This window comes from Ottowia sp., assembly GCF_016703145.1.
Lineage (GTDB): Bacteria > Pseudomonadota > Gammaproteobacteria > Burkholderiales > Burkholderiaceae_C > Ottowia.
The window spans coordinates 1-55553 of sequence record NZ_JADJCO010000005.1; the positions used below are offsets into that span (position 1 = coordinate 1).

Sequence of the window (55553 nt, forward strand, 5' to 3'; positions counted from 1 at the left end):
CGAGCCGTCTTCGCGCTCGGTGAATTCCCGCTGGAGCGTCTTGTCCTTGTGGGTGTCACCTTTGACGACGAGCAGACGCCCGGTCTTGGAGCGCACCACGCCGGAAATCGCACCCGCGGCCAGAGCCAGGGCGAGATGCCAGTGGGACAAGGCCCGCGCCGGCGGACGCAGCGACTGCTGCGCGGCCCCCAGGTGCGTGTCCAGCGACGGCCAGAGGCCTTGCAGCCTGCCAACCTCGTCGGCGAACTGCTCCGGCTCCATCGTCACGCGGAAGAAATGCTCCGGCTCGGCCAGGCTGGTGGGGACGATGTACGGCAGGAACGGCCATTCGCTCGGCAGTTCCTCGGTTTCGACTTCACCTTGCCCGACCTGTAGCAGCAGATTGCGCACGGCCTTGACGCCATCCGAGGCCTGCTCGCGCTGGCGCACCCGCCGGCCGAAGATCACCACCTGCTTGAACTGCGTCTCCACCGCTCGGTAGATCCGCAGGTCGGCGCAGTGGCGCGTCAGCCAGCCGACCAACTCCGCGTCGAGCACGTAGCCGGGGACGATGAAGACCAGCACGCCGCCGTACTGCAACAGCGACAGGCTGCGCTGATAGAACAGCTTTTCGAGACGGGCACGGCCTTGGCCCTGGTAGCCGATGTTGCCGTTGGCGTCCTTGGACAGGTCACCATAAGGTGGGTTGAGCCAGAGCAGACCGAAGGACTGTTTGGAGACCATCGTGTCCATCAGGTCCGCGTGCAGGCAGTGATTGACCAGGCCGCGGGCATGGCGCGCCCGCTCCGCGTCGAACTCGACGGCGAACGCTTTGGCCTGCTCGCGCCCGAGGGCATGGGCAGCTTCGGCGATCGCCACGCCTTCGCCGGCGCAGGGATCGAGGATGCACATAGTCCCGTCGCTGGGCATCAGTGCGTTGAGGGCTCTTTCGAGCGTGGGTTCGTCCGTGGGGAAGTACCCGTTCTTCACGAAATTGCGGGCGAGCCGCGGGAACATGAGGGCCATGGAAGTCTCCTGGTTGGCGGGAAGGAATGGCGGAAGCACGCCAAGGCGTGCCTCCGAGGGTGGGTCAAGCCGCTACCGCTTCCGGCGTCCAAATCTTGGCCGGATAGGGATAGGCGGTGAGCACGTCACTGCGGATCAGGGAGCCCAGCGCCAGGGTCAGCGCCGGCACGTCGATGGCGAGCCGATGGCCTTCCAATGGCCCGAGGGCGAACGGAAGACGGGCCAGCATCTCGCGGGTTTGCAGCAGTTCCAGCACGGTCTCGCGCCAGCGATCGAGCAGTGGCAGCGGGCATGTGTCCCGCACCAGCGTCCACAGGCGGTCGAGCCGGTGGGCGCTGTCGCGTGGCAGCAATGCCAGTGCGCTGGCGTTGGCCTTGTCGGGCTTGACGCAGCGCCGGTCGAACAGCCACACGTTGGACAGCGAACCGAACAGCGTTCGCCGGTAGGCGCGTGTCATGCGCTTTTCCAGGCGATCGACGTTGCCGATGAACACCGGGACGCTGCCGCCTTGGTCGGTGATGACGTGGAACTGGTCCAGTCCCTGCTCATCGCGCCCGAGGGTCAGGCGAGCGAGGAACTGCTGGATGGCGGTGTCCCGCGCCCAGATCGACAGGAAGATCAGGTTGCCCTGGTCATCGCCGACGCAGGCGTCGGTCATCACGTCCGGGCATTCGTCGATGCGGTAGAGCGTGGTGGATGAAGGGTGTGTGGTCATGGTGATGTCCTCGGCTAACCGGGAACAGCACCGCCCCCAGGGGCAAGTACTGCCCCAGGGGGTGGAAGAAAATCGCTCAGTCCGGCTCGAACTGCCGGGTGTGCGGATTGAAATGAAGCGCCTTGTCTGCCGCAGTGATCGGCGTGAAGCCGTCCAGGTAGATGTTGCTGAGGTACTGGTCGCGGTAGGTCAGTGCCTGCCGTGCCTGTTCCTCGGTGAGGCCGCTACTGATGAAGTACTCCAGAATTTCCTCGTCGGAGGACACTTCGTCGTTGGACAAACTCCCTTCAACGAGTGCCAGCAGCGAGGGTGAGAGCGCAGCCAGGATCAGGTCCATGTCGGTTCCTCCAAGCTCAGGCCATCGGCGCCGCGGCGGGTGCCGTGGATGCCGTGGGTGTGCGCCGCCGTGCGTGGTAGGCGCGAACGCCTGCACGCCAGTCGGCGGACTGCTCCGGTGCGAGGTCCAGATAGGACAGCGGGCACGAGTAGTAGTACGGGTGCATGGACTCGTCCAGCGGCTTGCAACCCCACTGGCCTCCGCTGCGTTCAAGCAGATCGCAACGGATGTAGCGCAGGGATTGGCCCGGTGCGAGTTCACGATGCACGCCTTCGACCTTGGCCGTCACTTCCGCGACGGACCAGAGGACGTTGCCGCGCAGCGCGTGGGCGATGACCTTGACGCTGGCGCGCTCGGTCTCTTGCGGTGCGATCAGTTCCGCGATCAGTTCAGACCGCGATTGGGGTGAGAAATACCAGCCCATGAGAGGCCTCCTGGAATAGTTGAGCCGGAGGCCTCCCCGCAGGGGAGAACCCCGGCGGGTGGATGAAGAACGCCGCAGGTGCGGCGTCTGTGATCACGCAGATTGCAGTTCGGCCTGGCGGCTCCACTCCTGCGTCTTGAAGTCCAGCGCGTAGCCCAGTTCGCCCAAGCGGGCGATTTGTGCGCGCAGGGTGCGGCGGTCGATGGTCGAATCCAGCTTCACGGACTCGCCCGGCGGCCACAGCAGGCCGAACAGCGCGGCGTCGCCGTCTTCAGTGCTGCCAGGAGCAGCGGCGGCGGCGGGTGGCGGCGCGTCCACGCCGAAGGGCGTGGTATCGACCAGCGGGTCAGCGGACGCCTGCACGGGTGCAGGTTTGGCGTGCCTGGACGCTTTGGCGGGCGTGGCCGGCGTTGCCGCAGGCTGCGTCCCCAGCTCTTCATCGAGTGGATCGACTTCCTGGGTGGCGAAGCTGCGGGCCTCATCACGACTCAGTTTGTCGATGCCGTTGAGCGTCATGCCATCGAGGTTGGCGCGGACTTCAAACCGCGCGCCGCCCGCGACCGGATAGGACTTCGCGAAGATGTAGCGAATGACAAAATCCCCGTCGTACTTGCCTTCGGGGTACTGCTCCAGCTCCGCGTCTTTGACCGCGAACTCGCCGATGGGGGTGGAAAGGCGACCGACCGTGAACGGGCCGTTCTTACCGCGGATGGTCCGCAACGTGAGCTGGCCCGGGACGACGATGGGCAAGACTGATCTCGTAGGTGCCGATGTGGCTGCCATGATGGTTCTCCTTGGGCGTTTAGGAAAAAGGCAAGGCCCCTTGAGGGGCCGTGCCGGATCAGAACGAAGCAGCCAATGCCGGCTCCTGCTCCTCGACTTCACCTTCGGGCTCGCGCTCGGCGGGCTCGGCAGATTGGTCGGAAACGGCGTCGGCGGCAGTGTCGATGGCGTTATCGGCTTCGGGCGAGGGTGCATCCTCCACCGGCGGCGCCTCGGCTTTCGCCTGGCTCGTCGGATAGACCTGGGTGCCGTCGATCTTGATCAGACCGATGTGGACCAGCGTCGATTCCAGACTTGCGGCCGGTTCCCCGGCATGCTCGCCCTTGGTGCGGATGTACGGATCGATCTTCATGTCGTTCAGACGAAAGGCGATCAGCACCTTGCGATCCCCTTCGATGGCCTGCACGCATCGGCGAACCAGATGCTCGGCTTCAGGGGTGGCGACGATCGTGTCGAAGTACCGATATTCCGGTTCATCGACAGGTCCGGCCAGTGCGGCGATGGAGCAAGACAGAAACGGATCGCCATCCTTGGGGATGACGTCCTTCGGACGGTTGAGGTAGCCGATGCCGCGGGTGATCAGCTCGTGTTGCTCGATCGAAGCAAGTTCGGCGCGGTCGATCAGCTCGGCCTTGAGCAGGCGCGCCTTGAGGGACGCAGCGGCCTTGCCCTGGTTCTCGCCCTTGTCGCGGATGTACGCATCGCCCCAAAGGTCGCCGAGGCGGAAGCGCACCAGCGGGCGCTGCTTGGGATCGTCAACGCCGATGTAGCGCTGAACGAGCTTCTTGGCCTCGGCACCCGAGACCTTGACGTCGAAGTAGCGGCAGCTGGGGTCCCTGGCGGGGCCGACCAGTGCGGCAATGGTGCATGCCAGGAAGGGCTGCGCACGGCGGCCGCCCCTGACGGGCACTTCACGGACACGCTGGATGTAGCCGATGCCGGAGGTGTGGAGGTCGAAATACGATTTCTCGTTGGAAGTGGTGTTCATGGTGAATCTCCATAGGGAAAAGCGGAGACACACCGAGCCCACGCATGCGGGAAAGGTGCGTAACCCCGCGGTGGGTTGATAAGGCGAAAGCATCCACCACCAGGACTGGTGGCCGCTCGCGGATGGATGCGGTGCGAGCTGGCTCGGTCACGCAGTGGGAACTGCGCCGCAACCTCGAAGACCGATGGTTGCCTGGCATGTCGCTGACAACGTCAGCAGGCATGGGGTCAGCATGGCCGGAGCTCGCGCGCGAGGCAGCAATCAATAGGCAGCCGGACGCTTCCCTTTGTCCACCGCGCGCAGCGTCTGCTTCAGCAGTTGCAGCCGTGGCGAGGTCGATGGCCTTTCCGTACACGCATCAGTCGCCGCAGAAGCAGACGATCGACTCCTCGGTGGGATCGAACAGGTCGCCCTGGTCGGTAGCCGAAGAGCCGCCAGGACTCAGCTCCCGGAGTCACGCCAGTACCGCCTGGCGCTGCCGGGCGGCCTTGGCATCGATCACGCTCACGTCGATCAGGCGCCAGCGCCTGTCGTCGATGAGCCGAGCCAGCACTTCACCGAGCATGTCGAAGTACACCTCGTCGTGCCGATCGACCAGCTCACCGCCGCGGTGCAGTTCCACCACGTAGGTGTCGCCGCCACGGTCGTAGAGGATCGTCACCTGGCCATCGAACTTCGCGGTCGAGACCGTGAAGCTGATCGCCGGAGGCGTTTCGATGATCTTGGACGGCTTGGGATCGACCCAGGTGAAGTCGCGGGCACCCGCATCGACCAGCATGTGGGTGATGCGCCGGAACCCGTCGGGCGCCGGCATTTCTTCCAACTGCTGGATGAGCTGGCCCAGTTCCATGCACTGCGGCGCGGGAATGGGCAACTTGGCCGGTGCGGAACCGAGGATGTGCGTCTTGATGGTGTAGGGTCTTCCATCCGACGTGTACTCGGTGCGCTCTTCCGGCGTGTCCGCGCGCAGGCCGTCGAAACGGCGCCGTGCGTAGGGTTGGACATGCACCTTGGTGCCCTCGCTGGGAACGGCGGTGACCAGGCTGGGATCGAGCACCGCGAACTCGCTGGGCTTGAGCTTGACGACGATGGCGTCATCGTTGGCCGCGACCACCTTGCCGTCGAAGGGCTGAGGATCGATAGTGAAGCCCAGTGTCGAGGACTGCGGCTGATCGTCGAACACGCGGTACTTGAACGACCGCACGTTGCGGGGCACATGACCTGCGACAAGCGAAGGCATCAGGGTTTTGATGAGGGAACGGTCCATGGGAATCTCCTTGAGGAAGAAACAAGGGATTCCCCGCCCGCAAGGGAGAGGTCCCTTGTGGGTGGCGTGGATGGACGGGTACGTCCGTAGGAAGAAACGACCAGCACGGTTTCCCGCACTTGCAGTCTCGAAGGTCTCGGCTGCCTGGGCATGTGTCGGCAACGCCGACGAACATGGGGATAAGCGTGACCCTGGAATGGGCGACCCGCCCGCATGAAACGGCACCGCACCACACCCGCTTTCCTGCACTGCGGGCAAGAAAAAGCCCCTCGAAAGGGGCTGAAGTGGTCAGGCTTCGTACACGAAGTAGTGTTCGCGCTGACGAGGGAAGAACACGTGCTTCCACGTGTCGCCGCTTGTGTTGCCACCGTCAAACACGACCATTTCGTAGTCGTCAATGTCGGTGTCCACCAGATCGGCGCTATCGATATGGCGCATGTGCAGCGTGCCGCTCATGCGCTCGAGTACCAGGATCTGGCCGATGGCGTCGTCCTGGCTCATGGCGTTGACGCAGGCTCCAAGCTGGTGCTCGAAGTCGGGTGCAGGCGGAATGAGGTCGGGGAACATGGGATTGCTCCTGTGGATATGGGCCAGCCCGGCTCCTGGCGGGGAGACGGGCTGGCATGGGTGAACGAAAAAGAGGAAGACTGGCGCGTCGCGCGTCTGCTAAAACTCGGCCAGCGGTAGGCCCAGCAGCGCCGGGGCGTCGGCGTCGAGGATGAGAATGCGCACATCGGCCTGACCCGCCAGTTCAAGGATGTTCGCCAGGTCGTCCGGCATACCCTTGTTCCGATGCTCCTGCCGAAGCTGCTCCGCACTGATGCCCTCGGCATACTCCAGGTTCTTGTCCGTCCAGGGCGTGGAGATCAGCTTGACGCCGATCGCCGGGCTGTACGGAACCCGGAAGGCGATGAACAGAAAGGCTTCCGGCGTGGCGAGGTCTGCCAGGCTGGCGAGGTACTGGCCGGTTTCCTGACTGATGTGCGCGCTGCTGATCTCCCAGCACCGGCTGTAGTAGCCGGTCTCGAAACTCAAGCGCTGCACGACTTCCCGGGCGGCCTCGGCCGAATAGGTGTCACCGACGTGGACCGGGCGGCCGTCGAGGTCGTCGCCATGGATGGCATAGACCACGGCACCCACTACGCCTTCGCCGATGACACCTTCAGTGGCATCGCATTCGGCCATCAGTTCGGCGCTGACAGATTCAGTGCCATTCCTGACCACCGCGAAGTCGCTGGTGACGATGCAGGCGGAAGAAACCAATTCCTCGTCGGAGAGGTGCTGTTGGCTCGCGTGGATGGTTCGCCAGACATGCGGGCTTCCGTCCTCGTAGCTGATGGACAACGTGCGGACGATTTTCAGATTCCAGTAGCCGCGTACAAAGAGATTGGGATTCTGGGTCATGGGATTTCTCCAGATTGAATAATGGAGCCAATCCCCCCCACCGGGAACTGGACCCCGGTGGGTTGAAGTCGAAAAAGCGTCAGGCGGCACTGATCGATGGTTTTAGGCCAATCGGCGTTGGCTGACGGAGGAAAAATGGAGGGACATGGCTTGGCGGGCGCATGCCCCTCATGGGTAGCGAACGAACAGGCGGTGATATGCCGGAGACCGGCTCACCAACCGCTGTAGTTCACCAGCAGGTCGGCAATGACCTTGCGGCGTTGCAGATCGAGACCATCGAAGTCCGACAGCCCGTGGAAGTGGCAGCGCTTGAGCATGGCACCGCCCTCGCGCGCGTTGTAGAAGCTGAACATGGCGGACAGGAACATGCGTTCTCCGCTGCTCAGGACGCCGAGAGCGTCGTTGGCACGCAGCATGTCGGGACGCAGGTCCCACTTGCTCTTGGCCTGGTTCAGGCCTTCGCGCGTGCCGTCGCCAAACCATTGCGGGCCTGCGATCTCGACGCCGCGCTTCCAGGCCTCGAAGAAGGCTTGGGGCGCGGCGGCGAAGTGCTGCTCTTCCCGCATGATCTGATCGACGACTTCCTGTGGCAAAAGCTGGTTCATGACGTGGTTCCTCCAGTTGGATCAGGGTGTGGCGAGCTGGGACCAGCCGCCTCTTTCGAGGGCACGTTGCGCTGCGGCATAGCTGCGGAAGTACTGGCAGGATTCCCGCGAAACGGGACCTTCGGTATCGCGCGTGCCGATGTAGTGGCCGGCGGCGCTATGCAGGACTTCGAGCGGCAAGAACTTGCCGCAATGGATCAAGGCCAAATGACCGGATTGGCCGAAAGAGGCTTGCTGGGACATGGACGGACTCCTTGGAGAAGCGGGGGCCTTGTCCCTCACGGGATGGCAGCTCCCGCATGCGGTTGAGAAAAAAGCATCGGCGTCACGGGGACGCGCGTCCGCAGACTCGATGCGATGGCGGACTGGTGGGTGGCGCGGAGAGAATCCGCGGCAGCCTGGAAACCCTGGCTGCTGGCATGGTGCTGACGGATCAGCGACACATGCGGGCAGCTTCGTCCGCAAGGCGAACCGCGTCAGCCGGAAATCGGTATCCGCAACAGCCCGATTGGCGAAGGCGGAAAAAAGAAAGCCCCGCAGCAAGTGCGGGGCTGTCAGGAGGTTGAGGCGAAGCTGGGTCAGCGAGGCTTGTCGCCCAGCACATGCTGCTTCCACAGGGGGAATGCCTCGTCCGGTGCCAGCTCTGCGAGGATGACGATGGGCTGGGCCTGGCGGGCGCGCAGCGATGCGAAATACGCTGGCCGATCTGCGATGGCTTTGAGCTTGATGCCCTTGAGGAACAGCAGCTTGCCGTCCTTGATGAACAGCACCTTGTTGCCGACGTCGCGGTTGAACGCGGTGCGCAGCTTGCGCTCGGTGTGCATGGCATCGGCCAGTTGATCGACGAGGAAGTCGAGTGTGATGTCGACGAGGAGCGGCTCTTCGTCCTCGCGTTCGAGGTCGAGCGAGGCCGGCGGCAGGCTCCTGGCGAATTCCTCCGCCTGGGCCAGCAGCGCGGCCTGGCCTTGCGGCGCACGCACGAATGTCGAGCCACCGTGCCCGTCGTTGCGGGCCTCGGCGATGGGAATGCCATCGAACACGATGGTGGCGGTGAAGCACAGCGTTTCCTCGCTGGCGAAATCGGCCACCTTGAGATTCTTCAGCGTGATGCGGTCTTGTTGGGTGATGGTTTCCATGGGAAGTCCTGATATCGACCGGGTGACGACACGCCCTTGGCGGGACGCGGCATTCGTCCCGTGGGTTGGAGAAAGGAGGCATCGATGCCCCGATGGGCAGCGTTCGCCGGTGGATGCCTGGGCGAACTGGCGGGTGGCGCGGGTGAAACCCACGGCAGCCTGGACACCCTGGCTGCTGCCGACACGTCGGCGATGCAGGAGGAAGAATGACGTGGCCGGTTGGCGGCGTCGTGCATCAATCCGATGCGCTCGACCCCGTCTTTTTCAGGCACTGCACCAGCCGCTGGCCCAGCCACGCGACGCACGGAACGGCCATGGAATTGCCGATCGCCTTGTAGCGCGGTGCGTCTGCGGCGGGCTTGTCGCGATAGGGGACCAGGGTGTAGTTGTCGGGCATGCCTTGCAACTGCTCGCACTCCACTGGCATCAGCCGACGCACCCGCCATTGCGACCAGTCTCCCGGCCCGAGGTCATTCCAGTCGTACCGGAAATACGCCTCGTAGTTGGGCGCCAGCAAATGACTCTTGGCTGAGCCACCGCCGCTGGTGCGCAGTGCGGTCGATACGCTGCGGCCCAGTTCGGTGGCAAGACCCTGCTGCCGGCCCCGCAAAGCAACGCAAGCCACCTGCCCATGCCGTGACTCGAAGTGCACTTCGCCGCGGATGTTTTGCGCGAAGGCGATGGCCGGCACGACACCTGCGTTCGCATGGCTGTTGCGATGCCCGCCAGCACGCAGCGTTGGCGTTAGATCCATCGTGGCATCTGCGCCGCTGCCCTGGGCAGTGAAGGCGATGATCGGCACACCCTTGCCCGTACCGTCCTCGCTGCTGCCCTTGCCGCCGTTGGCGGGGTCGAGGGTGTGGGTGACGCTGCCGGTGACCGACTGCACCATGAACGTCTCCGTGCGGATGTCGTGCTTGGGGCCTGCGGCCATCAGGCAGGCAGCCATATCGACAGGGCCGATGCCTCCGCTGAATCCAAACGTCGTCGTGACCTTGCCGTAGGGCTGCTTCAGTCCTGCAAATCCTGCGTGCACGCCTGCAGCTTCAGCGCCTGGCCCAGCAGAAGGGGCAGCTTCTTGCCACGGCGCGCTGCCCGCAGAAGAATCCCCGTGCAGGCCTGCGCGCTCAAAAAGTACTTCGACGGGATCGAGGCCATCTCCACCACTTGCCACAAGAAACACACGCTTGCGGCGTTGGGCGACACCGAAATATTGAGCGTCGAGCACGCGCCAGGCGATGCGCCGCCGGGGTCCAGACACACAACCCGCGTGCGCCCATTTTTTCCCTGGCGGTTCGAGCGCACGGCTTTCTCCGGCCAATGCTCCCAGGAAATGCCCGAAGGCGTTGCTGCGGTCGTTGAGGACGCCGGGGACGTTTTCCCAGACGAGCGTTGCCGGCGGGCGGCGGTCTTGGTGGCGGGTTTGGTCGATGGCATGTGCAAGCTCCACATAGGCAAGGGTCAAGGCGCCGCGCGGGTCATTCAGTCCCTGGCGCGCGCCGGCAACGCTGAACGACTGGCACGGCGTACCGCCGACCAGGATGTCGGGCGCCGGCACAGTGCCGGCACGCACCTGACGGGCGATCGCGGTCATGTCGCCCAGGTTGGGCACGTGGGGGTAACGGTGGGCGAGTACGGCGCTCGGGAACGGCTCGATCTCGGCGAACCACGCGGCTTCGAGGCCGAGCGGCTGCCAAGCGAGGCTCACCGCTTCGATGCCGCTGCACACACTGCCGTACAGCAGCGGTGCGCAAGGTTGAGGGTGCATGTCGTCTCTCCTGTTCGTGTGGCCAGGCTGGAACAGCGTCAAGCCGGACCGGGACGTTGATAGGCAGGAGAAAGGCGCCGAAGGCCCTGCGGCCTTCGGCTTGGGAGGAAAGAGGAACCACCCGTGGGCTGATTGGCAGACCCGGTTGTCGCTAGAACCGTCTGCTCATCAAGCAATCACACCCGACCCATGTCGTGGCTGGGGCCGGCATCGTCTGGCGCACATCCGCGCACAAAGGGAGCCCGTTTTTGCACCGGCGGGCACCGGCACCGATTACCGCTGACCACGAAAGGTCTCCGGGTGGCTCGTGCCGGCTGGCAAGCCACCGGAAGACCTTTCGCAGAGGGCGGAAGAAACGCAGATCAACAGAACGCGCGTGGTGCGGCTCGCGGAGAAGCTACCTTCAGGTCCCGCGGCCGGGGACGGCTGGGCGGGACGCGCACACGGATCAAGAAGGCGTTGCGCGCTGGGCGTCCCGCAGGGCATGCGGGACACGGGCCGCGCCGCCGAAGGCGGGCACGGCTCACGGGGAACGGGGTCGATCAGGAGCCTTGGCGGCCGCTACCAGTATTACGACGTGGGCGCGAGGCCGCGCTTGGAGCTGCCGGATTCGACCGGCAGCGTGCCTTTGCAGTCCGGGTAGCGGCTGCATGACCAGAATGGGCCGCTCTTGCCGCTGCGCTGGCGCGTGGGTGCGCCGCACTGCGGGCATGCCGGTCCTTGGGGAACCTTGATGGACAGGGATGCGCTGCCGTACTGCGCGATCAACTGCGAAATCCATGCGGCCTGCTTGCCGATGAACACGTCCAGCGTGAGCTGGCCGGCTTCGATCATGTCGAGCGCCTGTTCCCAGACGGCGGTGGTGCCGGGGTCGGCAATCGCTGCGGGCACTGCATCGGTCAGGGTGAAGGCCGCATCCGAGGCGCGGATGGCGCGCCCCTTCTTGATGAGGTAGCCGCGAGTGATCAGGCCGCCGATGATGTTGGCCCGCGTTGCTTCGGTGCCGATGCCGACCGTATCCTTGAGCTTCTGCTTCAGGCGGGGATTGGACACCAGCTTGGCGACGCTTTTCATGGACTTGACCAGCTCGCCTTGCGTGTACGGTTTGGGCGGCAGCGTCTTGAGTGCTTTCAGATCGACGTCGGCTACCCGGCATGCCAGGCCCTCTTGCAGCGCTGGCAGCACCTGGGCGCGGGCCGCGGTGTCCCCGTCGCCATCACCGCCCTCGGACTGCGGCTCGGCCAGCACCTGGCGCCAGCCGGGCATGACAACCTGCTTGCCTGTGGCCGCCAGATTCTGTCCGCCGCACGAGAGCTGGGCGATGGTGCGGTCGAACTCGTGGTGAGGGAGGAACTGCGCCAGGTAATGCGCCCGGATGAGCCTGTACACGGCCAGTTCCTTCTCGCTCATGGCAGAGAGGTTCACCGGTTCGAGCGTCGGGATGATGCCGTGGTGAGCCGTGACCCTGCCATCGTTCCAGGCGCGCGAACGCTGCGAACGGTCGAGCCGCCCCATGATCGGGCGCAGCGAGGGATCGGTCTTGAGCACGCTGTCGAGAACGGTGGGCACTTCGGCAAACATGCTCTCGGGCAGGTAGCCGGAATCCGAGCGCGGGTACGTCGTGGCCTTGTGCGTCTCGTACAGGGCTTGGGCGATCTCCAAAGTTTCCTGCACGTCCAGCCCAAGCTGCTTGGAACACACCTCCTGCAAGGTGCCCAGGTCGAACGGCAGCGGCGGGCCTTCGCGGACACGCTCAGTCTCCACCGACACTACGTGGGCGCTGCCCGCAGCGCGGATCTGCTGCATGGCCTGCTGTGCGACCGGCTGCTGCAGGCAGCGGCCTGCGTCGTCGGTGCACGCATCGGGTGGAACCCATTGCGCGGCGAAACTCGAACCACCCGCGAACAGGGACACGGCGATGGCCCAGTACGGTACGGACACGAAGCGCGCGATCTCGCGGTCGCGATCCACGACGAGCTTGAGCGTCGGGGTCTGGACGCGGCCGACCGACAGCACGCCGTCATAACCCGCCTGTCGCCCTAGCACCGTGAACAGCCGGCTCAGGTTCATGCCCACGAGCCAATCCGCACGGGAGCGTGCCAGCGCCGAGTAGTACATCGGCAGCGTCTCGGCCGAAGGCCGCAGCTTGCCGAGGGCGGCGCGGATCGACGCATCGTTGAGGGCTGACAGCCAGAGTCGCTCGATGGGCCCGCGATAGCCGCACAGGTCGATGATTTCGCGAGCGATCAATTCACCCTCGCGGTCGGCATCGGTGGCGATGACCAGTTGGGTCGCCTTCGCCAGGAGAGCCTTGACGACCTTGAATTGCGTGGCGGTCTTCGGTTTGACCTCGACCCGCCAATGCTGGGGAATGATGGGCAACTGCTCGATGGACCAGCGCTTCAACTGTTCGTCGTAGGCTTCCGGTGCTGCCGCCTCTACGAGATGGCCGATGCACCAGGTGACCGTGACGCCGGAACCGTTGAGGCAGCCTTCACCGCGCTGCGTGGCGCCGAGAATCCGGCCAATGTCTTTGCCCTGGGAGGGCTTCTCGCACAAGAACAGCCGCATATCCGTCCATCCGATTCCCGTGGTTCATGAGGTGCTGGGATCGAGGATGCCGAGCGCCGCCCCTGGCAGCAGCAAACAAGCCGCATGCGGCGGCGACCGCTTTCACGCCGATGAAATGGCGTTTGCGGGGAGGGCGCGTGGCCGGAAGTGTGCGGGCCGGGAGCCGCGATGTCCGGGAGCGCGTGGAACTCGGTAGACGTTGGTGGAGCTATCCCCAGGGGATAGCTCGCGGCGCATGGAGGGCGGCGAAGCACTGCCGCAACCACCCTCCATGTCGGGTCACTTCCTGCGCTTTGTCTCTTTCGGCGCAGTCGATTCCTGGGCGGCCGGTGGCTTCGGCTCTGCCTCCTGTGGCTTCGGGCTGAGGGCCACGGACTCGATGCGGTACGGCAGGATGCCGACGCTGCGCGCGTTGACCTGCCAGGTCTCGCGCGGCTGATCCTCGTTGTCCGTCCAGGGGTCGCGCTCCATGCGGCCGACGACCAGCACGCGCATGCCCTTCTGGTAGAGATGCTGCCAGCGATCGGCGTCGTGGTGCCAGAGTTCCACCGGTGCCCAGAAGCCGCCGCGGTCCTCGAACTCGCCGCCCTTGGTGGGGACGGGGTTGTCGAAGTACACGTTCAGCCGGAGCAACCGGCGAGGATCGTCGTTGCCATTGGGGAATTCGCGGTACTCGGGAGGCGAGCCGATGTTGCCCTCGCCGATGAATTGTGTGCTCATGGTGCAATCTCCGTGGTGGTTGAAATACCCGTGCCTCGCTGGACACTGGCGCGTGCTCGGTTGCCTGGCGCAATCACCGATCGCGCACAGCGACAGGGATGGACGCGAGCCGGCGCAGGTGGGTGTCGTCCGCCTGCGCGGCCTTGCTGGCGCATTCCTGCGCCTGTCTGCCCAGGGTGTGCAGCAGGCTGATCTGCATGTTCAACGTGATGCGCTGCAGTTCGATCGCGTGCAGGTCGTGCAGCAGGTTGACCGGCGTGCTGGGCTCGCCATCAGCTCCTGCCACAACGCCACGCCCATGGCCGATCGATCGTGCTTGCGCCAGCGAAGAAAGGTCGTGCCTGCGCCAGTGGTCTGCTGGGCCAGCTCGACGGGAAGCAGGTGGAAGGGATGCCCGCACGCCTGTGGCAGCACCTGTCGCTGCGCCAGGGCAATCAACTCGTCGCGCATGGCGAAGCACTGGCTGGCCCAGGCCTCGAAGTCCCCTTTACCTTTAAAAGGCTTTAAAAGGCCTTTTAGAGAGGCCGCGTGTTCCAGCCGCATGAAGGCTGGCTGTTCCAGACGACGGAAGTAGCGCGGTTCGCGGTTCGGGTCGCTCATGCCGGTTCGTCCTCGCCGGTGCTGGCCTCGGCCGGATCGGTGGCAGTGGCTTCGTCGGTGGCAGGTGCGGCTGCGGCAGCGCTATCACCACGCTGTTGCAGGCCACGGCGCGTGATGGGCGGCGCAAACTTCGAGCGGCGCGTGCCTTCAAACAGTTCTTGCGGCAGTTCGCCAAACTTCTCCAGCGCCGCCCGTGCTGCGGCGTTCTTCGCCGCGAAGTCGTCGCGGGTGCAGCCCGAGTAGCGGTACTGCTGCGCCAGGCTGAACAGGCTGCGCAGCGCATGGGCGCCTTCGTTGAGCCAGCGCTCCAATGTCGAGCGATCGATCAGCGCGGTGTGGTGGGCGAGGATCAGCTTGCGGGCGATGTCGTCGTAGTCGGCCAGGAGATAGACGGCGGCGAAACCGAGCTGTGCGTTCACGAACAAGGGGAGTTTGACCGGCTGCACGTTGAGGTTCTCGCCCAGGCTCAATGCCGCAGGCACGGCGGCCAGTGCCTGGTCCACCTGTTCGCGCAGCAATTGCAGCGTGGATTTGGTCTGGTCGAGCTTTTCCTCGATGCGCAACATCCACCAGTCGCTATACGGGTCATCCTGCTCCGAGCCGCGCTTCATCTTGTTCATGACTGCGATGTAGCCATTCAGGCCGACGATGCCGGGTCGCCCCTCGGCGGCGGCGCGGCCATGCCAGATGCGCGAGGCGTGGTGGGTGTGAAGCGTCAGCGACATCGTGCTGCGCAAAGAGCCGAGATTGAGTTGCAGAGGTTCGTTGGTTGCCATGGTGACCGCTCGCTGTGGGAAGAAGAGCGGTCAGGATCGGCACGCCGCGGAAGGCAGTCAGTCAACAAACCGAAATGAACCAGACCCCGGTTGTCGTGGCAACGGTGGCCTGTGGCATGAGCTATCCCCTGGGGATAGCTCCACCAACCACCATGGAGCGCTGCTCGCGCAGATGGTGAGAACCACTCATGAATCGACACCACTGCAGTTCCGTGGGCGAAAGCTCCGAGCGGTGCCTGTCGGCGCTACACCTTGCATACATCTATCCCCTGGGGATAGCTCTACGGACGGCCACAGGCGTCTGCTTCATGACCTTGCCGCTCATAGCGATCAGCCTTTGCGCAGAAGGTCGCGCAGCCGGTCGATGTGCTGCCGGGCCACCTCGGGTGGAACCACATTGCGCGGTGGTTCAGGCGGTGCATCTCGTGCAGGGGCAGGTGGCGGTGCTGACCCGGCTTGCTTGGCCCAGGCGTTGAACTCGCCACGGATGGCGCGCTGGATGATGCCGAACAGGTAACCTGCCGGGTTGCGGATGGTGCTGCTGCGACAGCGCTCCACCCATTCGTCCAGCACGGCCTGACGTAGCGGGGCGTCGACCTGCTGCAATGCCACCATGGCGCCGGCCTGTTGCTCTTCTTTCAAGCCGATGAAACCATCGGGCAGATGAACTCCCGGCATCGCGGCCACCTGCCCACGCTCACGCGCGGTAGTACGTACTTCATTGATACGACTACGTACAGTACGGTCCTGCTTCCGATTCCGAAGAGCGCCGTCTGACGCGGGTTTCGGCCCTGCTTCGGAATCCGAAGAGGGGTCATCAGAATTCCGAAGAAGGCTCGGCGCCCCTTCTTCGGAATCGTGAACCCTATCCTCCTGTGGATAACTCTCCTGCGACCCAATGCCCTGGCTTGCGAGGCGTTCGGCAAGGACCTGCAGCCGCGAGGGCAGCGTGCGGCCAGACAACAACGGGTCTTCGGCGATTTCCTTGAGGGTGTGCAAGCCCACGACCTGGACGGCCTTGGCCGAATGGCCCAAGGCTTGGCTGACGAGCTGCAAGTAGTCCGGGTCGAGCTGCATCGCCTCGAACGGGGTCAGGGGCTCATCGTGCAGGACGTAGAGGTTGCCGAGGATGCGCCCGGTCTTGGGGTCGCGCCTGCGGCGCACGAGACTCAACCAGCGCGTCAGGCGCAACAGCGTCAGCGCCCGTGCCACGGTCTCGTGGGAGGCCTGTCCGGCGCAGGGCATTGACGCGAGCCACGGGCGAAGTTGCTCATACGTCGGAAACGCCGTGACGCCATCCTCGTTGAGCATCATCCGGAAGACTTGCCAGGCATTGCGTTCCAGCGGCGTCAGGCGTCGGTCGAGGAACAGCCGTCGCGGCACGCTCTCGTGCCGATTGCCGCTGAACAGGAAACCGTCGCCGGTTGCGGACGCGGGAGACGTTGCGGATGCGGGCGCCGGCGCGGGTGCGCGAGGATTGGGCGCTAGGTCTTTCAGCGCGCTGTCGAACAGATCGGCGAGGGCGACGGGGCCTTGGCGTGGTGCTCCTGGTGCAGCGTCGTCCATGGCCATGGTTCAACCCAATCCCTGATCGATCCAGTTCTTGATCGCCGCCCAGACCACCGACAGCGGCAGTTCCATGCCTTCGGCGAGGTCCATTGCCGCGTCAAGAACCGAGGTCTCATCCTCCAGCTCGACATTCCTGCTGCTGGTCACAGCCTTCCAGCGCCGCCACAGCTCGGTGTCCTGCTCCTCGTCCAGAACCGGATGGCGCCCCTTGCGTTTGGGCAGGCCGAGAACTTCGCGCCGTAGCGCGACTTCTTGGTGCGTCAGCCCATAGAAACGGCTCACCATTTCCGTGCTGGCGCCCAGGCGCAGCATGCGATCGACGGTGGCGATCTCCTTCTCCACGTCCTGCGCCTGTTTGAGCAATCGCCGGAGCACTTCCCGGTTCACGGAGACTGAGCACCACGAGACGCTGGCATTGGCCAGCACGCTGATCAGCGCCGGATGCTTGAGCGCATCCAAATCTTCCTCGCCGAAGCCCATCGCCTTGCAGCGACGCAGCTGCCCGTTGCGCAGGTCGTAGAGCGCCTGCGCAATGACGGCGTGGTTGAGTGGGTTCGGTACGGACATGCGGGGCTCCCTCGCTCAGGTCCCAGGACCGAGAGCGCCGGCTTCCAGATCCAGCAGGCGCCGGGCCAGCCGCAGCAGACGAAACAGCTTGACCAGCGCGGTGTCGCTCAATCGCCGGGCCCCGTTGTCATGACGTTGGCCCTGACCGTGCAACAACGCGGGCAGGTCGGTGACGAGTTGCCCGCTGTCCAAGCCGACGCCGGCCAGCGGCTGACCGGCCAGGGAAACCAGCAACGCGAGCACGGCGCGGCCCAGTGGCGACGAAGCCTGGGTCGGGGCGCGACAAGCGAAGCCGATGCCATCAGGTCGATCCTCGACGCACTCGTCCAGGTCGGCCTCGCCCGCGATCTCGCGCGCGAACTGCGCGATGTGGATGCGCAGGCGGTCGGGTGTGTCGAGGCCAGGGTCGATATGCCAGATGTCCGAAACGGGATAGAGGCCACCGACCTGCACGGGTATCGATTGCAGTACGTTGGCCGAGAAGTCGGGCGGCAGCGCATCGCCCAACTGGTCGGCGACCATGCGCTGGATGGCCTGGAGTCGCTCCGTCGTGGGTGCCGGGGAGATGATGTGCTCGGCAAGCAGATCGCCAGGCGGTGCCCCAGAGCTGGCTGCGGATGCCTCACGCGGGGCCGCATCGTCCTGGGGCCTTGTCGGCGCGGCCGCAGAGTGGCCTGCAGAAGGTGCTGCTGTGGCGGGGGACGGTGCCGGTTCAATCGGCGGCCGTGCGGTGGCCCCAGGCTCAGGTAATGCCGGCGGCGCCGAAGGCGGGGTTGGATCGCTGACCAGGGCGCGATGACGGCTCTCGGATTCGGTCAGGTCCAAGGCGAGCACGTCGTAGTCAATGTCCAGCAACTCGGACATCTGACCGATCAACTCGTCCTGCACACGCTGTGGCGAGAACTCGTCGGCCTGGGCGTCGAACTGCGACAGCACCTCTAAAAAGAAGCTATCGAAGTCCAGCGGCAAGGAGCAGCCTTTGGCGTAGTGCTCCCACGTGCGCTCGCTGGCCTTGCGCATGACCGACAGTCGCTCAACCTGGTGGCGACCGAGGCCCCCATACAGGACGGTCGGGATCGCGGGCAGCAGGTAGCGTACCGCATCGGCCATGCGGCTGATGTGCGACTGCTGGACGGGGAAACCGTCCGCGGCCAGGCGTCGGGCCAGCTCGGACTGGCTCAGGGTGGCGCTGGTTTCTTCTTCATAGAACTCGCGTGCCTTCTCGACGCCCAGGGCGCGCTCGATGAACGTCAGGCCGCCGCGCAGCTCGTTCTCGGCGAGGTGTCCGGTCAGCGCGACAATCTCCCCGCGTGCAGGCCAAGGTCGGAACAGGCACGATATGCGGAAAAAGCGCTCGTCTTTCGTCTCTGCCCAGAGTTCACGCAGGATCGCCAGCCGCGTGTTGCCACCGTTGCGGATGACGTAGTGGCCTTCACCGGGCCGCCGCGTGATGGCCGGCGCCGCGTCGAGGCCGCGCTCGCGGATGGACGCCTTGATTTCCTCGTAGACCGGATTGCGCTTCTTGCGCGGGTCGTGGTCATACGGGCGCAACTGGTCCAAGGTCACGACCATGGGTGTGTCGGCGATCGGGTCACTCAGGGCCACGGCCGATGGGCCGTTGCGCTCGAACCCGGCAGCGAGCAGCTTGCCGGCCATGTCCTGGGAGGTCATCTCAGTCATTGCCGTTTCCCTGCGCTTGGGACTGAGCCTTGCTGCGCTCGGCACGGCAGATCTGCGCACGGGCGTTGAGGGCCGCCCGGTGGTCGCTTGCTGTCGAACTGGTGTAGATCGCGGCGCAGCCTGCCTTGGTGAATTTGAGGTGACCGCCCGGCGTGCGCTTGACGTGCCAGCCTTCGCCCACCGCAAACTCGATCAGGGCGCGCAGTCGCTTGTGGCCACGGGCCAGTTCATGTGCGTTCGCCATGGGGCCTCCTGGTTTCAAGAGGACGTTGTGGACGGCCGGACACGCAGGCAAATCTGTCTTGCCACTGCGGGAACAATTCGCTGGCGAGCGCGCGGACCGTGTCAATCGCGGCAGGTGCAACTCTGCCGGGTGGCTGGCGATGCTCGACTCGATGCACCGGCAGGCCACGAGTTGCGGCGCGCGGATAGGCCTCGATCGCCGGCACGTCTGTGCCCAGCACGCGAATGCCGGCATGGTCCTGGAACAGGTCGCGCAGAGCCTTCTGGATCAGCCGAGCGTTGGCGGATACGGGATGGACGCGATTGATGAGCAGGTGCAAAGGCGGGGGCTCGATGCCCAGATGCCGGTACGGCGCGATGTCCTCCAGCAACTGCATGGTGCCGCGCCGCAGTTCGCGGGCCGCAAGGATTTCCGGGGTCACGGGCGACAGCGCCAGGCTGGAGGCGAGCACCGCCATCTCCAGCAGCACCGAGCGCGCGCCCTGGGTGTCGATCAGCACCAGGTCATAGAGGGGAGCCAGCACCGACCGCAGGTGGCGCAACCGAAGGCGCCCATCCGGGGCGTGCAGCAGCAAGGTGTTCAACTCACCCCGGTGGTCGTTGGACAACACCAGGTCCAGGCCCGCGATGATGGTGCGGGATATGAGCTGGCCGAGGTCGCGCTCGTTGAAGGCCAGCAACTCGTAGATGCCGCCAGGCGCGCGGTGGGCAAGCTCGTAGTAGGAGGACAAAGTGGGCTGCACGTCGAGATCGAGCAACAGCACGCGCAGGCCCGCGTCTGCGGCGAGCCCGCCGAGGTTGGCGGCCGTGGTCGTCTTGCCAACGCCACCTTTCGTTGAAATGATGGATACGACCTGCATGGCGCTCTCCGTTTGGCGATGGGAATCCGAGGGGGGAGCGGGTCAGGTGCGGTTGTTAAGGCGTTCGGCGATCCACTGATCGATCTCGACCGAATCCCAGCCCACCGCGCGCACACCAAGGCGCAGCGCCTGTGGAAACTGGCGCTTCTTCATCAGGTTGTAGATGTGGGCGCGTTTGAAGCCGGACTTGGCTTCAACTTCATCGAGCCGCAGAATGCGGCGCTCGTGCGGTGGCAGTACAGGTGCTTGCGACATGGCGGTCACTCCTGAACGCTCAGTGGCGTTTGTTGGCGTGACCTCTATTCAATAGACATGGCTGCGGAAAAACATTGCAAATGCAATCTCCGCGACTGCACATACAAGATGGAAGAATTCACGCGGCTGCGCTACGCACATTCTTCCTGGCATTGGCGAACTTGCCGTTCAAGGTTCGCTCCGTGATGCCCATGGTGCCGCCGTAGTGGGCGAGCAATGCGGTGACGATGGCCTCCTGCGTCTTGAAGCTGGAGTACGGCACGCCCGCTGGCGATTGGCCCAGCATCAGCGTCAGCATGCCGCCGATGATGTTCAGGTATGTGGTCTCTGCTCGATCACTGATCGCGCACTGCTGGGACGCGAGGAGCACGGCGGACTGCTTGAGCAAGACTTCGTGCTGCGCTTGCAGTTCGCGCATCTCACGCCGGCTATGGTCCAGCGCGGCCTGCAGAGCCAGCCGTTCCAGCAGGAGCGCCTGTCCTGTTTCGAGGGTGATGAAGGGATGGGCCATGCGCTCGCCACGGCTGAACAGGAATCCCGGCCGATGCTCGGGATAGTGGGTGCGCATCCAGCGCTTCAGATCGACATGGCGGACGGTCAGATCGGGTGAACTCACCAGTTCGGGGTCATTGATCGTGATCCCGTCCTTGCCGAAGGGCAGTTCCGAGTTGAGGATGCCGTCGTAGATGCGTTCCGAGTACAGCCGACACTCGTTCCATCGAGGGCAGTCCAACATCTGCGGCAGGCACCGCGGTGATGCGATCGACGCGAGAATCGATGCCTTGTACCGCAGCAATCCAGCCCACCGTATGGCAGCTTCGATGGGACGATAGAACACCTTTGATAGTGGTGGCTCCTTGTGCATGCTTTCGTCTCCTTTCGGAAGCGCTACATCACCGGCTCCTTTCTTGCCCTGCCAAGGGCTGTTGTGTCGTTATGGCCTGCGGCGAGTGCCAGGGACGATGCCCTGAACGTGGGGGCGGGTGGAATCATTTGCACCCGCCGCAGATGGCCTTGTCTTGTTGATCTGCAAGAATTGTCGGTTGCCGGCCCATCGAGCGACGATAAAAAAGCAGGCTCGATATTGGCGCTCACGCTGCCAGCGTCAGGGGTGATGTCAAGCTCATCAAGACCGATTCGATATGGTCTGATATCCCGTCGGTTTCAGAGCGCGCATGGGCAGGCATTTGTCGCCCAATGGGCATGTGAACGGTGAGAAATCGGCGCACGTCATGCTCTTCAGCATGCTGATATATCGACACAGTATCTAGCGATGATGGGATGTGGCTCGTGCGAGGTGGTCGCGGGTTCCTGCAGAAAGTCTCTCACCTAACGAGTAAGGATAGATCGCGGCTTCGCGCGATCTATCCTTACTCGTTAGAACGAAGGCAAGTTTGTCGTCATGTCTTCGTCCGGCGCATCTGGATGTTCCACCCCAGGTGTGTCGAGGATCAACAGCGAAATAGACATGTCGTAACGGTCTGAGAGCACGACCATCTCACGCACGGGCAGCCTGATGGGCCACACGCCTTCGGGGTGCTCTACGCCCAAGCGATAGTCGGCGTTGGAAAGCGCTTGGTCTGGGCTCACAGCGAGCGAGCCCAAAGGCAATTCCATGCCCTCCTGCAGCGTTCCAAACGTGTATTTCTTCGCGCTGCCACTGGCCTTCCACCAGTGCAGCATCCCTTCTCGTCCCATGACGGCGACGGCTGGCTGATCGGTGAACTCCAACCATTTGAGGATTGCGGCCGTGAGAGAGACACCGTAACGGTCGGCGCACTCGCCCAAGAGGTCAAGAGTGATCCGACGCCCACGCACCTGCTGGGTGTAGTCGTCGATCGGCATGAGCAGATACGACGCGAACTGGTCTGCCTCGCGCTCGATCCTGGCCCCGGTGATCCCCAGTGTCGCGCTCTGGGAGCACTGGAACGCCTCCTGCAGCTTGCGATGGAGGACGTAGTGCCCAAACTCGTGCGCAACGGTGAAGTTGGACCGTCCTGGCAGGTCGGGGTGCGGGTGGTACAGCAACGCCCAGACTTTTCGCTCCTTCAGCCAGAACAACCCGCCCTCGAAGCCTTTCAACTCTCGGGCTTGCAACTCCCCAATGGGCGCCTCGGGCGCCACGTTCCTAGACCATTCCTGCGCCAGCGCTCCGGCGTTGATCGGAAACGTTAGTCCGTGGACGGCGCGCCACAGCTTCGCCAGCTTGATTGCCTCGCCCGATGGGGAAAGCCCCTCTTTCAAGACCCGGCCTTCTTGTCCAGGACGCTGAGGATCTCCTGCAACTGCTGCTTCACCCCGTTGTCCAGCGACTGGTACTTGCGGAAGAAGGCCTCGTCGGCCACGTCGATCGAGGGCTCGGCGACGTCGTCATTCATCAAGAACTCGGGCGTCACGCCCAGGACCTTCGCCACCTCATTGATCCGGTCGGCGGACGGGCGGGCCTTTTCCTTGTTCTCCAGTTCCCATACGGATGACTTGGACGCACCGATCTGCTCGGCGAACTGTTCCAGCGTCAAGCCTGCTTTTTTCCGCAATGTGCGGACCTTCTCGCCCAGTGTTGGCATGCTTGTTCGGAGTTCCGATATAAAAAGTACTTGACTCCGGAAGTTCGGGAGTCCACAATTTTTATTGTGATAGTTCCGAACTTTCAGCGCAACCCCGATTTGGTAACACAGCCAGCTGGGAACAAGGAAGTCGGGATGTCGCAATCAACCAACCGATCCTGAAAGGGGACGACCATGAGCAAGACGTTGAAGCCCGGTACGCCGGCACCGAAGTCCGGCCAGTACCAGAACCCGGGCACCGGCAATGAAGTGACCGGCGTGAAGGGCAAGCCGCTGCCGCCGACGCCGCGGCCGGGCCAAGGCTACAAGCTGGTGGACCCCACCAAGCACAAGCGCTGAGCCGGGGAGAGTCCAGGTGCGACAGAAAGCCATCGACAAGAATTTCAAGGAGACCCCGTGATCCGCGAACCTGTGACTCTCCCCCAGCGCCCCCGCATCTCCATGCGGTCGTCGGCGCGTTTCTTCCACTTGGTGGACGTCATCGCTCGGGCCAGTGAGCCTACCGCCACCCAGTTGATGGCCCTGGAGCGCTCCTACAACAGCACCGGCGAGTTCCTCTCGGCATGCCCGGAGCTCCAGGGCGATCTCATCCAGATCCACGCCCACGGTTCCCGGCAGTTGGGCACCATCGTGCGGCCCCGTGATGGCTCGCGGGAGGGCTTCGACATCGATCTGATCGCGCGCCTGGCGTCCGGGGCGCGTCACAAATACGACGGCGAGCACGGACCAGCCCTGCTGCTCGACCGCCTGCATCGCGTTTTGTCCCGCTACGCCGATGCGCATGGCCTCCGGCTGCGCCGCTGGGAGCGCTGTGCAACGCTGGAGTACGCCGAAGGGATGTGCGCTGACATCGCGCCGGTCATTGACTCCCCGTTGTTGGCCGCGCCTTTCGGCGACACGCACGGCCTCATCCCTGACCGCGAGCTACGGCTTTTTGACTCGACGAACCCGCGCGGGTACGCGAAGCATTTCGATCTCGCCGCCGCGATCTCGCCGAATTTCACCGGCGCGGTGCGCTTTGCGGAGGCGATGGATTCGGTGACGCGCGCGGAAGTGACGCCGCTGCCTGATGCGCAGGAGGTGTTCGACCGGCTGCTGTGCCGGCTGGTGCAACTGTTGAAGCTGCATCGCAATGTGGCCTTCGGCGTTGCGCGCGGAAGCCAGGACATGGCACCTTCTTCTGTCTTCCTGACGACGCTGGCCGCGATGGCCTACGCGGTAGAGGCGCCGCAGCCGCACGAGAGTCCCTTGGAGTTGCTGCTCGATATCGTGGAACGGATGCCGCTGCACTTCGAGCGGATTTCCCGGTCCGACGGTTCCGAAGAATGGGTCTTGCCCAACCCATCCGCCCCCCGGGACAACCTGGCCGGCGGCATGAATTCTCCGGCTCGACAGGAGGCGTTTTTCTCGTGGCACCACCGCCTGATCGGTGATCTGAAGCGCATCCTGCACGCCATCGAAAACCATGAGGGGATGGATGTCCTGATCAAGGCGCTGGAGGGCGCATTCGGACCTCACTGCGCGGGCGCCATCCAGCAGGACCAGACCCAGCGGCGCCAGACCAGCCGCGTCGCGGGCCGGGTGACGCTGATCTCGTCGGCGGCAGCCGCGCCGGTCAGTGTCGCAGCGCGACCCCATACGTATTTCGGCCGCTGATGACACCTTACCCGGCCCCGCCCATACCGACCTTGGCCCAGCGAGCCATGGAGCTACGCGCTCTGCCTCTCGATGGCGCCCGGATGGTGTTTCTGTCGGGCCGAGCCTTGCGCTATCGATTCCGTCTGGTGCCGAGCGACTTCGGTCGCGTCTACGAGTGCGAACTGCGCCTGACACCCGATTCGCGCCCACCGGAAATGTTCGTGCTGAGTCCTGCCCTGACGACCCTGGCCGACGAGGCTGCGCTGCCCCACGTCTACCCCAACAACGGTCCCGGCACCAAGCTGTGTCTCTGGTGGCCGAAGCAGCGTGAGTGGCTGCCGCAGATGAAGCTGGTCGACACCTACATCGCCTGGACTTCGGAGTGGTTGTGGCACTTCGAAGACTGGTTGATCACAGGCGTGTGGGCCGGCGGCGGCGAGCATCCGCAGCAACGCAGGAAGCGTTGGGCTTGAGACAGCGACGACCGAGATCGCAAAACGGCAGCAATGACGCAAGGAGCAGAGAACAGCATGAATGAAATCGATAAGAAGCAGGTGGAGACGCGCATGCTCAACTTGCTGCGTGCCAGGACGCTGATCTACCGGCGGGCCAAGAATGTCCAGGCGGTGGGCCTGATCATCTCGCTCGTGTTCCCGATCGTCGGCCTGATCGTGTCAGCGCTGCTCCTCCCGTCGAAGCCGTTCATTGCGTTCGCCGCCCTGATGTTCAGTTTCCTGGAGGTTCTGCTTCTCGATCGCTGGCACCGTGCGCAGCTCAAGAACGCAGCGAAGCTGCAGGAGGATTTCGACTGCACGGTGTTGCAGATGGACTGGAACACCTTCCTCGTCGGCAATCGCATTGACCCTGAAGATGTCTTTGCCGACGCATGCAAGAAGCTCAGTGACGAGGACGAGCAACGGCTGATCAACTGGTATCCGCTCGCCGTCAAGGAACTGCCGCTCCATTTGGCAAGGCTGGTGTGCCAGCGCACCAATCTCTGGTACGACAGCGCTTTGCGCAAGCGCTACAGACGCGTTCTGTTGACAGGCTGCGTGGTGCTGATCGCGGGGGCTGGGGTCGTATCACTCGCCATCGATCACACCATGACGACCTTCGTCCTCTCCACGCTGGCTCCGATGACGCCGGTGATCATCTGGGCGCTCAGGGAATGCAACCGGCAGGCCGCGACCATTGAGTTGCTGGACCGTCTAAACGATGAGGTCAAGAAGCTCCTTGATCGCGCACGCAGCGGCGCAACGGAACAGGAGATCAGCATGCGTTCGCGCGAGCTGCAAGACGCCATCTTCAACCACCGCGCCTCCAGCCCATTGATCTTCGATTGGGTCTACAACCTCTTGCGCAGGCGTATGGAAGAGCAAATGAACGCTGGTGCCGACCAGTTGGTGAGTGAGCTGCGCACGGCTGGCAACGTGCGCTGAAGGCGGGTAGACGAATGAAACTGGTCCAAGACTTCAACGCCTTCCTGAACGACACCGTCAACCTCAACAGCACGCGCTTCGATCAGCTCGAAAGCAGCATCGAAGCCATCAAGACGGCGGTGCGAGGGTTGGACTGGAAGCCGTCCATCGTTGGCTTCGCCGCGCAAGGGTCCTGGGCCCACAAGACCATCATCAGACCGCTGCCTGGTGATCCGTTCGATGCGGATCTGCTGGTCTACGTGAAGCCGGTCGCGGGCTGGGAAGCGAAGGACTACATCAACGATCTGTATGCGGAGATGGGCAGGCTCGGTCTGTACAAGGACAAGATCAGGCGCTACTCGCATTGCATCACCGTCGAATACGCCGGCGAGCGCAAGATCGACGTGGCGCCTTGCGTGAAGGAGCGCCTTCACACGGGTGTCTGGGAGGTGTGCAATCGCGACACCAATCTCTTCGAAAAATCGAACCCGCTCGACTACACGGACTGGTTGATCGAGCGCAACAGCATCTGCGGGAACAACAACTTCCGCAAAGCCACGCGGTTGCTGAAGTACCTCAGGGATATCAAGACCAACTTCACTTGTCCCTCGTTCCTGCTGACGACGCTGCTCGGCAAGCATGTGTACGCCTCCGACAGGGGGGACGCGGGGTTCGAGGATGTTCCCACGACGCTCAAGACGTTGATTGATCGGCTCGATGATTGGCTGCAGGCCAATCCACCCAAGCCCACGGTGCGCAATCCCGTGCTGTTCGAGGAAATCCAAAGCACTGCCTGGGACGACGCCAAGTACTTGAACTTCCGCTCGAAGATCAATCTGTACCGCGGCTGGATCGACGACGCCTACGATGACCCAGACAAAGAGGAAAGCATCGGAAAATGGCAGCGTGTCTTCGGCGAGGACTTTGCTGTTCGGGAGGCTGCCGAGAAGGCTGGCAAGGTCAGTGAAGCGGCGCTGTCCGTCGTCCGAGGTAGCCCGGTGTCGGCGGGTGTGGCCGATCTAGTGGCGTTGGTGAAGAAAATCGGCCTTGCGGCTCTGCCCAGCGGCTTCGATCGCTTGCCGCACATGCGCCGCCCTCAATGGCGGATGGCGACCGGCACACGGTTGACGGTGAATGTTGGTGCGCGACTGTGGACATCCCGCTATGGACAGAACGTCTGCTCGCTTGCCTCGCTCGCGCCCACGCAGTCCGGACACTGGATCCGCTTCAACGCCAGCAACAATCTGGGACTTCCTTTCCCGGAGACCTATATGGTGGAATGGCGCGTTACGAACACGGATGAAGTCGCCCGGCGTGCTAACGCGCTGCGCGGCGATTACTACCGCTCGGATGAGCCATGGGTCCGGTGGGAGCAGTTGTCGTACCGAGGTGTCCATATGGTCGAGGCCTTCCTGATCCGCAAAAGCGACGACACGCTTTTGGGGAAGAGTGATCCGTTCTACGTGGTTATCGAGTGAGGGTGGGGGAACGCAGCCGATTTCGGGAGGCCTCGTCTCATCGCAGGAAAGAGCGCTTGATCACCCGCCCGCCAGCGCCTTTCATGCCACCACGAGTTCCGTCTCGTCGAGAACACCTCGCTACAGGGTAGGCGCTTGCCGGCGTACTCTGCGTTCGAGAACATGAAGTGGCTTGAGATCGCGTGCTCGGTTACAAACCCGTGGCGGACAGTGGCCATTGCCCTGGGTAATAGGAATGGCTGAGTTGGTGAAAGCAGAGGGCGGAGGTGCACGGGCGAGCGTGAATCCCGGCGTAGGACGCACGGCGACGGGCGACGTCATGAATGCTTGTCGGCATCGAGGGCGAGCTGTTGATCGCCAAGGCGGAAAAATGAGGCTATACTTGAGTCCTTCGCCGATGACCGCGGCGGAGAATGTAGTTGGGAAACAATGACTTAGCGCCCTAGTGCCTGTCCCGTTTCCCGCTCCACACACCCGGCAGCCGGTTCACCATCGCCGGTTGCACAGCAGAAAAAGGGAAGCATCCGCTTCCCTTTTTTTCAGCTTCGGTGCCAGGGCGCGATAGCAAAGCGGTTATGCAACGGATTGCAAATCCGTCCAGTCCGGTTCGACTCCGGATCGCGCCTCCATCTCTTTCCCCTCTTGAGTTGTCTGCCTCTTTCCACCTTCTGCCGCCGCAATGGGCGCATGACCCTGCGACAATGCACGGCTTGGCCCCGGTGGTGAAACTGGTAGACACAGCGGACTTAAAATCCGCCGCTTCCTGAACAAGGAGCGTGCCGGTTCGATCCCGGCCCGGGGCACCATCCGCGAAGAACAGGACAACGCCATGAATCACGACGACGCACCCTTCGAGATTCACGTGCACGGCGACGTGAAATTGCGCCCCGATGTGGGTTTCGATGCCTTGCAGGAGGCCCTCAGACCCCTGTGGAAGTACGCGGGCGCGCGCTCGCTGGCCGACGGCGCGGCCAGCGCCTACGAGGACGAGCCCGGCATCCGCTTCGACCCGCACCAGCACCTGCTGCAGATCTGCTGGACGCTGTACGGCGACGATGACTTTCGGCACCAGCTCGACGATATGTGCATGAACCTCAACGAGGTCAGCGATGCCGGCGCGGCCATCGAGGTGACCTTCTATGACGCGCAATACGACGAGGAGGACGAGGACGAGGGCCGCGAGTCGCGCGACGACTTCCTGCTGCTGTTTGTCGGCCCGACCCCCGAGGCCCTCATGCAGGCGCAGCGCGATCTGCTGGTGGAAGACGTGGTGAACCTGATGGAGCGCCACTTCGACGGGGCCGAACTCGGCGGCGTCGTGGCGGAGATCGACAAGCTCTTCTCGGCGCGCTTCGACGCGCTGGTGAGTTCGCTGGAGATCGGCAAGCCCCCGCGCGGCGCAGGAGGCGGTTCGCCCGGCCACGGCGGCGGTCGCCGCCCGCGGCATCTGCATTGAGCGGCCCGAAAAAACCGCCCGAAGGCGGTTGTCGAGGCCTGCTGGCGATGAGGCGGCTTGTGCTGGCCGTCAGGCCGCAGCCACCTCGATCCCCTTGAACTCCCCCGAGGCGATCCGCTTCTGCCACTCCGCGGGCCCGGTGATGTGCGCGCTGGTGCCGCCAGCGTCCACGGCCACGGTGACGGGCATGTCCACCACGTCGAATTCGTAGATGGCTTCCATGCCCAGATCCTCGAAGCCGACGACCCTGGCGGCCTTGATGGCCTTGCTGACGAGGTAGGCCGCGCCGCCGACGGCCATGAGGTAGGCGCTCTTGTGGTTCTTGATGCTCTCGATCGCGACCGGGCCGCGCTCGGCCTTGCCGATCATGGCGATGAGGCCGGTCTGCGCCAGCATCATGTCGGTGAACTTGTCCATGCGCGTGGCGGTGGTGGGGCCGGCGGGGCCCACGGCTTCGCCCTTGACGGGATCGACCGGACCCACGTAGTAGATCACGCGGTTGGTGAAGTCCACCGGCAGCTTCTCGCCCTTGGCCAGCATGTCCTGGATGCGCTTGTGCGCGGCGTCGCGGCCGGTGAGCATCTTGCCGTTGAGCAGCAGGGTGTCGCCGGGCTTCCAGCTCGCCACTTCCTCTTTGGTGAGGGCGTTCAGGTCCACGCGTCGGCTCTTGTTGTAGTCGGGCTCCCAGTCGATCTTGGGCCACAGGTCGAGGCTGGGCGCCTCGAGGTACACCGGGCCGGAGCCGTCGAGCACGAAGTGCGCGTGGCGCGTGGCGGCGCAGTTGGGGATCATGGCCACGGGCTTGGACGCCGCGTGCGTGGGGAACATCTTGATCTTGATGTCCAGCACGGTGGCCAGGCCGCCCAGGCCCTGCGCGCCGATGCCCAGCGCGTTGACTTTTTCGTACAGCTCCAGGCGCAGCTCCTCCACCTGGTCGAGCTTTTCGCCGCGGCCAGCCTTGGCCTGCAGCTCATGCATGTCCAGGTCTTCCATCAGGCTTTCCTTGGCCAGCAGCACGGCTTTCTCGGCCGTGCCGCCGATGCCGATGCCCAGCATGCCGGGCGGGCACCAGCCGGCGCCCATGGTGGGCACGGTCTTCAGAACCCAGTCCACCAGGTTGTCGCTGGGGTTCATCATGATCATCTTGGACTTGTTCTCGCTGCCGCCGCCCTTGGCTGCCACCGTGACATCCACCGTGCTGCCCGGCACGATCCGCACGCTGACGACGGCGGGCGTGTTGTCCTTGGTGTTCTTGCGGGCGAACTGCGGGTCGGCGACGACCGAGGCGCGCAGCGTGTTGTCGGGGTGGTTGTAGCCGCGGCGAACGCCTTCGTTGATGGCGTCTTCCAGGCCGCCGGTGAAGCCTTCCCAGCGCACGTCCATGCCCACCTTCAGGAACACGTTGACGATGCCGGTGTCCTGGCAGATCGGGCGGTGGCCGGTGGCGCTCATCTTGCTGTTGGTCAGGATCTGCGCCATGGCATCCTTGGCCGCCGGGCTCTGTTCGTGCTCGTAGGCGCGTGCCAAGTGGGTGATGTAGTCGGCCGGGTGGTAGTAGCTGATGTACTGCAGCGCCGCAGCGATCGACTCGATCAGGTCGTCCTGTTGGATCGTGGTCATGTTTTCTTCCGTGGGTGGTGGGCCGATCTCGGATGAGATCGATTCTTGTTTAAGGCTATCCTCGGGGTTTCGCGTGCCGACGGCACGTCCCGCATTTTGACAGCGGAGCTTTCTCCATGACGACACGCACTGAACGCGACACTTTCGGCCCCATCGACGTCCCGGCCGACCGGCTGTGGGGCGCGCAGACGCAGCGTTCGCTGCAGAACTTCGACATCTCCGGCGAGCGCCAGCCCAAGGAGATCATCGACGCCCTCGCGCTGGTCAAGCGCGCCTCGGCGGTGGTCAACCAGCGGCTCGGCCTGCAGGACGCGAAGAAGACCGACGCCATCGTCGCCGCCGCCGACGAGGTGCTGGCGGGCCGGCATCCGGGCGAGTTCCCGCTCGTCGTGTGGCAGACCGGCTCGGGCACGCAGACCAACATGAACGTCAACGAGGTGCTGGCCAACCGCGCCAGCGAGCTGCTGGGCGGCGAGCGCGGCGAGGGGCGGCTGGTGCACCCGAACGACGACGTCAACCGCAGCCAGTCGAGCAACGACGTGTTCCCCACCGCCATGCACGTGGCGGCGGTGCAGGCCGTCACGCACAAGCTGCTGCCGGCCGTCGCCAGGCTGCGCGCCACGCTGGCGAGGAAGTCCGAGGACTTCATGGACATCGTGAAGATCGGCCGCACCCACCTGCAGGACGCCACGCCGCTCACGCTGGGCCAGGAGATGTCGGGCTGGGTGACGCAACTGGACCAGAACGACAAGCACATCCGTGCCACGCTGCCGCACCTGAGCGAGCTGGCGCTGGGCGGCACGGCGGTGGGCACCGGGCTGAACGCGCCCAAGGGCTACGCGGAAGGCGTGGCGGCCGAGCTGGCGCGCCTGACGGGCCTGCCTTTCGTCACGGCGCCGAACAAGTTCGAGGTGATGGCAGCCTGCGATGCCTTCGTCAACGCCCACGGCGCGCTCAAGACGCTGGCGGCTGGCATGAACAAGATCGCCAACGACGTGCGCTGGCTCGCCAGCGGCCCGCGCAGCGGCATCGGCGAGCTGAGCATTCCCGAGAACGAGCCGGGCTCGTCGATCATGCCAGGCAAGGTCAACCCGACGCAGAGCGAGGCGGTGACCATGCTGGCCGCGCAGGTGATGGGCAACGACGTGGCCATCAACATCGGCGGGATGTCGGGCAACTTCGAGCTGAACGTGTTTCGCCCGATGGTGGCGCACAACTTCCTGCAGAGCGTGCGGCTGCTGGCCGACGGCATCGTCAGCTTCAACGACCACTGCGCGGTGGGCATCGAGCCCAACCGCGAGCGCATCGCCGAGCTGCTCAGCCGCTCGCTGATGCTGGTGACGGCCCTGAACCCGCACATCGGCTACGACAAGGCGGCCTTCATCGCCAAGAAGGCGCACAAGGAAGGTACGTCGCTGCGCGAGGCGGCGATCGCCTCGGGGCACCTCACGGGCGAACAGTTCGACGAATGGGTGGTGCCCGAGAAGATGACGGGCCGCTGAAACGCTATGTTTTATATAGCTTCAGGCGCTTGATCCACGCAGGCTAAAGGCCAATTTGGCCTTGAAATCAATGACGCGCCGCGCTCGGTCCCGACATCAGCCGATCCGTGTAGGCGATGGCCATGGCCGAGAGCAGGAAGGTGATGTGGATCACCGTCTGCGCGATCAGCACCTTGTCGGAATAGTTGCCGGCGTTGATGAAGGTCTTGAGCAGGTGGATCGAGCTGATGCCGATGATCGACATCGCCAGCTTCACCTTCAGCACCGACGCGTTGACGTGGCTCAGCCATTCTGGCTGGTCGCGGTGCCCTTCCAGGTCGAGGCGGCTGACGAAGGTTTCGTAACCGCCCACGATCACCATGATCAGCAGGTTGGAGATCATCACCACGTCGATCAGGGCCAGCACCACCAGCATGATGACGGTCTCGTTCAGCGACGTGACCGGCGCGTCGCTCTTGTAGCCGATGCTGGTGACCAGCGCCTGCAGCGCCGCCTGGTGGCCGAAGGCCGCCTCCACCAGGTGCCACAGCTCGACCAGGAAATGCATCACGTACACCCCCTGCGCCACGATCAGGCCCAGGTACAGCGGCAGTTGCAGCCAGCGGCTGGCGAAGATCAGCCCGGGCAGCGGGCGCAGCGGACGGTTGGTGGGGGAGTGGACGGGGTCGGACATGGCGCGGAGGGTGACGCCGGAGGGAGCCGGCGACCGGAAAATCGCGTATTGTAGGGATGGTGCGGGAGGGTGGCCGCCGAGCCGGACGTCCGGGGATCGTGGGCCAGTCAGTGCGTTGTAAGAGCCCGGCGCCATGATGACCGCATTCGGCAGGCATGCCGCCCGTCCGATGTGTGTGCAACAACGACGAAGGAGACACGGCCCATGAGCGCCATCGAATCGGTTCTGGTTGAAAACCGCGTATTTCCCCCCAGCGACGCCCTGGTCAAGGCGGCCCGCATCTCGGGCATGGACGCCTACAAGGCGCTGTGCGCCGAGGCGGACAAGGACTTCACCGGCTTCTGGGGCCGCCTGGCCAGGGAGCATGTCGTGTGGGGCAAGCCATTCACGCGCGTGCTCGACGAATCCAGCAAGCCCTTCTACAAGTGGTTCGACGACGGCCAACTCAACGCCAGCGCCAATTGCCTGGACAAGCACATGGGCACGCCGGTCGAGAACAAGACCGCCATCATCTTCGAGGCCGACGACGGCGCCGTCACCCAGGTCACCTACAGGGAGCTGCTGGACCGCGTGAGCCAGTTCGCCAACGCGCTCAAGGCCCACGGCATCCAAAAGGGCGACCGCGTCCTGATCTACATGCCCATGACCATCGAGGGCATCGTCGCCATGCAGGCCTGCGCGCGCCTGGGCGCCACGCACAGCGTGGTGTTCGGCGGCTTCTCGGCCAAGGCGCTGCAGGAGCGCATCGCCGACGTCGGCGCCGTGGCCGTGATCACCGCCAACTACCAGATGCGCGGCGGCAAGGAGCTGCCGCTGAAGGCCATCGTTGATGAAGCCCTGGCCATGGGCGGTTGCGAGTCGATCCGCCACATCTTCGTCTACGAGCGAACGCCCACCGCCTGCGCCATGGCCGCCGGCCGCGACAAGACCTTCAAGGACATCCTGGAAGGCCAGAGCACCGAGTGCCCGCCCGTCATGGTCGATGCCGAGCACCCGCTGTTCGTGCTCTACACCTCCGGCTCCACCGGCAAGCCCAAAGGCGTGCAGCACGCCACTGGCGGCTACCTGCTGTGGGCCAAGCTGACGATGGACTGGACCTTCGACCTCAAGCCCGAGGACGTCTTCTGGTGCACGGCAGACATCGGCTGGGTGACCGGGCACAGCTACATCGTCTACGGCCCCCTGGCCGCCGGCGCGACCGAGATCGTGTTCGAAGGCGTGCCCACCTACCCCAACGCCGGCCGCTTCTGGCAGATGATCGAGCGCCACAAGTGCAGCATCTTCTACACCGCGCCCACCGCCATCCGCTCGCTCATCAAGGCGTCCGAGGCGGACGAGAAGGTGCATCCGAAAAGCTCGGACCTCGATAGCCTGCGCATCCTGGGCAGCGTTGGCGAGCCCATCAACCCCGAGGCCTGGATGTGGTACTACAGGAACGTGGGCGGCGAGCGCTGCCCGATCGTGGACACCTTCTGGCAGACCGAGACCGGCGGTCACATGATCAACCCGCTGCCGGGCGTCACGCCGCTGGTGCCGGGCTCGTGCACGCTGCCGCTGCCGGGCATCTTCGCCGCCATCGTCGATGAGTCGGGCAGCGAAATGCCCAACGGCTCAGGCGGCATCCTGGTCATCAAGAAGCCCTGGCCCAGCATGATCCGCACCATCTGGGGCGACCCGGAGCGCTTCAAGAAGAGCTACTTCCCTGAGGAGTTGAAGGGCTACTACCTGGCCGGCGACGGCGCGGTGCGCGACGCCGAGCGCGGCTACTTCCGCATCACCGGGCGCATCGACGACGTGCTGAACGTCTCGGGCCACCGCATGGGCACGATGGAGATCGAGTCGGCCCTGGTGGCCAAGACCGACCTGGTGGCCGAGGCCGCCGTGGTGGGCCGCCCCGACGACCTGACGGGCGAGGCCATCTGCGCCTTCGTCGTCCTGAAGCGCCCGCTGCCCAGCGGCGACGAGGCCAAACAGATCGCCAAGGAACTGCGCGACTGGGTGGCCAAGGAGATCGGCCCCATCGCCAAGCCCAAGGACATCCGTTTCGGCGAGAACTTGCCCAAGACGCGCAGCGGCAAGATCATGCGCCGCCTGCTGCGCAGCCTGGCCAAGGGCGAGCAGATCACGCAGGACACCAGCACGCTGGAGAACCCGGCGATCCTGACGCAGCTCGACCAGACGTACTGACGGTCGAGCAGGCAGCAAAAAGCCCGCGCATCGCGCGGGCTTTTTGTCGGCCCCGAAGGGCTCACTTCAAGCCCATGATCCAGCCGGCCAGCTTCTTGGCGTCGGCCTCGGTCACGTTGGCGTTGGGGGGCATGGGCACGGCGCCCCACACGCCCGAGCCGCCTTTCATGATCTTGGCGGCCAGCTTGTCCACGGCGCCGCCGTCGCTGGCGTACTTCTGGGCCACGTCTTTGTAGGCCGGGCCGACCAGCTTCTTGTCCACCGTGTGGCAGGCCATGCAGTTCTTGGCCTTGGCCAGCGCCTCATCGGCCATGGCAGGGGACGCTGCGGCCACGGCGGCCAGAGCGGCAAAACTCAACAGAGCACGCTTCATCACTTCTCCTTCATCGTGGGTAGTTGCGCTACAGTCAACTCAACGCGATTGTAGGGTGGTGAGTTGACGGCTATTGGCGGTACCCACCCGTGCGGCTCCAGGAACAGACCATGTATTTGCTGGGATTGGGAATCGCAAACTTGACCGCATCAACCGCCAGCGCGAGACCATTGGCCAGAAGCCCCGGGCGGCGCCGCCGCCGCGCCGCCGTTGAATCCAAGAATGAAAATTGCTTGCAGCCGGTATCAATGGTTCGCCGGCAGCTATCATTTCTGAATCAACCGTGCTGCTTCAGGCCGCCGGATAGTCGTCCAGCACCGCGCCTTTGCTGGCGCTGGAGGCGTTGAACGCGAACTTGGCCTGCACGCCGCGCGTGTAGCGGGGTGCGGGGGCTTGCCAGCCTTCGCGGCGTTGGGCCAGCTCGGCCTCGGGGACGTTGAGTTCCAGCCGCAACTGATGCGCGTCGATGGTGATGGAGTCGCCCTCGCGCACGAAGGCGATGTTGCCGCCCGCCGCCGCCTCGGGCGCCACGTGGCCGACCACCATGCCCCAGGTGCCGCCAGAGAAGCGGCCGTCGGTGACCAGGCCCACGCTCTCGCCCAGGCCGGCGCCGATCAGCGCGCCGGTGGGGGCCAGCATCTCGGGCATGCCGGGGCCGCCCTTGGGGCCCAGGTAACGCAGCACCATCACGTCGCCGGCCTTGATCTGGCCGGCCAGGATGGCGGCCAGCGCCGACTGCTCGTCGTCGAACACGCGTGCCGGGCCGGTGATGACCGGGTTCTTCAGCCCGGTGATCTTGGCCACCGCGCCTTCGGGGCTGAGGTTGCCCTTGAGGATGGCCAGGTGCCCTTCCTTGTACATCGGGTTGCCGATGGGGCGGATCACTTCCGGGTTGGGCGGCACGTCCGGCACGTCCTTCAGCGTCTCGGCGATGGTCTTGCCGGTGATGGTGATGCAGTCGCCGTGCAGCAGGCCGGCGTTCAGCAGCAGCTTCATCACCTGCGGGATGCCGCCCGCGTTGTGCAGGTCCACCGCCAGGTACCTGCCGCTGGGCTTCAGGTCGCACAGCACCGGCACCTTCTTGCGCATGCGCTCGAAGTCGTTGATGGACCATTCCACGCCCGCCGCGTGCGCGATGGCCAGGAAGTGCAGCACCGCGTTGGTCGAGCCGCCGGTGGCCATGATGACGGCCACCGCGTTCTCGATCGCCTGCTTGGTCACGATGTCGCGCGGCTTCAGGTCTTTCTTGATGGCCTCGATGAGGATCTTGGCCGACTCCTTGGCCGAGTTCTGCTTCTCGTCGTGCGGGTTGGCCATGGTGGACGAGTAGGGCAGGCTCATGCCCAGCGCCTCGAAGGCCGACGACATGGTGTTGGCCGTGTACATGCCGCCGCACGATCCCGTGCCGGGGATCGCATGCTGCTCGATGTCCTTCAGTTCCTGGTCGCTGATCTTGCCGGCGGCGTTCTCGCCCACGGCCTCGAACACGCTCACGATGTTCAGGTCCTTGCCCTTCCACTTGCCGGGCAGGATGGTGCCGCCGTAGACGTAGATGCCCGGCACGTTGGCGCGCAGCATGCCCATCATGCCGCCGGGCATGTTCTTGTCGCAGCCGCCGACGACGACCACGCCGTCCATCCACTGGCCCTGCACGCAGGTCTCGATGCAGTCGCTGATGACCTCGCGGCTGACCAGCGAATACTTCATGCCCTCGGTGCCCATGGCCATGCCGTCGGAGATAGTGGGCGTGCCGAACACCTGCGCGTTGCCGCCCGCTTCCTCGATGCCGGCGATGGCCGCGTCGGCGAGCTTTTGCAGGCCCGAGTTGCAGGGCGTGATGGTGCTGTGGCCGTTGGCCACGCCCACCATGGGCTTCTTGAAGTCGTTTTCCTGGTAGCCCATGCCGTAGAACATGGAGCGGTTGGCGGCGCGCGCCTTGCCTTCGGTGATGTTGGCGCTGCGGCGGTTGATCTGGATCGGCTTGGTGTCCATGGCGTTGTCGTGGGTTGGTGGTCGCGAAAGCGTCCGATTGTGCCCCCATGGATTGATTGATACCAATCCGATCTCAACGCACCATTGATATCCCTCGCATATCAATCATCAGGCCGGGACGGCGTCGGCCTGAAGAAATTCAACTGTTCTGCGTGACCCCGGTTTGCCTGGCGATGGCCTGCCAGCGCGTGATCTCCTCGGTGAGGAGCTTGGAAAAGGCCTGGCCGCCGCGCGGCATGGGGTCGATGAAGGCCGTGGCGAGCCTGGCCTTCACGTCGGGCAGGTCCAGCACCTTGTCGATGGCGGCGCCCAGCGTCCGCAGCACGTCGGCCGGCGTGTTCGCGGGCGCCATGACGCCGTACCAGGCACTGCCCACGACGCCGGGCACGCTTTCACCGAAAGTCTGCACATCCGGCAGCCTGGGGTGGCGCGCCGTGCTGGCGATGGCCAGCACCTTGAGACGCTTGGCCTCGATGTGCGGCATGCACGCGGGCACCGAGTTGATGACCATGGGCACCTGCCCGCCCACGGCGTCGGTCAGCGCCAGCGCGCCGCCCTTGTAGGGCACGTGCACCAGCGGCATGCCGGTGCGCTGCTTGAGCGTTTCGCACAGCAGGTGCGGCCCCGTGCCCCGGCCCGGCGAACCCACGCCATGGCTGTGCGCCTCATCGCGCGGCAGCGCGATCAGCTCCTTCAGGCTGTTGGCGGGAAAGGCCGGGTTGGCCACCAGCAGTTGGGGCGACGAGCCCACGAGGGTGAGCGGCTTGAAGTCCTTGATGGGGTCGAAGGGCAGCTTGGGCAGTACCGCCGCGTTGGTGGCGTGGGCCGCGTCGGCCAGCAGCAGGGTATAGCCGTCCGCCGCGCTCTTGGCGGCGGCGTCGGTGCCGATCAGGCTCGAGGCGCCGGCCTTGTTGTCCACCACCACGTTCCACCCGGCCGTCTCTGTGAGCTTCTGCGCGATGAGGCGCCCCACCATGTCGGAGCCGCCGCCGGGGGCGTAGGGCACGATCAGCCGGATCGGGCGGTTCGGATACGCGTTGGCGAGCGCGGCGGTACTCAGCGAACCGGCCGCGAGCGCAAGGGCGGAGCCGGCGAAGGCACGGCGGGAAAGGGTGTGGTCGGTGGTGGGCATGGTCAGGACTCCTGGGGGTTGCGCAGCGTTGCGGAAGAAGGGCGGGCGCGTGGTTCAGCCGAGCAGCGCGCGCGCGGCCTGGCGAAAGCCCTCGGCGGCGGTGTCGATGCAGGCTGCGCCGATGTGACGGTGCGTGACCAGCCGGATGCGGCGCGGACCCCAGGGGCGGATCAGCACGCCGTGCTGGGCGAGTTCGCGGGCCCAGGCGGCGCTGTCCGGCACGGCGTCGGGCAGTTCGACGAAAACGATGTTGGTGATGGGCGCGGTGATGCCCACGACGCCGGGGCGCAGCGTGCGCAGGGCATCGCCCAGCCGCCGCGCCGTGGCGTGGTCGTGCGCCAACTGATGGGGCATGGTCTCGATGGCCTCCAGGCCCGCCGCGGCCAGCAGGCCGATCTGGCGCTGGGTGCCGCCCAGCATCTTGCGCAGGCGCCGCGCGCGGGCGATGGTCTGCGCCGGGCCCGCGAGAACGGCGCCGGCCGGGGCGCTCAGGCCCTTGGACAGACAGATGGAAACCGTGTCGGCATGGCGCGCCACCACGGCGGGCGCCACGCCGAGCGCCACCGCCGCGTTGAACAGGCGCGCGCCGTCCACGTGCACGCGGGCTCCGGCGCCGTGGGCCAGGTCATGCACCGCCTGCATGTGCGCCAGCGGCAGCACGGCGCCGCCCGCGTTGACGTGCGTGGTCTCCATGCACACCAGCTCGGTGGGCAGGGCGCCGGACGGCCGCAGCGCGGACGCCAGGGCGGTCAGGTCCATGGCGCCCGCCGCGCCGGCAAGGCCCACATAGGCCGTGCCGCTCAGCGTGGCGCCGCCGCGCTCGGTGAGGAACATGTGCGCGCTGGATTCGAGCACCACCTGCCCCTGCCGCCGCACCTGCGCCAGCACGGCCAGCAGGTTGCCCATGGTGGCGGTGGGCACGTACAGGCCGGCCTCCTTGCCCAGCGTGCGGGCGGCCAGGGCCTCCAGCTCGCGGGCCGTCGGGTCGCCGTCCAGGCCGTCGTCGCCCAGCGCGGCGGTGCGCATGCGCTCGTACATCGCGGGCGTGGGCCGGGTCACGGTGTCGCTGCGCAGGTCGATGAGCGGCGGGGCCTGGCCGGGGAGCGGTTCCAGGGCGGTCGGCGGAACGGTCAGCGTGTCGGTCATGGGCGCCAGTATTTCAGCGCCTGACCAATGCGCAAAATGCGTTGTTGCATGCGGTTCATACAATACTGATATGAGCAACCGCCGCATGTCCCTCAAGCACATCGAGGCGTTCCGCGTCGTCATGCAGGCCGGCTCCATGACCGAGGCGGCGCGCCGGTTGCACACCTCGCAGCCGCAGGTGAGCCGCCTCGTGGCGCAGCTCGAGGCGATCGCCGGCTTCGCGCTGTTCACGCGCAGCGGCACGCGGCTGCTGCCGTCGCTGGATGGCAAGCGCTTCTTCCAGGACGTCGAGAAAGCCTTCGCGGGGTTGCAGGGCCTGGAGGCGGCCGCCGCCAACATCCGCACCTTCGGCGGCGACCGGCTGGCCGTCGCGGCCATGCCGCGCATCGCCGGCGGCGTGCTGAGCAAGGCGGTCGCGCAATTCACGCGCGACCACCCCGGCACCCTCGTCACCATCCATTCGGGTGCGGCCGCCACGGTCAACACCTGGGTGAGCGGCGGCCTGTGCGAGTTGGGCCTGGCCGTGCTCTACGGCGACGACGTGCCCGGCATGCGGGTGGAGACCCTGCTGCGCATGGACTGCGCCTGCGTGTTGCCGCGCGGCCACCAGCTGGCGCCGCAGCGGCAGGTGCAGGCCAGCGACCTCGACGGCGAGCCTTTCGTCTCGTTCCCGCTCGGCAGCGGCCCGCGCGAGCGCATCGACCAGGTGCTGGCGGCCGCGGGCGTGCGGCCCCGCACCGTGCTGGAGTCGGACCTGGGCGCCTCGGTCTGCTCGCTGGTCGCGCTGGGGCTGGGCGTGAGCGTGATCAACCCGCTGGCGGCGCTGGACGAGCAGCGCAACCTCGCGCTGGAGGTGCGCCCGTTCCGCCCGGCCATCACCGTGCGCCTGGCGATCCTGCTGCCGCCCGATGCGCCCCACTCGCGGCTGGCGGCGGTCTTCAGCGACCGCGTGCGCCGCGTGATCGACGCCGAGCTGGCGCATATCCAGCCCTACCGCCGGTGAGTTATCTCCAGAAGCCCCGATGCGGCGCGGTGATCTCGTCCGCCAGCGCGGGCACGGGGCCCAGCACGTCGGTGGGGCGCTGGCCGTTGGCGAACACCGTGCGGCAGGGCAGGGCCAGCGTGGGGTTGGCGGGATGGTCGCCCGTGAGCGCCCGCAGCGCCGTCTCGTCGGCGCCGTACAGCACGCGGCCGATGCCGGCCCAGTAGATGGTGCCCGCGCACATGGCGCAGGGCTCGAAGGTGGTGACCAGCGTGCACTGCGCCAGGTACGCGCCGGGGTAGTTGGCGGCCGCCGTGCGCGCGAGGGTGCTTTCGGCGTGATTCACGGTGTCGATGTTGCCCTGCTCGGCCAGCACGGTGTCGCCGTCCGGCGCCACCAGCAGCGCGCCGAAGGGGTGGCGGCCCATCGCCATGGCGCGCTCGGCCACGGTGTTGGCGCGCCGCAGCAGGCGCGCGATCTGGTCCGGCGACAGCGCTTGCATCACTCGCCCTGCGAACCGCGGTGCGCCCAGGCCGTGGTGTGCTTCTCGATGGCGCTGAACAGCTCGTACATGGCCATGGCCATGGCGCCGATCACGAACAGGCCCGCGAAGGCCAGCCCCATCTGCATCGACGAGCCGGCCGATACCAGCAGGTAGCCGATGCCCTCGTTGGCGGCCGTCATCTCGCTGACGGTGGTGCCCACGAAGGCCAGCGTGATCGCCACCTTGAGCGAGCCATAGAAGTAGGGCATGGAGCGCGGCAGGCCCACCTTGACCAGCACGTCCCAGCGCTTGGCGCCCAGCACGCGCAGCACGTCCTCCAGCTCGGGCTCCAGCGTGGCCAGGCCGGTGGCGATGTTGACCATGATGGGAAAGAAGCTGATCAGAAACGCCGTCAGGATGGCCGGCCCCGCGCCGATGCCGAACCACACCACCAGGATCGGCACGAAGGCCGCCTTGGGCAGCGCGTTGAAGGCCGTCATCAGCGGGTAGAACGCGGCATAGGCCAGGCGGGACGAGCCCACCAGAAAGCCCAGCAGCACGCCCACCACGATGGCGAGGCCGAAACCCGCCATGGTGACCCAGTAGGTGCGCCAGGCGTGGCCGGCAATGACGCCCCGGAACTCCACCAGCTTCTCGCCGATGGCGCGCGGGCTGGGGAAGATGAACTCCGACACGTTGAAGCCCGAGCAGATCAGCTGCCACAGCACGATGATCGCCAGCAGCAGCGCCCAGGGCGCCCAGCGTTCCACATGCCTTCTGCGTTGCGGGGTCATTGGCTGATCTCCCCGCCGGTCTTGCGCAGCGCGCCGATGTGGCCGCGCAGCTCGTGCACGATGTCGGTGAACTCGCGCGTGTAGGTCAGCTCCAGCTCGCGCGGGCGCGGCAGCTCGATGTCGCGGCGTACCACGAAGCGGCCCGGGCTCTTGCTCATCACGTACACCGTGTCGGCCAGGAACACGCTCTCGCGCAGGTCGTGCGTGACCAGGATGACGTTGAATTTCTGCTCCGCCTGCAAGTCGCGCAGGATGCACCACAGCTCCTCGCGCGTGAAGGCGTCCAGCGCGCCGAAGGGCTCGTCCAGCAGCAGCATCTGCGGCTCGTGGATGAGGGCGCGGCAGATGCTGGCGCGCTGCTGCATGCCGCCCGACAGCTGCCAGGGGTACTTGTCCTCGTAGCCGGCCAGGCCCACCTTCCGCAGCAGCATGCGGGCGCGGGCTTCATAGTCCTGGCGCCTGGCGCGGAACTGCGAGCGGTGCGGCTCGACGATCTCCAGCGGCAGCAGCACGTTGTCCACCGTGGTGCGCCAGGGCAGCAGCGAGGGCGCCTGAAACGCCATGCCCGAGATCTTCAGCGGCCCGGTGACGCGCTCGCCGTTCACCCGGATGCGCCCGATCGACGGCATCTTCAGCCCCGTGGTCAGCTTCATGAAGGTGGACTTGCCGCAGCCCGAGGGGCCGACGATGGCGATGAACTCGCCGCGCCGCACCTCCAGGTCGATGGCCTCGACCGCGAACTGGTTGGCGCGCAGCAGTTCGTCGTTGTAGGCCAGCCAGACGTCGCGGAACTCCACGAACGGGGCGGATGGAGGCTCTGCGAGTGAATTCATGAAAGAAATGCGCTTGGGCCAGCGTGGAATATCGGCATGTAGCTATCAAAAAAGTAGTTCACTACTTCTTTGGCAGCACGTTCAGCTCGGTCGCCGCCGGCAGCAGGCTGGCGTTCCACACCGCGTCGGGGTTCACGCGCGTCTTGGTGGCGTAGGCGTCCGACACCTGCGAGGCCATCAGCGACAGGCGCGTGGGCACCACCTGGCCGAAGCCCTCGGCGCGCGCGTCCGGCGTGTTGATCACGGTGTCGATGGCCAGCTTGAGCCGGCGCGTCTCCAGCGCGGTGTTGACGATGCCGTCGCGCTCCTTCACGTAGGCGATGGCGGCGTCGGGCCTGGCGATGACTTCCTTGGCGCCCTTGGTGAAGGCCTGCAGGAAGGCTTTCACGGCGCCGGGGTTTTCCTTCAGCAGCTTGGGGCTGACGACGATGGCGTTGCCGTACAGCTTGACGCCGAAGTCGGCATACGGCAGCACCGCCACGTCGCCGGCCTTGACGCCGCGCGCCTCCAGGTTCAGCAGCGACGTGAAGGTAAAGCCCGTGATCGCGTCCACGTCGCCGCGCACCAGCATGGTCTCGCGCAGCGGCGGGTCCATGGTGGTCCACTGCACGCCGCTCACGTGGTTGGCCTTGGCGAAGATCGGAAAGCCGCGCCGGCCGGCGTCGAACACGGGCGCGCCCAGCTTCTTGCCGTTCAGGTCGGCGGGCTTGGTGATGCCGCTTTTCTTCAGCGCCATCACCGAGGCCGGCGTGTTGTTGTAGACCATCATCACCGCCACCGGCTTGTTGGGCGCGTCGGGGTTGTTGGCGTGAAACTCCATCAGCGCCGCCAGGTCGGCGAAGCCCATGTCGTAGGCGCCCGAGGCCACGCGCTGCACCACGCCGCCCGAGCCGCTGCCGGCGTCGATGGCCACGTCGAGCCCCGCGTCCTTGAAATAGCCCTTGGCGGCGGGCAGCAGGAAGAACGCGGCTGGCCCTTCAAAGCGCCAGTCGAGCTGGAACTTGATGGGCGTGGCCGCATGGGCCGGGGCGAAGCCGGTGGCGGCGGCCAGGGCCAGCAGGGTGTGCAGGAAAGAGCGCTTGTGCATGGTGAATTCCTCTGAAGCAACCGGGCAAGCAAGCAATAGGCGTGCCCGATGCGCCGCCTCAGCCTGGTGCCGGCATGAACCAAAGCGCGGCAAGGCGACGTGTCCGGCGCACCGCGATGGCGCGCCCCCCGGCCGGTGCGGGGGCGCCGCCCTTGGCGCGCGACTTGCATGAACCGCCCGGACCATGAACCCTTCTTCCACACCCCCGCCGCCCGCCCGCTATGCCCTGGGCGAACTCGACAAGGAAGCCCGCATGGGCGGCCAGGGCGAGGAAACCACCGCGCGCGAGGTGCGCGTGATCGACCTGAGCGACTTCGACGCCCGCAAGGCCGAGATCGCCGAGCAGTTGTGGAGCGCGTCGGTGGACATCGGCTTCTTCCAGGTCTCGGGCCACGGCATCGCGCAGGCCGACGTGGACGCCGCCTTCGCGCGCGCCGAGCAGTTGTTCGCGCTGCCGCGCGAGGTCAAGGCGCAGTGGCCGCTGGCGCGCAACGCCGGTTGGGAGCACAAGGCACAGATCCGCCCCTCTACCCAGACGCCGGACCAGAAGGAGTCCTACCAGGTCACGCGCCCGCGCATGATCGGTCTGTGGCCCACCGAGGACCAGTTGCCGCGCTTCAAGGCGCAAACGCTCGCCTTCGAGCGCCAGTGCTGGGAAGTGGGCATGCGCCTGCTGTCGTGCTTCGCGCACAAGCTGGGCTTCGACGACGACTTTTTCACCCGCGCCCACGACCCCGACGTGCCGGCCTACCAGAGCACGCTGCGCATGCTGCACTACTTCGCGATGGATCCGGCGCTGCGGGACGAGCTGGGCTTGTGGCGCGCTGGCGCGCATACCGACTTCGACTGCCTCACGCTGCTGTTCCAGCGCGCCGGCCAGGGCGGGCTGCAGGTGCTGCCGGGCAAGGAGATGGCGTCGCGGCAATGGACCAGCGTGGCGCCCATCGAAGGCGTCATCACCTGCAACATCGGCGACATGCTCACGCGCTGGAGCGACGACCAGCTGCCCAGCAACTTCCACCGCGTGCGCAACCCGCTGCCGCACGAATACCAGGGCGCGCGCTACAGCCTGGCCTTCTTCTGCCAGGCCAACGAGGACGCGGTGATCGAGGGGCCGGGCAAGAAATACCCACCCATCACCGGCGCCGAGTACCTGAAGCAGCGCATCAGCGCCAACTTCTCCAACCGTTACTGAACTTGCGGCAGCAAAGAGGCTGCCAGACGACGGGCAGGCTCGTCGAAGCCGTGCCGCCAGGGACTGGGATCACCCCGGGACGCGGCTGCCTGGCGACCCTCAGTTCGACACAGGCGGCACCACCAGCGCCACGCCGTTCGCACCTCGAGGGTCGGTGACAGGCACGGGGGTGTCTCCCACGACCTGGATGGCTTCGATGTTGAGCCCGCCACCCACGCGGTTCTGCAGAATCCAGCCGCGCTGGGCGAGGTCCGCAAGGATGGCATCGGAGAACTTGCCGGCTTCGTACTCGATGACGTTGTCGGGCAGCAACTGGTGGTGAAAGCGCGGCTGGGCCTGGGCTTCGGCGATGGGCAACTGGTAGTCCAGCACGTTCACGAGCACCTGGTAGACGCTGGTGAAGATGCGCGAGCCGCCGGGCGTGCCCAGAACCAAGGCCACCTTGCCGTCCTTGGTGGCAATCGTCGGGCTCATGGACGACAGCGGGCGCTTGTTCGGCTGAACCGAGTTGGCATCGGAGCCCACGACGCCAAACTGGTTCGGCACCCCCGGCTTGGCGGAGAAATCGTCCATCTCGTTGTTCAGCAGGAAACCCGCGCCCTCGACCACGATGCCGCTGCCATAGCCGCCGTTCAGCGTATAGGTGTTGGACACCGCATTGCCCCACTTGTCGACGATGGAGAAGTGCGTGGTCTGCGGCTTTTCGTCCGCCGACGCGGCCGCCGGGAAGTCCGTGCCCAGTCCTGGCTGGATCTGGGCCAGCGGCGTGGGCACCAGCGGGTTGACCTCGGTCGCACGGCCGCGCAGGTAGTCGTCGGCCAGCAGTTCGGCCATCGGGACGGTGAAGAAGTCCGCATCGCCCAGGTACTGCGCCCGGTCGGCGAACACGCGCTTTTCCATCTCGGCCGTCAGGTGCATGTACTGCGCGGAGTTCAGCGGCGCGCTGGCGAACTCAGGCGCCAGGAAGCTCTTCATCTTGAGGAGCTGCCCGATGCCGAAGCCGCCCGAGCTGGGTGGCGGCGCCGTGTAGACCATGTGCCCGTTCCAGTTGATGGCGACGGGGTCGCGCCACACGGCCTGGTAGTTCGCCAGGTCGGCCTTGGAGATCAGGCCGTTGGTGCGACCCATCTGCGCCACCAGGAGGTCGGCGGTCTTGCCCTTGTAGAACTCGTCGGCGCCGTTGTCGCTGATGCGCTGCAGGGTGTCGGCCAGCTCGGGCTGCTTGAACAGCTGGCCGCTCACCATCTTGCCTCCGAAGTAATCGTTGAAGTTCACGCGGCTGGCCGTTGACGTGGGGTTCGCGGTGGCATAGGCCACGAAGCCGTTGCGCGCGTAGCCGATGGCCGGCGCCAGCACCTGGCTCCACTTGAGCCGGCCGAGCTTCTGGTGCGCGGCCTGCATGCCGGCCACGGTGCCGGGCACGCCGGCGGCCAGCGAGCCGTCCAGGCTCAGGCGCGGGATCACGTCGCCATTGGCGTCCAGGTACATGGTGGGCGTGGCGGCGCCGGGGGCCTTTTCACGGTAGTCGACGAAGTAGGGCTTGCCGTCCATGTAGATGGTCATGAAGCCGCCGCCGCCAATGTTCCCCGCGGACGGCAGGGTCACCGCCAGCGCAAAGGCCACCGCCACGCCGGCGTCCACCGCGTTGCCGCCCTGGTCGAGGATCTGCTTGGCGGCCTGCGCGCCGAACTGGTCGGGCGAGGACACCGCCGCAGCGGTCAGCTTCGGTGGATCTTCGTCGCTGCCGCCGCAGCCGACGAGGCTGGCCAGCAGGGCCGACGCGATGAGGCCGCGCCGGCTGATGTCTCCGAAATGAAATGTCGTCATCTTGCTTCCTTGTGGTGTTTTTCGTGGGCGAGTCCGTGCGGGATGTGCGTTGATCGTGTACCTCCTGTGGTCGCGTGGGTCCTTCGGGAAACGCCTTCCATTCTGGGCGCACCCGTGGCGTTGTTGGAGAGACGGTGACAAATTGCTGCAATCCTGTGCCTGCGGGGATGCAGGGTCGGGCGGCCGGCGTCCCACCCGGTTGCTATGCTGCCCGCATGACCCCGGACAACCCCGCCATCGAGCTGCGCGCCTGGCGCCAGTTCGTGGCCGTGGCCGAGGAGCTGCACTTCGGCCGCGCCGCCCAGCGCCTGCACCTGACGCAGCCGCCGGTGACACAGGCCATCGCCCAGCTGGAGAAGGCGCTCGGCGTGCGCCTGTTCGACCGCACGCGGCGCCGCGTGGCGCTGACGCCCGCGGGCGAGGCGCTGCTGCCCGAGGCGCGCGAACTGCTGGCGCGCGCGCAGGCCCTGCCGCGCCGCGCGCGCGCCGCCGCCGCGGGCGAGGTGGGCCGGGTGCGGCTGGCCTTTGTGTCCACCATCGGCTTCGAGCAGTTGCCGCTGTGGGTGCGCGACTTCCGGGCCCAGTGCCCCGACGTGGTGCTGGAGCTGGCCGAGGCCACGGGCGACGTGCAACTGCAGGCCCTGGCGCGCGGCGACATCGACGCCGGGCTGCTGCTGCATTCGCCCGGCGCCGCGCCGCCCGGCCTGGCGCGCCTGGCGGTGGCGCGCGAGCCGCTGGTGCTGGCACTGCCCGAGGCCCACCCGTTGGCCCAGGCCCGGCCGCTGCCGCTGGCGCGCGTGCTGGCCGAGCCGCTGGTGATCTTCCCGCGCCGGCTGGTGCCCTCGCTGCACGACGCCATCCTGGGCTTGTACCAGGCCGCCGGCGTGCAGCCCCAGGTGGCGCAGGAGGCGATCCAGATGCAGACCATCGTCAACCTGGTGTGGGGCGGCCTGGGGCTGGCCTGGGTGCCGGCCAGCGTGACGCAGTTCCGCCGCGCGGGCGTGCGGTACCGCGGCGCGGACGAGCTGGCCGCGGGCCGCACCCGGCGCGCCGCCGGGCCGCCGCTGCCGGTGTGCGAAACCAGCCTCGTGTGGCCGCCGGCGGCCGACAACCCGGCGCTGGCGCGGTTCGTGCACTTCCTGCGGGACCGCGTGGCGGGCTGACAAGCCCGAGCCGGCACCGCCGGCGCGGCACAATGCGCGCATGCTGGTTCACCCCCAATTCGACCCCATCGCCGTCCGCCTCGGACCGCTGGCCATCCACTGGTACGGCATCTCCTACCTGGTCGCGTTCGCGCTGTTCTTCTTCCTGGCCACGCGGCGGCTGCGGCACCCGCCGTTCGCGTCTATCACCCAGCCGGCGCCGTGGACGCGGCGCGACATCGAGGACATGCTGTTCTGGGGCGTGCTGGGCGTGATCGCGGGCGGACGGCTGGGCTACTGCCTGTTCTACAAGCCGGCCTACTACCTGGCGCACCCGCTGGAGATCCTCGCGGTGTGGCAGGGCGGCATGAGCTTTCACGGCGGCATGCTGGGCGTGATCCTGGCCATGATGCTGTGGGCGCGCACGCGCGGGCGGCCCTGGCTGCAGGTGACCGACCTGATCGCCCCCTGCGTGCCGCTGGGCCTGGCCTCGGGCCGCGTGGGCAACTTCATCAACGGCGAGCTGTGGGGGCGCTTCGCCCCGCCCGACCTGCCGTGGGGCATGGTGTTTCCGCAAAGCGGCTCGATGCTGGCGCGGCATCCGTCGCAGGTCTACCAGTTCCTGCTGGAAGGCGTGCTGCTGTTCGTGCTGCTGTGGCTGTACGCGCGCGGCCCGCGCAGGACGGGGCAGGTGAGCGGGGCCTTTCTGCTGGGCTACGGCGTGTTCCGCTTCATCGCCGAATACTTCCGCGAGCCGGACGCGCACCTGGGCCTGCTGGCGCTGGGCATGAGCATGGGACAGTGGCTGTGCGTGCCCATGATGCTGGCCGGCGCCGCGCTGTGGTGGTGGGCCGGACGGCAAGCCGGAGCGGGGGCCGGGCGGACCTGAATTTCAAGTTATTTTGGCCTTGAGCCCGCTCTGATACTGCGCTGACAGCTATGGAAAACGAAGCAAACGACGATCCCGTCACACCCGCCGCGCGCCACGCCCCCAGCGTGCGCGAGCGCCTGGGCGCCATGCTGGAGCGCGGCGTCGACGCGTTCGCGCCCTGGGGCGCGCGCCGCACGCTGCGCGAGCTGCAGCACGTGCTGGATCCGGCGGTGAGCGAGGTCGAGGGCGGCCGCCGCGCGGCGGGCGTGGCCGGCTGGTACGCGCGCGCCACGCCCGAGCAGCGGCGCGACTGCTGGCTGTTGATGAGCGAGCAGTTCACGCCCGACGCGTCGGCCATCGAGGCCGCGCGCGACGCCTACGAAGCCGCGCGCGGCACCGACGAGGAGTCGCGCGCCGAGGTGCGCTTGCGCCGCGCCTTCACCGCGCCGCGCACGCGGCTGCTGCAGCGCTTCTCGGCGTTTCCCGAGGGCGTGCGCTTCCTGGTCGACCTGCGCGCCGAGCTGCTGCCGCACCTGAAGGGCGACAAGCGCCTGCTGGCGCTGGACGCCGAATTGGAGGAGCTGTTCTCCACCTGGTTCGACGTCGGCTTCCTGGACCTGCGGCGCATCAGCTGGGATTCGCCCGCCTCGCTGATCGAGAAATTGATCAGGTACGAGGCGGTGCACGACATCCGAAGCTGGGCCGATGCCAAGAACCGGCTCGACGAGGACCGGCGCTGCTACGGCTTCTTTCACCCGCGCATGGCCGGCGAGCCGCTGATCTTCGTCGAGGTGGCGCTGCTGCGCGACATGGCCGCCGGCATCGAGCCGCTGCTGGACGAGGAGGCCGCGCCGGCCGATCTGGACAAGGCCACGGCGGCGATCTTCTATTCCATCAGCAGCACGCAGCCGGGCCTCAAGGGCGTGAGCTTCGGCGACGCGCTCATCAAGCGCGTGGTCGAGACGCTGCGCGGGGAGTTCCCGCGGCTCAAGCTGTTCGCCACGCTCTCGCCCATTCCCGGCCTGCGCGCCTGGCTGGGCAAGAACGCCGCCGCCCTGCTGGAGGCCACGCCCGCGCGCGCCCGGCAAGCGCTGGCGCGCGAGATGGCGCTGCCCGCCGTGACCGCGCCCGAGCTGCTGGCCGCGCTGGACGGCGCGGCCGGGCTGCCCGAGAAATCCCTTTGCGCCCACTGGCTGCTGGGCGCGGCGGCGCAATACCTGGGCCGCGAGCTGGCCGGCGACGGCCGCCCGCGCGACGCCGTGGCGCGCTTCCACCTGGGCAACGGCGCGCGCGTCGAGCGCCTGAACTGGCTGGCCGATCCCTCGCCCAAGGGCCTGAAGCAGTCCTACGGGCTGATGGTCAACTACCTCTACGACCTCAAGCGCCTGGACAGGCACCGCGCCCAGTTGGCCCGGGGCGAGATTCCGGTGTCGGGCGCGGTCGAGGGCTTGCTGGCGTCCTGAACCGCGAGGCACGGGGAAAGCCACGCCGCTGGCTGGCGAGAGGGCGCTTCCTACAATCCCCGCATGCTTCCACCCACCGATGCGCCGGCCACGGCCGACTTGCCCCTCCTGGCCGGCCTCAACCCCGAGCAACGCGCCGCCGTCACCCTGCCGCCCGAGCATGCGCTGATCCTGGCCGGCGCCGGCTCGGGCAAGACACGCGTGCTGACCACGCGCATCGCCTGGCTGCTGCAGACCGGCCAGGTTTCGCCCGGCGGGGTGCTGGCCGTCACCTTCACCAACAAGGCGGCCAAGGAGATGCTCACCCGCCTGACCGCCATGCTGCCGCTGAACGTGCGCGGCATGTGGATAGGCACCTTCCACGGCCTGTGCAACCGCTTCCTGCGCGCGCACTACAGGCTGGCGGGGCTGCCGCAGGCGTTCCAGATCCTGGACCAGCAGGACCAGCTCTCGGCCATCAAGCGGCTCTACAAGCAGTTCGGCATCGACGAAGAACGCTTTCCGCCCCGGCAGACGCAATGGTTCATCGCCGGCTGCAAGGAGGACGGCGAGCGTCCGCGCGACGTGTCGGCGCGCGACGAGGAAACCCGCCGCAAGGTGGAGATCTACCAGCTCTACGAGGACCAGTGCCAGCGCGAGGGCGTGGTGGACTTCGGCGAGCTGATGCTGCGCAGCTACGAGCTGCTGCGCGATCACGACCCAGTGCGCGAACACTACCGGCGGCGCTTCCGCCACCTGCTGATCGACGAGTTCCAGGACACCAACCGGCTGCAGTACGCCTGGATCAAGATGATCGCCGGCCTGCCCGAGGAAGGCGGCGGCGGCGCCATCCTGGCCGTGGGCGACGACGACCAGAGCATCTACGCCTTTCGCGGCGCGCGCGTGGGCAACATGGCCGACTTCGTGCGCGAGTTCGGCGTGGCGCACCAGATCAAGCTGGAGCAGAACTACCGCAGCCACAGCCACATCCTCGATTCGGCCAACGCGCTCATCAGCCACAACACGCGGCGCCTGGGCAAGAACCTGCGCACCGACCAGGGCGCGGGCGAGCCGGTGCGCGTGGTCGAGGCGCCGAGCGACTTCGCCGAGGCCGAATGGGCGGTGGATGAACTGCGCCAGTTGCACAAGGGCGAGGGGATGCCGCGCGCCGAGATCGCCATCCTCTACCGCAGCAACGCGCAGAGCCGGGTGATCGAGACGCAGCTGTTCAACGCCGGCGTGCCCTACCGCGTGTACGGCGGCCTGCGCTTCTTCGAGCGCGCCGAGATCAAGCACGCCCTGGCCTACCTGCGCCTCTTGGAGAACCCGCGCGACGACACCAGCTTCCAGCGCGTGGTCAACTTCCCGCCGCGCGGCATCGGCGCGCGCAGCATCGAGCAGTTGCAGGATGTGGCGCGCGCCGCCGGTACCGCGCTGCACGACGCCGTGACCGACGTGCCGGGCAAGGCCGGCGCCAACCTCGCGGGCTTCGTTGCCCGCATCGACGTGATGCGCGAGCAGACCGCCGGCCGCACGCTGCGCGAGATCATCGAGCTGGTGCTGGACGCCAGCGGCCTGCTGGAGCACTACCGCGGCGAGAAGGAGGGCCAGGACCGCATCGAGAACCTGGAGGAGCTGGTCAACGCCGCCGAGAGCTTCGTCACGCAGGAAGGCTTCGGCCGCGACGCCGTGGCCCTGCCGGTGGACGAGTTGGGCCAGCCCCTGACGCAAAGCCCCGCCAGCCAGGGGCTCGATCCCGACGCGCCGGTGCTGGACACGCCGCTGTCGCCCGACGCCGAGACGGGCGAGACGCTGTCGCCGCTGGCTGCCTTCCTGACCCACGCCGCGCTGGAGGCGGGCGACAACCAGGCCCAGGCCGGGCAGGACGCGGTGCAACTGATGACGGTGCACGCCAGCAAGGGGCTGGAGTTCGACGCCGTGTTCATCACCGGCCTGGAGGAGGGGCTGTTTCCGCACGAGAACTCGCTCTCCACCCACGACGGACTGGAAGAGGAGCGCCGGCTGATGTACGTGGCCATCACGCGCGCCCGCAGGCGGCTGTACCTCAGCCACGCGCAGACGCGCCTGCTGCACGGGCAGACGCGCTACAACGTCAGCAGCCGCTTCCTGGAAGAGCTGCCCGAGGACGCGCTGAAGTGGGTCACGCCCCGGCGCGGCGGCTTCGCCAGCCTGGCGCCGCGGAGCGACCGTCCGCGCCCCGCGTGGGGCAGGAGCGGCATCCACGCCGATGGCGCCCCTGGGGCGCCGGCTCCCGCGCCGCCGCGCAAGGTGCCGCCCGCGCACGGCATCACGGCGGGCCGGAAGGTGTTCCACACCAAGTTCGGCGAAGGCCGGGTGCTGGCGGTGGAGGGCGCGGGCGATGACGCCAAGGCGCAGGTCAACTTTCCTCGCCACGGCGTGAAGTGGCTGGCGCTGGCGGTGGCCAAGCTGACGGTCGTGGAGTAGTCGGGGAGGACGGTCTCGGGCAGGCTGTTCTATGGTGTTTTTGGTCGATAGTCCGCGTGGATATTTGGTCGGAAGCTCTTGTTTTCGTAGCGTCCGACTAATACACGTCCCGCCGATACCGCCCCTCGCGCGCCAGCGCGGCCAGCCCGTCGTTGCCCAGGATGCGCCGCAGCGCGGCGTCCACGCCCTGGGCCATGCCGTTCAGGCTGCCGCACACGTAGATGGCGCCGCCGCGCCGGCGCACCCAGTCGCGCACCTCGCCAGCGGCTTCGTCCAGGCGGTGCTGCACGTAGATGCGCTCGGGCTGGTCGCGCGAGAAGGCGGTGTCCAGCCGCTGCAGGGCGCCGCTGGCCAGCCAGGCGCGCAGCTCGCCTTCGCACAGGAAGTCGTGCGCCGCCTGGCGCTCGCCGAAGACGAGCCAGCTCGGCCCCGTGCGGGCCACTGCGCGCGCGCGCAGGTGGCCGCGCAGGCCGGCCAGGCCGGTGCCATTGCCGATGAAGAGGATGGGCCGGGTGGCGTTGTCGCCCAGGCGTAAGGCGGAGTGCGCGCGCAGGCGCAGCGCCACGCTGGCGCCCACGGCGAGTTCCTCGGCCAGCCAGCGCGAGGCCAGGCCGGGGCTGCCGTCGGGCCGCCGGGCGACGCGCACCAGCAGCTCCAGCCGACCGTCCTGCATCACCGAGGCGATGGAGTAGCTGCGTGGGTGCCGGGGATCGGCGGGAATGCGCAGCTCGGCCAGGTCGCCCGGCTCCCAGGCCGTCATCCCGGGCGCCTGCAGGCTCAGGTGCACGATGGGTGCGCCCACGCTGTCCGGGTTGATCACCCGCCGGTCCACCAGCGTCCAGGGCATGAAGGGGGCGTCGCCGGTCCAGGCGGTGCCCGGGCCGGTCTGGGCGATCAGGGACAAGCCCTGCTGCCAGGCCCGCAGCGCCGCCGCGTCGCCGTTGTCCATGTCGATGCGCTCGAACAGGGGGGTGGCGCCGGCCGCGCGCAGCCAGTGGTCGAGCGCTTGGCCGAAGCCGCAGAACCGGGCGTACTCGCGGTCGCCCAGCGCCAGCACGCCGTAGTGGAGGTGCGCCAGCGCGGCGCCGCCGGCCCGCTGGCAACGCTGCCAGAAGTCGGCGGCGTTGTCGGGCGCGTCGCCCTCGCCATAGGTGCTGGCCACGAACAGGGTGCAGCGGGCGCGGGCCAGTTGCGCGTGGTCGAGCGTGTTCAGGGGCAGCAGGCGGACGGCGCTGCCGGCGGCGTGGAGCACGCGCGCCGTCTCCCGGGCCAGGCTTTCGGCGTGGCCGGTCTGGCTGGCGTGCGCGACGATGATGGGCGCCTCGCCGGAGCGCACGGCCGACAGGGCGTCGGCCTCGTCCGCCGCCGTGCGGTGGCGCCTTCGCTCGCGCAGCCAGATGGCCAGGCACAGGGCGGCATAGAGCGCGAGGGCCAGCGCCGCCAGCGCGAGCCGCGAGGCGTGGGGGGTCATGACAGCGCGCGGTAGGCCGCCGAGGCCGCCAGGCGGGGGCCGGCCGGCGTGCGCAGGCTGAACAGCGCCGCCACGTCGCGCGCCTCGGCGAAGGCCATGCCCTCGTCCGGCCCCAGCACCGTCAGGACCGTGGTCAGCGCGTCGGCGTGCATGCATTCCGGATGCACCGCGGTGACGGCCGTCAGCGCGTACGCCACCGGCTGGCCGGTGCGCGGATCGATGGTGTGCGCACAGCGGCGGCCGCCGTGCTCCCAGGCGTGCCAATGGTCGCCCGAGGTGGCGACGGCCTGTTCGCGCAGGACCAGCGGGGCCGGCGCCGGCGCGGCGCCGTCGGCGCTGGCCGCGACGGCCACCCGCCAGGGCTGTCCATCCGGCCGCTGCCCGGTGGCGCGCAGCTCGCCGCCGACTTCCACCAGGCCGTCGTGCCAGCCGGCCTGGCGCAGGCTCTCCAGCACCAGATCGACGGCGAAGCCCTTGGCGATGCCGGAAAAGTCCAGCTGCGCGCCGCCGGGCTGCCAGGCCTCGCGCGTGCCGGGGCGCAGGGCCAGGCGCGCGTGGCCGACCCGGGGCAGGGTGGCGGCGATGGCTGGCGCGGACGGGGGCTGGTGCGGGCCGGCGGCGTGCGGGCCGAAGCCCCACAGCGCCACCAGCGGCGCCACCGTGGGGTCGAGCGCGCCGCCGCTGTCCCGGGCCCACGACAGCGCGGCCTGGAGCACGCGAAAGAACTCGGGCGCCAGCACGTGCCACGTCCCGGCGGGCGCGCGGCCGAACCGGGCCAGGTCGGAATCGGGCTCCCAGTGGCTCATCTGGCGCACGACGCGCGCGAGGCACTCTTCCACGACCTGGCGCGCCTCGTCCAGGGGCCGCATCCCGGGGTTGCCGAGGCGCACGCGCCAGGCCGTGCCCATGGACCGGCCGGCCAGGGTGTGCAGCGTGTGCGGGTCCGGCCGCCGCGGCACCGCCCCCGGCGCATAGGCCGGGTACGCCGCTGCGTATCCGGCGGCGGGCAGCGTCAGGCGGGCCTGGTAGCGAAGCATGCGCGGGCGTGGGAGCGGGGACGAGGCGTCAGGGCAGCACCTCGACGGTGGCGACGTAGGACAGGCGGCGCTCCTTGGCCGGTGCGGCCGAGGTCTTGCCGTCCTTGGCGGACACCTCGATCCAGTACAGGCCCGCCGCCGGCCAGGTGACGCTGAACCGGCCCTGGGCGTCCGTGGTGGCCTTGACCGGGTCGGTCTGGTTGCGGTAGCGCGTGCCGTCGGCGATCACCTCGACTTCGATCCCCGGCGCCGGCTTGCCGTCGACGTGCAGGACGAACGTCGCTTTCTCGCCCTGAACCAGGTCGGCGGGGGAGGTGACCGGCACCAGTTCCAGCCCGTGGTTGATGGGCTGGAGCGCGCTGGGCTTGCCGACCGTGACGAAGGTCTCGATGCGACTCACCGACTCGGTCACGGCCAGATCGACGGCGTCGGCGGGGACCTCGGCGGCCAGCTTGTCGGGCGTGCCG

53 protein-coding genes, 2 tRNA genes and 2 pseudogenes (1 of these 57 running past the window's edge) are annotated in these 55553 nt (G+C 66.7%); 17 read left to right on the top strand and 40 right to left on the bottom strand.

Annotated features, from left to right (window positions below; all coding sequences use genetic code 11):
- The 12 genes from IPG65_RS13040 to IPG65_RS13095 all read right to left on the bottom strand — a co-directional run.
- On the bottom strand, positions 1-1044 hold a 1044-nt coding region (locus IPG65_RS13040), incomplete at its 3' end, for a DUF6094 domain-containing protein (protein WP_293190250.1).
- A gap of 25 nt (positions 1045-1069) precedes the next feature.
- A complete protein-coding gene (locus IPG65_RS13045) occupies positions 1070-1720 on the bottom strand; it encodes a hypothetical protein (protein ID WP_293190252.1) in 651 nt (216 codons plus the stop codon).
- A 76-nt stretch (positions 1721-1796) separates the two neighbouring features.
- On the bottom strand, positions 1797-2057 hold the full coding sequence (locus tag IPG65_RS13050) for a hypothetical protein (RefSeq protein ID WP_066123019.1): 261 nt from the start codon (positions 2055-2057) through the stop codon (positions 1797-1799).
- A gap of 16 nt (positions 2058-2073) precedes the next feature.
- A complete protein-coding gene (locus IPG65_RS13055; RefSeq protein ID WP_180883343.1) occupies positions 2074-2481 on the bottom strand; it encodes a hypothetical protein in 408 nt (135 codons plus the stop codon).
- 93 nt (positions 2482-2574) lie between these two features.
- Positions 2575-3264: a DUF3275 family protein gene (locus tag IPG65_RS13060; RefSeq protein WP_293190257.1), complete on the bottom strand. Its 690-nt coding sequence runs from the start codon at positions 3262-3264 to the stop codon at positions 2575-2577.
- A 58-nt stretch (positions 3265-3322) separates the two neighbouring features.
- Positions 3323-4252: a DUF3577 domain-containing protein gene (locus IPG65_RS13065; RefSeq protein WP_293190259.1), complete on the bottom strand. Its 930-nt coding sequence runs from the start codon at positions 4250-4252 to the stop codon at positions 3323-3325.
- Positions 4253-4706: 454 nt separating this feature from the next.
- A complete protein-coding gene (locus tag IPG65_RS13070) occupies positions 4707-5519 on the bottom strand; it encodes a GTPase (RefSeq protein ID WP_066123222.1) in 813 nt (270 codons plus the stop codon).
- Positions 5520-5807: 288 nt separating this feature from the next.
- On the bottom strand, positions 5808-6086 hold the full coding sequence (locus IPG65_RS13075; RefSeq protein WP_066113438.1) for a uridylate kinase: 279 nt from the start codon (positions 6084-6086) through the stop codon (positions 5808-5810).
- A gap of 99 nt (positions 6087-6185) precedes the next feature.
- Positions 6186-6923, bottom strand: coding sequence for an ABC transporter substrate-binding protein (locus tag IPG65_RS13080; RefSeq protein ID WP_066113440.1), 738 nt, complete (start codon positions 6921-6923; stop codon positions 6186-6188).
- Positions 6924-7135: 212 nt separating this feature from the next.
- A complete protein-coding gene (locus tag IPG65_RS13085; protein ID WP_066113442.1) occupies positions 7136-7528 on the bottom strand; it encodes a hypothetical protein in 393 nt (130 codons plus the stop codon).
- 21 nt (positions 7529-7549) lie between these two features.
- The gene (locus IPG65_RS13090; protein ID WP_066113444.1) at positions 7550-7771 is read right to left on the bottom strand and encodes a hypothetical protein; all 222 of its coding nucleotides are present in this window, start codon (positions 7769-7771) and stop codon (positions 7550-7552) included.
- 335 nt (positions 7772-8106) lie between these two features.
- The gene (locus IPG65_RS13095) at positions 8107-8664 is read right to left on the bottom strand and encodes a hypothetical protein (protein ID WP_066113446.1); all 558 of its coding nucleotides are present in this window, start codon (positions 8662-8664) and stop codon (positions 8107-8109) included.
- 84 nt (positions 8665-8748) lie between these two features.
- Between IPG65_RS13095 and IPG65_RS13100 the strand changes: the two genes are divergently transcribed.
- A complete protein-coding gene (locus tag IPG65_RS13100) occupies positions 8749-8874 on the top strand; it encodes a hypothetical protein (protein WP_265411265.1) in 126 nt (41 codons plus the stop codon).
- Between the two features lie 25 nt (positions 8875-8899).
- Here IPG65_RS13100 and IPG65_RS13105 read toward each other — a convergent pair whose 3' ends face one another.
- The 14 genes and pseudogenes from IPG65_RS13105 to IPG65_RS13170 form a co-directional block, all read right to left on the bottom strand.
- Positions 8900-10432, bottom strand: coding sequence for a DNA cytosine methyltransferase (locus IPG65_RS13105; RefSeq protein ID WP_293190269.1), 1533 nt, complete (start codon positions 10430-10432; stop codon positions 8900-8902).
- A gap of 542 nt (positions 10433-10974) precedes the next feature.
- A pseudogene (locus tag IPG65_RS13110) lies at positions 10975-13003 on the bottom strand (DNA topoisomerase III).
- A 279-nt stretch (positions 13004-13282) separates the two neighbouring features.
- Entirely contained in the window at positions 13283-13723 is a 441-nt protein-coding gene (locus IPG65_RS13115) for a single-stranded DNA-binding protein (RefSeq protein WP_066115657.1), read from the bottom strand.
- 73 nt (positions 13724-13796) lie between these two features.
- Positions 13797-14323: pseudogene (locus IPG65_RS13120) on the bottom strand (DUF3158 family protein).
- Positions 14320-15099, bottom strand: a complete 780-nt coding sequence (locus IPG65_RS13125; protein ID WP_293190274.1) for a PFL_4669 family integrating conjugative element protein — start codon at positions 15097-15099, stop codon at positions 14320-14322. Before IPG65_RS13125 ends, IPG65_RS13120 begins: the two are co-directional and overlap by 4 nt.
- 330 nt (positions 15100-15429) lie before the next feature.
- On the bottom strand, positions 15430-16671 hold the full coding sequence (locus tag IPG65_RS13130; protein WP_293190276.1) for an STY4528 family pathogenicity island replication protein: 1242 nt from the start codon (positions 16669-16671) through the stop codon (positions 15430-15432).
- Positions 16672-16674: 3 nt separating this feature from the next.
- Positions 16675-17235, bottom strand: coding sequence for a DUF2857 domain-containing protein (locus IPG65_RS13135; protein WP_293190278.1), 561 nt, complete (start codon positions 17233-17235; stop codon positions 16675-16677).
- A gap of 15 nt (positions 17236-17250) precedes the next feature.
- On the bottom strand, positions 17251-18915 hold the full coding sequence (locus tag IPG65_RS13140) for a ParB family protein (RefSeq protein WP_293190280.1): 1665 nt from the start codon (positions 18913-18915) through the stop codon (positions 17251-17253).
- On the bottom strand, positions 18908-19159 hold the full coding sequence (locus IPG65_RS13145) for a hypothetical protein (protein ID WP_066113312.1): 252 nt from the start codon (positions 19157-19159) through the stop codon (positions 18908-18910). Before IPG65_RS13145 ends, IPG65_RS13140 begins: the two co-directional genes overlap by 8 nt.
- Positions 19143-20018: a ParA family protein gene (locus IPG65_RS13150; RefSeq protein ID WP_293190284.1), complete on the bottom strand. Its 876-nt coding sequence runs from the start codon at positions 20016-20018 to the stop codon at positions 19143-19145. Before IPG65_RS13150 ends, IPG65_RS13145 begins: the two co-directional genes overlap by 17 nt.
- A 42-nt stretch (positions 20019-20060) precedes the next feature.
- Positions 20061-20273 carry an AlpA family transcriptional regulator gene (locus IPG65_RS13155; protein ID WP_293190286.1) on the bottom strand — a complete coding sequence of 71 codons (213 nt, stop codon included), beginning with the start codon at positions 20271-20273 and terminating at the stop codon, positions 20061-20063.
- 118 nt (positions 20274-20391) lie between these two features.
- A complete protein-coding gene (locus IPG65_RS13160) occupies positions 20392-21138 on the bottom strand; it encodes a hypothetical protein (protein ID WP_066113308.1) in 747 nt (248 codons plus the stop codon).
- Between the two features lie 512 nt (positions 21139-21650).
- Positions 21651-22517 (bottom strand): ImmA/IrrE family metallo-endopeptidase, encoded by an 867-nt coding sequence (locus tag IPG65_RS13165; protein WP_066113306.1) that lies wholly within the window; start codon positions 22515-22517, stop codon positions 21651-21653.
- The gene (locus IPG65_RS13170) at positions 22514-22840 is read right to left on the bottom strand and encodes a helix-turn-helix transcriptional regulator (protein WP_066113304.1); all 327 of its coding nucleotides are present in this window, start codon (positions 22838-22840) and stop codon (positions 22514-22516) included. Before IPG65_RS13170 ends, IPG65_RS13165 begins: the two co-directional genes overlap by 4 nt.
- Before the next feature lie 174 nt (positions 22841-23014).
- Here IPG65_RS13170 and IPG65_RS13175 point away from each other — a divergent pair, with 174 nt between their 5' ends.
- From IPG65_RS13175 to IPG65_RS13210, 8 genes are all read left to right on the top strand, one after another.
- Positions 23015-23179 carry a hypothetical protein gene (locus IPG65_RS13175; protein ID WP_171019920.1) on the top strand — a complete coding sequence of 55 codons (165 nt, stop codon included), beginning with the start codon at positions 23015-23017 and terminating at the stop codon, positions 23177-23179.
- 57 nt (positions 23180-23236) lie between these two features.
- Positions 23237-24496, top strand: a complete 1260-nt coding sequence (locus IPG65_RS13180; protein WP_083954861.1) for a nucleotidyltransferase — start codon at positions 23237-23239, stop codon at positions 24494-24496.
- Positions 24497-24579: 83 nt separating this feature from the next.
- The gene (locus IPG65_RS13185) at positions 24580-24951 is read left to right on the top strand and encodes a hypothetical protein (protein ID WP_293190299.1); all 372 of its coding nucleotides are present in this window, start codon (positions 24580-24582) and stop codon (positions 24949-24951) included.
- 57 nt (positions 24952-25008) lie between these two features.
- A complete protein-coding gene (locus IPG65_RS13190; RefSeq protein ID WP_083954862.1) occupies positions 25009-25917 on the top strand; it encodes an S-4TM family putative pore-forming effector in 909 nt (302 codons plus the stop codon).
- 14 nt (positions 25918-25931) lie between these two features.
- On the top strand, positions 25932-27374 hold the full coding sequence (locus IPG65_RS13195) for a cyclic GMP-AMP synthase DncV-like nucleotidyltransferase (RefSeq protein WP_066113296.1): 1443 nt from the start codon (positions 25932-25934) through the stop codon (positions 27372-27374).
- A gap of 555 nt (positions 27375-27929) precedes the next feature.
- Positions 27930-28003: transfer RNA gene (locus IPG65_RS13200), tRNA-Cys, on the top strand.
- Positions 28004-28087: 84 nt separating this feature from the next.
- Positions 28088-28180: transfer RNA gene (locus IPG65_RS13205), tRNA-Leu, on the top strand.
- A 23-nt stretch (positions 28181-28203) separates the two neighbouring features.
- Positions 28204-28830 carry a DUF6806 family protein gene (locus tag IPG65_RS13210; RefSeq protein ID WP_293190303.1) on the top strand — a complete coding sequence of 209 codons (627 nt, stop codon included), beginning with the start codon at positions 28204-28206 and terminating at the stop codon, positions 28828-28830.
- 69 nt (positions 28831-28899) lie between these two features.
- Here the strand turns inward: IPG65_RS13210 and IPG65_RS13215 are convergent, their stop codons facing one another.
- On the bottom strand, positions 28900-30450 hold the full coding sequence (locus IPG65_RS13215) for a fumarate hydratase (RefSeq protein WP_293190305.1): 1551 nt from the start codon (positions 30448-30450) through the stop codon (positions 28900-28902).
- 116 nt (positions 30451-30566) lie between these two features.
- On the opposite strand from IPG65_RS13215, the gene fumC reads away from it, so the two are divergent.
- Positions 30567-31952 carry a class II fumarate hydratase gene (gene fumC, locus IPG65_RS13220; RefSeq protein WP_293190307.1) on the top strand — a complete coding sequence of 462 codons (1386 nt, stop codon included), beginning with the start codon at positions 30567-30569 and terminating at the stop codon, positions 31950-31952.
- Between the two features lie 67 nt (positions 31953-32019).
- Here the strand turns inward: fumC and IPG65_RS13225 are convergent, their stop codons facing one another.
- On the bottom strand, positions 32020-32625 hold the full coding sequence (locus IPG65_RS13225; RefSeq protein ID WP_293190309.1) for a TIGR00645 family protein: 606 nt from the start codon (positions 32623-32625) through the stop codon (positions 32020-32022).
- Positions 32626-32829: 204 nt separating this feature from the next.
- Here IPG65_RS13225 and acs point away from each other — a divergent pair, with 204 nt between their 5' ends.
- On the top strand, positions 32830-34812 hold the full coding sequence (gene acs, locus IPG65_RS13230; RefSeq protein ID WP_293190311.1) for an acetate--CoA ligase: 1983 nt from the start codon (positions 32830-32832) through the stop codon (positions 34810-34812).
- A 61-nt stretch (positions 34813-34873) separates the two neighbouring features.
- Here acs and IPG65_RS13235 read toward each other — a convergent pair whose 3' ends face one another.
- The 4 genes from IPG65_RS13235 to IPG65_RS13250 form a co-directional block, all read right to left on the bottom strand.
- A complete protein-coding gene (locus IPG65_RS13235) occupies positions 34874-35185 on the bottom strand; it encodes a c-type cytochrome (RefSeq protein ID WP_293190313.1) in 312 nt (103 codons plus the stop codon).
- Between the two features lie 291 nt (positions 35186-35476).
- A complete protein-coding gene (ilvD, locus tag IPG65_RS13240; RefSeq protein ID WP_293190315.1) occupies positions 35477-37177 on the bottom strand; it encodes a dihydroxy-acid dehydratase in 1701 nt (566 codons plus the stop codon).
- 139 nt (positions 37178-37316) lie between these two features.
- The gene (locus IPG65_RS13245) at positions 37317-38309 is read right to left on the bottom strand and encodes a tripartite tricarboxylate transporter substrate binding protein (protein ID WP_293190317.1); all 993 of its coding nucleotides are present in this window, start codon (positions 38307-38309) and stop codon (positions 37317-37319) included.
- A 54-nt stretch (positions 38310-38363) separates the two neighbouring features.
- On the bottom strand, positions 38364-39455 hold the full coding sequence (locus IPG65_RS13250) for a GntG family PLP-dependent aldolase (RefSeq protein ID WP_293190319.1): 1092 nt from the start codon (positions 39453-39455) through the stop codon (positions 38364-38366).
- Positions 39456-39525: 70 nt separating this feature from the next.
- Here IPG65_RS13250 and IPG65_RS13255 point away from each other — a divergent pair, with 70 nt between their 5' ends.
- Positions 39526-40458: a LysR substrate-binding domain-containing protein gene (locus IPG65_RS13255; RefSeq protein ID WP_293190321.1), complete on the top strand. Its 933-nt coding sequence runs from the start codon at positions 39526-39528 to the stop codon at positions 40456-40458.
- Between the two features lies 1 nt (position 40459).
- On the opposite strand, the gene IPG65_RS13260 is transcribed toward IPG65_RS13255, so the two are convergent.
- From IPG65_RS13260 to IPG65_RS13275, 4 genes are all read right to left on the bottom strand, one after another.
- The gene (locus tag IPG65_RS13260; protein WP_293190323.1) at positions 40460-40939 is read right to left on the bottom strand and encodes a nucleoside deaminase; all 480 of its coding nucleotides are present in this window, start codon (positions 40937-40939) and stop codon (positions 40460-40462) included.
- Positions 40939-41715 carry an ABC transporter permease gene (locus tag IPG65_RS13265; RefSeq protein WP_293190325.1) on the bottom strand — a complete coding sequence of 259 codons (777 nt, stop codon included), beginning with the start codon at positions 41713-41715 and terminating at the stop codon, positions 40939-40941. Before IPG65_RS13265 ends, IPG65_RS13260 begins: the two co-directional genes overlap by 1 nt.
- A complete protein-coding gene (locus IPG65_RS13270) occupies positions 41712-42548 on the bottom strand; it encodes an ABC transporter ATP-binding protein (protein ID WP_293190327.1) in 837 nt (278 codons plus the stop codon). Before IPG65_RS13270 ends, IPG65_RS13265 begins: the two co-directional genes overlap by 4 nt.
- 61 nt (positions 42549-42609) lie before the next feature.
- Positions 42610-43635: an ABC transporter substrate-binding protein gene (locus IPG65_RS13275; protein WP_293190329.1), complete on the bottom strand. Its 1026-nt coding sequence runs from the start codon at positions 43633-43635 to the stop codon at positions 42610-42612.
- Positions 43636-43819: 184 nt separating this feature from the next.
- Between IPG65_RS13275 and IPG65_RS13280 the strand changes: the two genes are divergently transcribed.
- Positions 43820-44830 carry a 2OG-Fe(II) oxygenase family protein gene (locus IPG65_RS13280; protein ID WP_293190331.1) on the top strand — a complete coding sequence of 337 codons (1011 nt, stop codon included), beginning with the start codon at positions 43820-43822 and terminating at the stop codon, positions 44828-44830.
- Positions 44831-44929: 99 nt separating this feature from the next.
- Here the strand turns inward: IPG65_RS13280 and ggt are convergent, their stop codons facing one another.
- Positions 44930-46657, bottom strand: coding sequence for a gamma-glutamyltransferase (gene ggt, locus IPG65_RS13285; protein WP_293190333.1), 1728 nt, complete (start codon positions 46655-46657; stop codon positions 44930-44932).
- A gap of 215 nt (positions 46658-46872) precedes the next feature.
- Between ggt and IPG65_RS13290 the strand changes: the two genes are divergently transcribed.
- The 4 genes from IPG65_RS13290 (at position 46873) to IPG65_RS13305 (ending at position 52578) form a co-directional block, all read left to right on the top strand.
- A complete protein-coding gene (locus IPG65_RS13290) occupies positions 46873-47820 on the top strand; it encodes a LysR family transcriptional regulator (RefSeq protein ID WP_293190335.1) in 948 nt (315 codons plus the stop codon).
- A gap of 40 nt (positions 47821-47860) precedes the next feature.
- Positions 47861-48688 carry a prolipoprotein diacylglyceryl transferase gene (gene lgt, locus IPG65_RS13295; protein WP_293190337.1) on the top strand — a complete coding sequence of 276 codons (828 nt, stop codon included), beginning with the start codon at positions 47861-47863 and terminating at the stop codon, positions 48686-48688.
- Between the two features lie 50 nt (positions 48689-48738).
- On the top strand, positions 48739-50133 hold the full coding sequence (locus IPG65_RS13300; protein ID WP_293190338.1) for a malonyl-CoA decarboxylase: 1395 nt from the start codon (positions 48739-48741) through the stop codon (positions 50131-50133).
- Between the two features lie 63 nt (positions 50134-50196).
- On the top strand, positions 50197-52578 hold the full coding sequence (locus IPG65_RS13305; RefSeq protein WP_293190340.1) for a UvrD-helicase domain-containing protein: 2382 nt from the start codon (positions 50197-50199) through the stop codon (positions 52576-52578).
- 97 nt (positions 52579-52675) lie between these two features.
- Here IPG65_RS13305 and IPG65_RS13310 read toward each other — a convergent pair whose 3' ends face one another.
- The 3 genes in view from IPG65_RS13310 to IPG65_RS13320 are tightly spaced (at most 28 nt apart) and all read right to left on the bottom strand, a layout consistent with a single transcriptional unit that may run on beyond the window.
- Positions 52676-54049 carry a sulfite reductase subunit alpha gene (locus tag IPG65_RS13310; protein ID WP_293190342.1) on the bottom strand — a complete coding sequence of 458 codons (1374 nt, stop codon included), beginning with the start codon at positions 54047-54049 and terminating at the stop codon, positions 52676-52678.
- Positions 54046-55086, bottom strand: coding sequence for an FAD:protein FMN transferase (locus IPG65_RS13315; protein WP_293190344.1), 1041 nt, complete (start codon positions 55084-55086; stop codon positions 54046-54048). Before IPG65_RS13315 ends, IPG65_RS13310 begins: the two co-directional genes overlap by 4 nt.
- 28 nt (positions 55087-55114) lie before the next feature.
- Positions 55115-55553: the 3' portion of a DUF4198 domain-containing protein gene (locus IPG65_RS13320; protein ID WP_293190346.1), read on the bottom strand. 368 nt of this gene lie beyond the right edge of the window; 439 of the gene's 807 nt are visible here — the last part of the coding sequence; the start codon falls outside the window, past its right edge; the stop codon is at positions 55115-55117.

Bases quoted from the DNA above. Each gene is read 5' to 3' on its own strand.
- IPG65_RS13045 (WP_293190252.1), bottom strand. From the start codon at position 1,720: ATGACCACACACCCTTCATCCACCACGCTCTACCGCATCGACGAATGC.
- IPG65_RS13050 (WP_066123019.1), bottom strand. From the start codon at position 2,057: ATGGACCTGATCCTGGCTGCGCTCTCACCCTCGCTGCTGGCACTCGTT.
- IPG65_RS13055 (WP_180883343.1), bottom strand. From the start codon at position 2,481: ATGGGCTGGTATTTCTCACCCCAATCGCGGTCTGAACTGATCGCGGAA.
- IPG65_RS13060 (WP_293190257.1), bottom strand. From the start codon at position 3,264: ATGGCAGCCACATCGGCACCTACGAGATCAGTCTTGCCCATCGTCGTC.
- IPG65_RS13065 (WP_293190259.1), bottom strand. From the start codon at position 4,252: ATGAACACCACTTCCAACGAGAAATCGTATTTCGACCTCCACACCTCC.
- IPG65_RS13070 (WP_066123222.1), bottom strand. From the start codon at position 5,519: ATGGACCGTTCCCTCATCAAAACCCTGATGCCTTCGCTTGTCGCAGGT.
- IPG65_RS13075 (WP_066113438.1), bottom strand. From the start codon at position 6,086: ATGTTCCCCGACCTCATTCCGCCTGCACCCGACTTCGAGCACCAGCTT.
- IPG65_RS13080 (WP_066113440.1), bottom strand. From the start codon at position 6,923: ATGACCCAGAATCCCAATCTCTTTGTACGCGGCTACTGGAATCTGAAA.
- IPG65_RS13085 (WP_066113442.1), bottom strand. From the start codon at position 7,528: ATGAACCAGCTTTTGCCACAGGAAGTCGTCGATCAGATCATGCGGGAA.
- IPG65_RS13090 (WP_066113444.1), bottom strand. From the start codon at position 7,771: ATGTCCCAGCAAGCCTCTTTCGGCCAATCCGGTCATTTGGCCTTGATC.
- IPG65_RS13095 (WP_066113446.1), bottom strand. From the start codon at position 8,664: ATGGAAACCATCACCCAACAAGACCGCATCACGCTGAAGAATCTCAAG.
- IPG65_RS13100 (WP_265411265.1), top strand. From the start codon at position 8,749: ATGCCCCGATGGGCAGCGTTCGCCGGTGGATGCCTGGGCGAACTGGCG.
- IPG65_RS13105 (WP_293190269.1), bottom strand. From the start codon at position 10,432: ATGCACCCTCAACCTTGCGCACCGCTGCTGTACGGCAGTGTGTGCAGC.
- IPG65_RS13115 (WP_066115657.1), bottom strand. From the start codon at position 13,723: ATGAGCACACAATTCATCGGCGAGGGCAACATCGGCTCGCCTCCCGAG.
- IPG65_RS13125 (WP_293190274.1), bottom strand. From the start codon at position 15,099: ATGGCAACCAACGAACCTCTGCAACTCAATCTCGGCTCTTTGCGCAGC.
- IPG65_RS13130 (WP_293190276.1), bottom strand. From the start codon at position 16,671: ATGGCCATGGACGACGCTGCACCAGGAGCACCACGCCAAGGCCCCGTC.
- IPG65_RS13135 (WP_293190278.1), bottom strand. From the start codon at position 17,235: ATGTCCGTACCGAACCCACTCAACCACGCCGTCATTGCGCAGGCGCTC.
- IPG65_RS13140 (WP_293190280.1), bottom strand. From the start codon at position 18,915: ATGACTGAGATGACCTCCCAGGACATGGCCGGCAAGCTGCTCGCTGCC.
- IPG65_RS13145 (WP_066113312.1), bottom strand. From the start codon at position 19,159: ATGGCGAACGCACATGAACTGGCCCGTGGCCACAAGCGACTGCGCGCC.
- IPG65_RS13150 (WP_293190284.1), bottom strand. From the start codon at position 20,018: ATGCAGGTCGTATCCATCATTTCAACGAAAGGTGGCGTTGGCAAGACG.
- IPG65_RS13155 (WP_293190286.1), bottom strand. From the start codon at position 20,273: ATGTCGCAAGCACCTGTACTGCCACCGCACGAGCGCCGCATTCTGCGG.
- IPG65_RS13160 (WP_066113308.1), bottom strand. From the start codon at position 21,138: ATGCACAAGGAGCCACCACTATCAAAGGTGTTCTATCGTCCCATCGAA.
- IPG65_RS13170 (WP_066113304.1), bottom strand. From the start codon at position 22,840: ATGCCAACACTGGGCGAGAAGGTCCGCACATTGCGGAAAAAAGCAGGC.
- IPG65_RS13175 (WP_171019920.1), top strand. From the start codon at position 23,015: ATGAGCAAGACGTTGAAGCCCGGTACGCCGGCACCGAAGTCCGGCCAG.
- IPG65_RS13185 (WP_293190299.1), top strand. From the start codon at position 24,580: ATGGTGTTTCTGTCGGGCCGAGCCTTGCGCTATCGATTCCGTCTGGTG.
- IPG65_RS13190 (WP_083954862.1), top strand. From the start codon at position 25,009: ATGAATGAAATCGATAAGAAGCAGGTGGAGACGCGCATGCTCAACTTG.
- IPG65_RS13195 (WP_066113296.1), top strand. From the start codon at position 25,932: ATGAAACTGGTCCAAGACTTCAACGCCTTCCTGAACGACACCGTCAAC.
- IPG65_RS13210 (WP_293190303.1), top strand. From the start codon at position 28,204: ATGAATCACGACGACGCACCCTTCGAGATTCACGTGCACGGCGACGTG.
- IPG65_RS13215 (WP_293190305.1), bottom strand. From the start codon at position 30,450: ATGACCACGATCCAACAGGACGACCTGATCGAGTCGATCGCTGCGGCG.
- fumC (WP_293190307.1), top strand. From the start codon at position 30,567: ATGACGACACGCACTGAACGCGACACTTTCGGCCCCATCGACGTCCCG.
- IPG65_RS13225 (WP_293190309.1), bottom strand. From the start codon at position 32,625: ATGTCCGACCCCGTCCACTCCCCCACCAACCGTCCGCTGCGCCCGCTG.
- acs (WP_293190311.1), top strand. From the start codon at position 32,830: ATGAGCGCCATCGAATCGGTTCTGGTTGAAAACCGCGTATTTCCCCCC.
- IPG65_RS13235 (WP_293190313.1), bottom strand. From the start codon at position 35,185: ATGAAGCGTGCTCTGTTGAGTTTTGCCGCTCTGGCCGCCGTGGCCGCA.
- ilvD (WP_293190315.1), bottom strand. From the start codon at position 37,177: ATGGACACCAAGCCGATCCAGATCAACCGCCGCAGCGCCAACATCACC.
- IPG65_RS13245 (WP_293190317.1), bottom strand. From the start codon at position 38,309: ATGCCCACCACCGACCACACCCTTTCCCGCCGTGCCTTCGCCGGCTCC.
- IPG65_RS13250 (WP_293190319.1), bottom strand. From the start codon at position 39,455: ATGACCGACACGCTGACCGTTCCGCCGACCGCCCTGGAACCGCTCCCC.
- IPG65_RS13255 (WP_293190321.1), top strand. From the start codon at position 39,526: ATGAGCAACCGCCGCATGTCCCTCAAGCACATCGAGGCGTTCCGCGTC.
- IPG65_RS13260 (WP_293190323.1), bottom strand. From the start codon at position 40,939: ATGCAAGCGCTGTCGCCGGACCAGATCGCGCGCCTGCTGCGGCGCGCC.
- IPG65_RS13265 (WP_293190325.1), bottom strand. From the start codon at position 41,715: ATGACCCCGCAACGCAGAAGGCATGTGGAACGCTGGGCGCCCTGGGCG.
- IPG65_RS13270 (WP_293190327.1), bottom strand. From the start codon at position 42,548: ATGAATTCACTCGCAGAGCCTCCATCCGCCCCGTTCGTGGAGTTCCGC.
- IPG65_RS13275 (WP_293190329.1), bottom strand. From the start codon at position 43,635: ATGCACAAGCGCTCTTTCCTGCACACCCTGCTGGCCCTGGCCGCCGCC.
- IPG65_RS13280 (WP_293190331.1), top strand. From the start codon at position 43,820: ATGAACCCTTCTTCCACACCCCCGCCGCCCGCCCGCTATGCCCTGGGC.
- ggt (WP_293190333.1), bottom strand. From the start codon at position 46,657: ATGACGACATTTCATTTCGGAGACATCAGCCGGCGCGGCCTCATCGCG.
- IPG65_RS13290 (WP_293190335.1), top strand. From the start codon at position 46,873: ATGACCCCGGACAACCCCGCCATCGAGCTGCGCGCCTGGCGCCAGTTC.
- lgt (WP_293190337.1), top strand. From the start codon at position 47,861: ATGCTGGTTCACCCCCAATTCGACCCCATCGCCGTCCGCCTCGGACCG.
- IPG65_RS13300 (WP_293190338.1), top strand. From the start codon at position 48,739: ATGGAAAACGAAGCAAACGACGATCCCGTCACACCCGCCGCGCGCCAC.
- IPG65_RS13305 (WP_293190340.1), top strand. From the start codon at position 50,197: ATGCTTCCACCCACCGATGCGCCGGCCACGGCCGACTTGCCCCTCCTG.
- IPG65_RS13310 (WP_293190342.1), bottom strand. From the start codon at position 54,049: ATGACCCCCCACGCCTCGCGGCTCGCGCTGGCGGCGCTGGCCCTCGCG.
- IPG65_RS13315 (WP_293190344.1), bottom strand. From the start codon at position 55,086: ATGCTTCGCTACCAGGCCCGCCTGACGCTGCCCGCCGCCGGATACGCA.